This window comes from Croceibacterium salegens (assembly GCF_009827435.1).
In the GTDB taxonomy this organism is placed as follows: domain Bacteria; phylum Pseudomonadota; class Alphaproteobacteria; order Sphingomonadales; family Sphingomonadaceae; genus Croceibacterium_B; species Croceibacterium_B salegens.
Genome location: NZ_WTYM01000042.1, coordinates 1 through 54,572 on the forward strand (window position 1 = coordinate 1; position 54,572 = coordinate 54,572).

Below are 54,572 nucleotides of genomic sequence, written 5' to 3' on the forward strand. Positions count from 1 at the left end.
GTGTTCTTCGACCCCGAGAAGAGCGTGACGGTCACTGGCGTGGTCACCGCCTTCCGCTTCACCAACCCGCACGGCACGATTGCGCTCGACGTGACCAATCCCGACGGAACTGTCGAGCACTGGCGCGGGGAGACCAATGCCCCGGTGATCCTCGTCCGCCGCGGCTGGACGCGCGACATCATCAAGCCGGGCGAGACCGTCACCCTCACCGGCTGGCCCTCGCGCGACGGCAAGCCCTACATGCGCGTTTCGGCGGTCACCGACGCCAACGGCAAGTCGATCGGAATCGCCCCGTTCGGACGGCAGGACCAGAGCTGATGCGGCTTGCCCTCGCGGCGCTTGCCGCCATCGCCATTACCGCCCCGGCGCTCGCCGAAGACGCCGGCCACCCCGACCTCTCGGGCTACTGGAATGCCCCGTTCCGCGGCTACCCGATGCCCGACGACCTGAAGGCCAAGCTGCCGCCCGATACGGTGGTGCTGGAAGATACCGGCGCGGCGGAATTCCCGCGCGGGGTCTACGGCGGGCTCAAGCTGACACAGAAGGCGCTCGATCGTGCCAGGGACTGGCAGCCGACCGACGACATGACCATCGCCCGCGTCTGCCAGCCGCAGTCGATCATGTACACGGTGCAGGGCCCCTTCCCCTTCCAGGTCATCGAGGCTCCCGGCCTGATCGTGTTCCGGTACGAGTACTACGACCAGTACCGGCTGATCTACACCGACGGCCGCGGCCACCTGCCGGCCGCCGCGCCGCACACCAAGATGGGCGATTCGATCGGCCACTGGGAGGGCGACGAACTGGTCATCGACACCACCCACCTCGCCCCCTCGACCATCACCAACAACGGTCTCGACCATTCGAGCGAGGCGCACATGGTCGAACGCTACCGCCTCGCCGACGACGGCAAGTCGCTCGAGGCGACGCAGTGGTTCGAGGACCCCGAAATGCTCGAAAACCACGGCGCCCGCTACATTAAGTGGACTCGCGGCAGCGACTACATCTACCCCTACGACTGCGACCCGACCTTCGCGCTCGAATACCAGGGCAAGGATGCGCCGGAGGCGGCTGGGAAGCCTGCGGGGAAGTAGTTTCCGCACGATTGTCGTCATTGTCTGCATGGGCACTGTCGGACGATGTTGTCGGAGCAACTGAACCGGCCGGTCAGGGGTCGAGTTTCCCTATCTGGTCGATCCGAATTTTGCTGAATTTTTTGACCAGACTCTGCCGATCCTGGAACTTGTTCAGCGGCAACAGCGAGGCTGACAGTGGCACCACTCAAACCTTAGAATCTAAGGTGCAGTTGCTCATACAGCAGCCAGAATACCCAAGCTGCGCGTGTGCAGCCGCCATAGCCGATATCTATCGTTTGTCGGCCGCCCTCTCAACCGGCAGAATTGCTTGAGCTCAGTAGGTTATTGGCCATAACCAGCAATTGCCTATCTAGTTCACTCCGCTCCTCACGCGTCATCCCGCTCATCATCGCTTCGAAGAACCGCCTGCGCTCAGCCTTGACTCTATTAGCAAGACGCAATCCTTCCCGAGTGGGCGTGATGATGAGCTTCTTGCCGTGATTTGGGTCCTGCTTGCGAAAAATGAGACCAGCACGTTCCAGCTTGACCAGGGCCCGGCTGATTTCCGCGCGATCGATCTCTCCGGCCTGGCCGATCTCGCTGGCGGTGCAGGGTCCGATGCTGGTCGCGATGGCCAGAAGCCGCCATTCGGCCAGCGATAGGCCGAATCGTTTATCCAATGCCTTCTGCGTTTCGCGGTCAATCATCCGCGCAAGCAGGAGCAGCCTGTAGGGCTGATGGTCTTTTCCGAACAGATGCCAGACTTTGGGGATCACAACGGCAAAGCGGTGCCGACTCCAACGTGCAAATGCAAGCTCCAGTTATTGACTCGTCAATACTGCGGCCTCATTGTCAGATGCTGATTGAAGGACATCCGTTTGCACCGGCGGTCGAACAAGTTCGCACAATCGGTGGATAATGGTTGCCAAATGGGAGGGGAACTATGAGCAAATGGGTATCGTGGAAGTCATTTTCTGGTCTGCCTTTGCTGACCGTAGCAGTGGCCGTGCCGGTCCATGCACAGGAAGAAAATGAGCAGCCCCGCGATGGCGAAATCATCGTCACGGCGCAGTTTCGTGAGCAGCGCCTACAGGATACGCCAATCGCGATCACCGCGGTTGACGCTGCAACTCTGGAAGTGAAGAGCCAGACCGACCTCGCCACCGTTGCAGACAGCGCTCCAAACGTTCAAATCCGCCCACAGACGGCGGCGTTCGGTCCATCAGTCACCGCATCGATCCGGGGCATCGGCCAGAACGATTTCAACCCAGCCTACGAACCGGGCGTGGGTATCTATATCGACGACGTTTATTATCCGTCGCTGACTGGCGCGATCTTCGACACGCTTGACCTCGACCGGATCGAGATCTTGCGCGGTCCACAGGGGACGCTATCCGGACGCAACTCGATCGGCGGCGCCGTCAAGATGTTCTCGCGCCTTCCCGACGGCGGCACGTCGGGAATGGTCGAAGCTTCCTATGGTTCGCGCGATCGCATCTCGCTGCGAGCGTCCGCCGAATTTCCCATAACCCAAAACCTCTTTGCGCGTATTTCGGGCGTTTCCAAGCGCCAGGACGGCTACGTGGATCAGCTCGATTTCGGCTGCGTCTATCCTGCTGGTGGCGGTGACACATTCATCAATGCCAACGGCGTCGCGGAGCAGATCAACCCGGCTGGCGGTGAAGCGCGGGTCGTCACGACTGACAATTGCCGTGTCGCGAAACTGGGCGGCACCAACTATGAGGCCGGGCGCGCAATCCTGCGCTGGGAACCGACAAGTGCGTTCGACTTCACCCTGATTGGCGACTACACCGACCAGAACAATACGGTTGCCGGTCAGGTGCTGGAGGCCACACTAAAGAAGACCAACCCCAATATCCTGACGCCTGCAGGTCTGCCGTTCGATGACCGCTTCATCTGCGGCCGGTTCTGTAACTTCCAGGTCGACGGTAACGCCTTTGGTGGCCCGTTCATTCCTGTGATTCCGGGCGATCCGTTCGGCGCTGGCGGCACCATCTTGCAAGCGACCTCCGGCTCCAATCGCACGACTTATCGCGGCTGGGGTGTTTCCGGGCAAGGCAACCTCGAACTGAGCGACATGCTGACGCTCACCTCGATCACCGGTTACCGCGAATTTGACACGCAGTTTTTCGCCGACGGCGATCTTTCTCCGGCTCGCACGGGGTTTGGCATCAACAATCTTTCCAACTGGAGCTTCAGCCAAGAACTGCGCTTGAACGCACAACTGGCCGACAGCGTCTTCGTGACAGTCGGCGGATATTACTTCGAACAATCGTCGGTCTATGATTCAACGCAGGACCTGCGCTACGTGGCACCCTATCCGCTGCAGTTCCGCCAGCCAGACACGGTTGATGCGGACGCCAAAGCTGCCTTCGCGAACATAGGCTGGGAAATCCTACCTGATCTCAATCTCAATGCCGGCATCCGCTATACCAAGGAGTCCAAGGATCAGAACTACTATCGCTACAACTTGGATGGCACGATCAACGGCTTCCTCGACCCCATCGGCGTTTGTTACGGCGAAGGCTACGACGGACCGGACACCGCTGACTGCAACCATAACGGCAACACCGCCGAAGTGGTCCGCGCCCTGACGGGCGGAGTCGCCTCATACAAGGGCGACAAGGTCGATTACCGGGTCGCACTTGATTATCGCTTCAGCGATGCCGTTCTCGTTTATGCCTCGGTTGCGACCGGCTTTAAGGGCGGTGGGTCAAATCCGCGACCCTTCAACGCCTTCCAGCTGCTGCCCTTCGGGCCGGAATCGTTGACCGCGTATGAGATCGGCATGAAGACCGATCTGTTCGACCGGCGGGTACGGTTCAATGTGTCGGCCTTCCTCAACAAGTATTCCGACATTCAGTCGACCGCCAGTCCGTGCCCGAATGTTCCGCCAGCCTATGCTACGCCCTCGGCCTGCCGGATCAACCTGGGCAGTGCCGACATCAAGGGCGTGGAACTCGAGCTTTTTGCAGAGCCGATCGATGGTCTCACAATCGACGGCTCGCTCAGTTATCTCGATTTCCAGTATACCGAGGTTAACCCGGCCGGGGGTGCGACGCTGGACGACCCGGGAACCGGCATGCCGCCCTGGAAGGCATCGTTCGGCGCTCAATACAGGATCGAACTGGGCAATGCGGGATCTTTGACCCCGCGCTTCGACGTTTTTTATCAGGATGAAACTTTTGCCGGTTTCCAGGGCACAGGCGCAAACCGCATGGTCCAGATCCTGCCAAGTTTCACGACGGTGAATGCCCGACTCACCTGGCGCAATGTTGAGGACGACCTCTCGGTTGCGCTGGAAGTGACAAACCTCACCGACGAGTATTACTTCTACTCGGTGTTTGACCAGCGAGCGAATAACGGCGGACGGATCGTCACACCGGCACGTCCGCGGGAATGGGCGATCACGGTCAAGAAGAACTTCTAGGTCAAACGAGGACAAGCGATTCGAAGTGCGCTAGACGGTCACGGATCGGGAGCCACGAGCTGAAATTGGCTCGCTAGTTACCCTTTTCGTGACCGTTGCCGACTGAGCAGGCCAAGGCCGCTAGTCGTCCTCGTCGGGCGAACGCCGACACGCCAGCCCTCGGCCGCTCGACGCCGTGCATTACATTGAATTACGAGCAGATTCCCTTCCCGAGCGCTATTCTTCGGCCGCCTCTTCGGTCCAAGGTGAGATTGTGTAGTATGGTGCTTGGTAAAACCCCGCAACGACCGCGGCGATACAGCCATCGGTGACCTTGAAAGCTTCGAGCAAGCCCCAGCTCTGAGGTTCCTGGAAGATCGACTTGGTCTCCGTCCCGTCGGTCAGCTTGTACGTGTCGAGCACGCCCTTGTGGTCGATGAACCCGCGCCCGAGCGCGATTTGGCGCGCCTCGTCCACCAGCACGATATCGCGGCGAACGCGGTTGTTGAACAGGTAGCGGCCCGATTCGAAGCCCTGCTTGATGTCGTCAAACATCATCATGTTCTCGCGACGGGTGGCATGTTCATGGAAGCAGGTGCCGCGGATTTCTCCATCGTTATGCTGGAGTGTGTCGAAGTAGCCGTTGGCGTGCGCGGCGAGCTGGGCGCGCGTAAGGCGCTTGGCCGGCGGTTCGACCCGGTCGACCGTCGGATCGTAGGCGAAGTCTTCGATCTTGCCGATCGGCGTCGGCGGACTCGACAGGTTGCGCGCGGTCGAGATGATGTGCTCGGCCTCGGTAATCTTGCCGTCCACTACCTTGAAACGCACGGTCAGGAAGCCAGGTACCGCGCGCTGGCGGATCGGCGTGAAGATCGCTGCCTGCCCGGTGACCGGATCGGAAATCGTCAGCACCGGTCCAGGCATCTCGGTGACCGTGTCCCAGGTGCCGTCGGGGAACGGCATTTCGACGTTGTTCTCGGTGTAGCGGACTTGGGCGGCAAACGGCGCCTTCGAGAGGTCATGTGCGAGGTAAGCCGCGCGGTATTGGTCGGCGATCTCTTCGAGGCAGGCCTTGTTGCAGCTCCCTGCCGCGCTCGCAGTGGTGCACCCGGCCAGCGCCAGCGCGCCAAGCGTTCGCTTCACAGTGATCTGCATCCTGCTCTCTCCCCCGGACCTGTCGTCAGGTCACTTCGTAAAAGTCGATCGTCGTGCTGCGCCCGTCAGCGGCGAGCTTGCCGCTACCGATGAAGAACAGGCCGAGCACCCAGCCGTGCTTGCCGCGCACGTCGGCGTCTACCCAACTGGTCACCCGGTAATATCCGTCGGGTCGCAGGTAGCCGGTGTTGTAGAGGTAAATCCACTCGCCGTTCTCGTCGCGCATCAGCAAGTGCGCGTTGATGTCGATCACCCCGTCGGATCGCCCGAGCGAGTATTCGCCGGTGCCGTCGGGATAGAAAGTGCCGTTGATCTTGCCCTTCACGGTACCACCGGTGACCTTGCGGTAGATCCGCTCTCCCTTCGGCCCGCCGATGACCACTGCCGGGTCGTGCTTGATCGTGACCGAGAAAGCCGGCTCGAAGCCGAGCTCGCCGATGAATTCGGCGTTGTGATCGGCGGGGACGGAGAATTCGCGCGGCCCCATCACAACACCTCGTAATAGGTAAAGACCGTGCGGTCGGGATCGGTCCGCCTGAGGCCGTGGCCGATGAACAGCGTCGAGTTCATCCAGTTGTAGGCGCTGTCCGATGCCGCCTCGAAGAATGGCGAGGTTCGCATCCTCAGCGGAACCTCCGAGTCCGGCGGAGCGACAAAATCCTGCTCGAAACTGCCGTCTGGCTTCACCGGGCCTACCTTGCGGTTGACCAGCTCGACCGGGTCCTGGCCTTTCCGCTTCATGTAACCGCGGTTGCGGATGTAAATTGGTGTGCCGTCATCGGCCTGGAACATATAGTTGGCATCGAGCGGACCGCCTCCTCCGCCGAAGTCGGCACCACCATAGGGAACGACGATGCCCGACAGCCGCGGTCCCCAGATTTCCCCGCCTATGGCCGGCACGAAGGCGCGGCGAAAGGGCGAATCGATCATCTCGCGTTCCTTGAAAAACACGCTGACCGAAAAGGCATAGCGCGCCTTCAGGCCGCCCGAGGGCGATTGCACGACCACGTCCTGCGCTCGCGCCGAGCCGCTGGCAGCTACCAGTACGCCGCCCGCGGCCGCGCCCTTGATGAGTCCCCTGCGATCGATCATGCCCCTGCCTCCCTTTCCCCAAGAGCAAGGTCCTCGGCGTTCCACCAGTAGCCGTGCACCTGGGTCGAGGCGCGGAATGGCAGGTAGACCCTGGCGACTTCCTCCAGCTTGCGCGCATCGACGACGATCAGTTCGGTCCGCATCTCCGCAAGGTTGGAAGCGGTTCCGATCAGGTAGCCGTCGCCCTCCTCGCTGCTCCCGCGCCGAGGGACAAAGGTCAGTTCCTGCAACGAGTGCGTTTCCCCTGCGAAGAAGCTCTTCATCACTCCGTCCTCGAGGTCGAACCTGGCGTAGGAATTGACCGGCGCGCGGCCGACTTCCCCGCCCCGCTCACGGTCGAACGGCTTGGTCGGATCGGCGAACGTGCTGAAGGCATAACGTTGCGGCAAAGTCGTGTAGCGGTGGTCGACTTTGCCGAGATCGACGATCGGGGTGTCGAACAGAGTCTCTTCACGCCAGGAGTCGTCCTTCGAAGACAGGTCGAAAGTATAGCGGCGCACGAAGCCCTTCGCCCGGCTCGGGTCCCAGGGGCTGCCGTCGATATTCGGGAAGAATGGAAAGAAGTTGCCGTCGTAGAACGGCGCCAACAACGTCACCTTGTTGCCGTCGCTCTGGGCATTGAACACGTGCATGAAACACCGTTCGGGACCCTTGAACCACCTGAGATCACTGCCGTCTCCATCTCGCCGCATGATGCCGATCATGCTCGGGCGGGTGCGGTCCCACTGCCAGTGGATCTTGCCCGCCTTCAGCTGCTCCATGTCGGTGTAGTAGCAGGCAAACGGAATGATCACGTGTTCCTGCGTCAGCGCGTAGTCGTGGATGAGCGAGACGTAGGGCTGCTTGATGCGAATCTCGTGCTTGACCTCGCCGTATCTGTCGACGCGGTAGAAGAACACGTCGTCGCTCGCGAGGCCGGTCGCCTCATAGCCGAACGCGTACATGTCGCCGGTCAGCGGGTCCCACTTGGGGTGCGCGGTGAAGGTCTCGCTCTTCCAGCCACCGCCGAAGTCGTGGAAGGCGATAGTGTCGAGCGTGACCGGGTCGATCTCGATCGGCAGCGCGTCTTCCTTGAGCGTGAACAGCTTGCCCGCGTGGACCATCGGCGCGGTGTTGGAGACGGTGCCGTTGACGCCCTTGGCCGCCGGATCGTCGGTAAACGGATTGCGGTAGAGTCCGAACAGGTTGCGGCCCGCAGCGAGGTTCGCCTCGTAGCGCGGGGTGCGCACGTACTTGCCCTGGTAGGATACCCGCCCGCCCTTGAAGCGGAACTTGGAAATGTAGCCATCCGAATGCAGCGGCGCGTCGTTCGGCAGCAATGGCGAGTAGAGGAACTCGCCGCCGACGCGCATGAAGACCCCGTCCATGTCAGCTGGGATCGTGCCGGAAACCTCGCAATCGGCAATCTCGCACTCGAACCTCTGCGGTGCGAAGAAGCCCTGGTCCAGCGTACCCTCGAAAATCTGTACCATTTGCTCGCTCTCCCATTGCAATCGAAGGTGTTCAGGACTCCGGCAGCCTTCAACCCCATCCGTCCGGCACCATTTGCGATTCTCTGCGGGCACCACGATAGCCCGCGGGTCTACGATAGGCGGGCAGGTGTCCGGTTGGGTCAGTCAGCAATGCGTCGTTGAAATAGGCAAAATGAGGACCGCGAGCGGATAGCGCGGGTACCCGGTCGACTGCCAACGCCCCGATCGGCAGTCCCAACAAGCTTGCGGTTCCAGCCATGCCCGCCATCAGGAAGCGCCGACTGCAGAGAAAATTTTCGGTCATGCCCCAGCTCCCAAACCAAAGCGTCCTGGGTAGACCCTAACGCTGTTCCAACTGGGTCGCTAGGGGCTTGCACAAGGCATGCGAGGTGCTGTCAGGCTAATCGCAATTTGTCTCCGATTGGCAGAGACCGTCCCTATCTCGACAAGCCTCTAGCGGAGAGCGACTGCGAGTTGGCCAAGGCGACCGAGCGGCGGTCTTGTAGGTCTCTCGATTGATCAGCTGGCGTTCGGCATCGAAGTGGTTGTGGACGTTGACGTAATGCGATGCGAACTTCTGAAGCGACTTCAGTCACTTGAACCTGAGCAACCCTTTTCTCACCGTCGGATTCACCGGTGTGAGTTCTCGATCCGGTTGTTGACCGAACGTCCGACCTCCTGCTTCTCCTCGCAGCACAGCTCGCTCATTACTACCTTGTACGAGCCCAGGCCGTCGGTAGTGATCGCCTCGCGCGAGGTGTTGAAGTAGCGAAACGGGCCATCGGGTTTCATGGGGCGAGTTAGCGCCCCGCCCTGCCCTCAACTCCTTACCAGCTGATGCATTTGCTCTTACGGGACCGTTGCGGACGTTGGCGAGGACCGAGGCAAACCTCAGCGGCCGCCCAAGTTGCGCAATCGATTGCACAATAGCTCGGAGATGATAATCTCGACGAAGGGAGACGAATATGGGCCGGTTTGCCGTCTTTGCCGCATTGCTGCTGTGTAACACTCTTCCCGCTTACGGGGCCGGCCCGACAAAATGGATCGAAAGTTGGGGCACCGCCTTGCCCCTGCTCTCACCGCCGCTGCCACCCGCCGACGCCTCACCTCCTCCTGCGCCTAGCAACAGTCAGGCGAACGGAACACCGGCCGCCCGGCCTCCGAACCCACGGCGTGCACGACCACAATCCTTCCAGGACAACACCATCCGAATGATTGTGCGCACAGGCGCCGGCGGACCGGAGTTCAGGATAGAGTTTGCCAACGTCCAGGGGGGTGAGCCCATAAGGTTCGCAGCTATTCACGCAGCGCTCGCCGGACCTGCCGGCTCTATCATTCCCAGTACCGATCGCACCGTAACCTTCGGCGGACGCGAGTCCCTGACCTTGTTTCCAGGGAGCCGGGCGGTCAGCGACCCCGTGCCGCTTGCCGCTCCGCCCCTGACCGAAGTGGCTGTGTCCGTGTACCTTCCCGACGAAGTACAGGCGAATACCGTCGATGAGATCGGCCTCATGCCGACTTACATCGCGGCCGGAAATCAAACCTCGGCAGAGAGTCTTGACGAGGCCGCCGTCGCAGGCTCCTATTTCTGGTTGCGTGGGCTGAGCGTACCGACACCTGATGTCGATTCTGGCACGATCGTAGCCTTTGGGGACTCGATCACTGAAGGCTACGCTACGACCTTCGGCGCACACATGAGTTGGCCCGAATTGCTCGCAGTACGGTTGCAGAAGGACCCTGAGCTTTCGAACTGGAGCGTGGTCAACGCCGGTATTTCGGGCAATCGGGTCCTGCGAACCGGAGCCGGCGAATCCGCTCTCGCACGCTTCACCGACGACGTGCTCGGCCGACCCGGTGTGAAATGGGTCATCGTGTTGGAATCAATAAACGACATCAATTTCTCGATCATGCCTGGCTTTCCCAGGGATCAGGCGGCAACCGCCGATGAACTGATCGCCGGGCTCGACCAGCTCATCACCCGCGCGCACCTGCATGGCATAAAGATTGCCGGCGGCACTGTGATGGCGACCAAGGGACTGCCGTTCTATTCGCAGGAAGGCGAGGCTATGCGGCAGGCAGTCAATGACTGGATCCGCACCAGCGGTCGCTTCGACGCGGTGATCGACTTCGACGCGGCGACCCGCGATCCGGCTGATCCCTTGCGCATTCGTCCCGACCTTGATCCCGGCGACCACGTCCATCCCAACGACGACGGCAACCGGATCATGGCCGACACGATCGACCTCGACATTTTCCGCACCACCAAGTGAGCGCGATCATTCCTCGCAAGTGAAGCTGGCAGCACTGTTCGTGTCGCCGCCGCTGTAGCGCGCGACCTTCGGCCAGGGGCAGAGGGGGCGGGAAATACCGGGCATGCTGCTGCTGGTGGCAACGATTTGGTCCGGTGGCCTGCCCTTCTCGACCCAGTCGACGATCGCGTCGAGCATCTCGAACCTGTCGGTCGCCTCGCCGCCGCCACAGTGCAGCATTCCCGGCACGCCGAAGAAGCGCACCGCTTCGCGGCCCGGCTCGCCCGTGGCGGCTATCATCGCCTGGTACCACCGAACGATTTCCGGCGTCGACATGCCCTGGTCGGCCATACCGTTATAGACGATCATCTTGCCCTTCCGCGCGAAAGTCGAGAGCAGCGGGTTGTCGGCGTCGCCTATCCCACCCTGGTAACGGATACGCTCAAGCAGGTCTTCGACCGTGTAGGGTTGCAGTGGATCCCAATCGGGGTCCGCCGGGGTGAGCTGCAGATAGCGGAACTGGCCGAGACCGAGAGTCGAGTCCGCCGAATTGGGCTCGCCCGTCGCCGAGGTTCCCAGTTTCATGCCGCGCCAGGCCGACGAGGCGATGCCCGTGTCATACGTGTACGGGCCGTAAATATGGCGCCCGGTGGTGGTCATCGGTCCCTGGAACAAGTCGTTCAGCACCGAAACCTTCGCTTCGCTGAGGCAACCTTCCGACTGTCCTGACCTGCAGGTGAGTTCGCGCGGATGAAAGCCGCATGACTTCCAGTCGTTGATGAACCCATCGGCCAGTCCGTCGAGACCGTCGCACCTGGCGAGAACGGCCTTGCGGACTAGCTGGAGGTCGTCGTCGGTGAACGCCCTGGAATAGATCGGGCGACCCGCATCGTCCTTCGGGGAGATGCGGGCAACGACCTGCATGTTCCACACTTCGCCCAATGCGAGGCGCGAGAAGCCCATCGCCGGGTCGCCGGCAACCACTCCATCGAATTCGAGCGGTAACCGCTGCGAGGCCATGAGCGCCTGACGCCCGCCGTTCGAGCAGCCGACGAAATACGAACGGTGCGCCGGCTTGCCATAGAACTCAGCGAGGATTCGCTTGGACTCGTTGGTCACCTTGTCGAGCGCGTTGTAGGCGTAATCAATCCGCGCCTGTTGGTCGACGCCGAAGCTGGCATCGACGATCGGTCCACTATGCCCGCTGTCCGTCGAGGCGACGGCAAAGCCGCGCGCCAGCGCCGGAAGGCCCGGCGAATTTGCCAAGTTGCCGACCGCAGGCATGACCTGCCCATCGAGGCCCCCGCCGCCCTGGAACATGAAGCGGCCGTTCCATCCGGTCGGCAGGCGCAGTTCGAAGCCGATCCCGAATTCACGCTCGCCAACCCCAGTGCGCCGGTCGATGACGCCCCGGACCAGGCAATGCTCGGGCAGGTCGCGCGGTTTGGCGCCCGGCAGGGCCGGAGTCGGGCCGGGCGGCACGAGCTCAGCCCGTTCGATCAGGACTCCGTCGCGAGAGATTCCAAGCAGCGCGGCGCAGCGCTCGGCCGCCTTGCTGCTGTCCCTTGCGGAAGTCGGCGCCAGACCGATCGCTAGGGCCGTGATCGCCGCCGAAAACGCAAGAGAGCGCTTTGCTGTTCTCGCTGTTCCCGCACCCGGCAAATTCTCGGCTAGTCGTTCAAAGCGCCGCATCTGTTCTCCCCCACCTCGTTCCCGTACCTAGCTGCTCGCCATGCGCGCCAGCTCGATCGCCCCCATCGGCCCAGCCTGTTCGGCAAGCGCGGCGAGGACAATAATCCCGTCAACCGTGCGCGTATCGACATACGGCAAATATCCGCCGACGCTACGCACGGCCTCGGCGCGGAGCATCGGCAACAGGAACGAACGCTGCAGCGACACGCTGCCTCCAAGCACGATCCTGTCGGCGGACGTCGTCAGGAGAATCGTTGCGGCCAGTTGGCCGAGATCCGCCGCCACGTCGCTCCAGCGCGGATCATCGTCGGGGATCGCTTCGCCCGCCATGCCGAAGCGCGCGGCGAGCGCCGGGCCGCTGACCAGCCCTTCGATGCAATCGCCGTGGAACCGGCAATTGCCGGCAAAGTCGTCGCCACGCACGCGGCGCAGGGTGAGATGACCGAGCTCAGGGTGCATTGCCCCGTGAACGGGCTGGCCGCCGACCAGCAGGCCACCGCCTATTCCCGTGCCGATGGTAATGTAACAAACACTGTCGCAGCCTCGCGCCGCGCCCAGCCGGTACTCGGCGAGCGCTGCAGCGTTGACATCGGTGTCGATGCGGAAGGGGCAGTAAATGCCCTCCATGAGCAGCGGGCCGACTCCCGCGCCGCTCCAGCCGGGCTTGGGTGTGTCGAGGATATGCCCGAATCGCGCATTGCCTGATGCCAACGCAATCGGGCCGAAACTGGCGATCCCGATACCGGCGAGAGGCCGATCGTTGTCCCACCGGCGCAGAAACTTGTTCAGCGCTTCGAGTGTCTCTGCGGGCGCTCTCGTCGGTATCGTGTGACGGTCGATGATCCGATCGCCGTCGGAAAGAACCGCGATAGCTTTGGTGCCGCCCAGCTCGATTCCGGCAAGGCGCGCTGCTTCGGGCATGTCAGGTCACCAGCTCCGCTTTGGCGCCATCGAGCACGAGGCGCAGGACCGGCGCGAAGGTTCCTCCGAACCTGCGGACATCAGGTGGCCCATCAGGCGAACGCCAGTCGTCGACGAAACTGATGACTTCGAGGCTGGGAAGCACAAGCCAGCTGTAGGCTTGGCGCGGTGCCACGCTGGGATTGGCGAACACAAGTCCCGTACCGTTGAGCGGCTCCCACGGCCCGGACAAGCGAGCCCCAACCACGCCGTAAAGTCCGGTCGGCCCTGTCGGTCCGCTGGCATCGAAGACGTGCCGCTGGGTCGACCAGAACAGGTAATAGTGGCCGTCACGGCAGACCGCGTGCGGACGCTCGAGCTCGTTGTTGAGACCGTCCGCGCTGATAACGGGTGGAACGATGCGCCATTCGGCCAGACCTTCGCCTTCGGCTACTGCGGCCCCGACGATCCCGTTGAAATCGGACTTCGATCGCGCAGCCGATGCTGCGAAGAAGAGGTAACTGGCGCCGTCGGCAGGATCGAGGAAATAAGCCGGGTCGCGAAACGCTTTGATGGTCCCGATTGCCCCGGTGCCGGCATCGCTGGCCATGTAGTGGGCCGGGTCGGGCCGGACGATCTCCTGCAGATCGTGCCAGCCGTCGATGCGCGGCTGCCCCCGGACAAGGTCGAGCGTCGCCCGGGCCCGAAAGATGCGCTGCAAAAAGCTCGCTTGCGCCTCGCCCCGCGTACCTGTCGCAGTGAAATACAACGTCACTTCGCCGGATTCCGCGACGAGGACCGCCGAACCGGACCATTCGCGGCTGCCGGGTGAAAATCCTTCGGGCATAGCCGGGCCGAGATGGAGCCAGCCCCGATCCTGCAACTGCAACAAATGTATTCGCGCCTTGTCATGGCGCTTGTCGGGGTCAGGGTCGCGCGGGGCACCCAGAGCCATCCACAGCGAACTCCCGTCGGGGAGCACGGCGGGCATGCCGTCGGGCCGCTGGATCGGCCATGCGTCCCAGATGTCGAGATCGTCGGCAATGCGCGTGATGTCGCCGGCCTCGATCCGCGGAGCGGATGCGAGTGGCATTTGCGCTATTCCCTGCACGTGTTCGCCAGTCCAGAAGAATTGGGAGCCGGCGCGTTCCGCGTCACCCGGCCGCGTTTGCGCGACCGACGTCAACGAACTGGGTCCACCATTGCGGACCGGTCGCTGCTGCCTCGCCGTTCTACACGCTGCCAGTCCGGCATCTCACTCCACCCCTATCGAATGCTCGTTGCGTCCGACTTCCTAGTCAATCGAACTAGCAACTGCAATCGATTGCAATTGCGTGTTATCGCGCTTTCTTCCACTAGATGGCGGGTGGTCGAATGAAAACACTAGGGAGATGCGGACGAGATGCACAGACGGCAATTCATGCGGGCGACCGCGACGGTATTGGCTGGTATCGCAACAGCTCCAGACCTGAGCGTTGCTGCAGAGCCGTCAGCGTTTGATCCGGTCGCCTACCTCGATCCCGAACTTAGGGCGGCAGCACGGCAAATGCTTTCGGGAGGAGGCCTCCCGCTCGATGCCAATTCGCTTCCCGCCATGCGGGCGCAGCAGGCCGCTGGAGCAGAGCCCCCGCTGACGGACGTCCCGGTCTCGCAACGAACCGTCGTCGGAACGAACGGGATGCCTGATGTAACCGTCTACGTCGTCAACGCTGCAAAAGGCGGCGCGCGGCCCGGGATCCTCCATACCCACGGCGGCGGGCACATTCTCGGTTCGGCGAAAAGCGAGCTGCGTTACCTGCAAAACCTCGCCCGCGATCTCGACTGCGTGCTGGTGACGGTCGAATACCGTCTCGCTCCGGAAACCCGTTACACCGGCTCGATCGAGGACAACTATGCCGCTCTCAAGTGGATGCACAGTTCAGCGAACGAACTCGGCCTCGATGCAACTCGAATCGCACTGTTGGGCGAAAGTGCCGGAGGCACACATGCGGCATTGTTGGCGATAACCGCGCGCGACCGAGGCGAGGTGCCGGTGCTCTTCCAATGTCTGGTCTATCCCATGCTCGACGACAGGACCGGCAGCACTCGGCAGCTGCCGCCATGGATCGGGGCGGTGCTTTGGACGCGCGATGCGAATCGCTTCGGCTGGCGAGCTTTCACCGGCGGCGAGCCGGGTACGCTTGAAATTCCGGCAGCGGCGGTGCCAGCACGAGTAGACAATCTTGCGGGACTGCCGCCAGCCTGGATCGGCGTGGGCGGAGCCGATCTCTTCGTCGAGGAAGACATTGAATACGCCGAGCGCCTGAACGACGCAGCCGTTCCCACCGAGTTGCTGGTTTTGCCACGCGCGTTCCATGCCTTCGACCGGATCGTACCCGATGCCGGGGTCTCACGCAGGTTCACCGCCGCGAAGATGGATGCCCTGCGACGCGCATTCGGAAAGTCCGCCGACGCCTGACCCTCATGCCGCCGCGGCGGTGGCCGCCTCCGCCTTGTTGAGCCGGTAGTCATCCTCGTTGCGCTCGATGAGGCGCGCAGCGAAGGGCTGTCGCAAGACATTCCAGGTGCATTGCGCGACCAGCATTGTCGCGAACACCGCGCCGAGCACGATTGCGTACTTGCTGTCGCCAAGGGCATCGCCCAGCGCGCCCATTGCGAGCGGCGCGAAGACGGCGCTGATGCAGGTAAAAAACAGTAACAGGCCCGCGATCGAACCGTGACGGCCCTTGTCGAAACAGCTGATCCCGGTCGAATTGATCGTCGGATAGAGCACCGACATGAAAAGGCCGGTCGCTGGCAACGCGAAAATCGCAACCTCGCGCCCGCCGACGACCGCGACCCAGAAAAGCGCTGCCATCGCCGCACTGCAGGCCAACAGGACTTTCGTCCAATCGAACCGCGCCGGGAGCCAGACGCCGAGAAACCGGCCGGCCGCGCGCAACACGAAGAAGATCGAAACCGCGTAGGCGGCGAGTGCAGTCCAAGAGCCTTCGTAGGCGGCAAGGTAGGTTGGCGCCCAGACGTAAATCGCGGCTTCTGCGGCTACGTAGAGCATCAAGGCCGAGCCAAAGAACAGCGCCGTCGGATCGCCCGCCAGCCGCACTGCCTCGGTCGGCCGGGTCGGCTCGGAACGGTGGATGATCGGACGGGGGAACTTCGCCATCGCAGCGGCGAGTATCAGTGCGCCGCACAGCAGCGCCGCGATCAGGTAGACGCCCTTCCAGCTTGCTCCGACCTGCACCAGATATGCGACGATTGCCGGACCGATGATCGCGCCAACGCCGAAGAAGCCCTCTATCAGGTTCATTGTCCGGGCATGTTCGCGTGTGGAGCGCGAGAGATCGCCGATCAGCGCCAAGGCGCCCGACTTGAAAATGCCGATGCCCAGGCCCGAGACGAACAGCAGCAATACGAAGAATAGGAAGTCGTGGCCGGCGGCGAAGGCGGCGGAACTCAGGCCGAACATGATGAGCCCGATCAGGATCGTCACCTTACGGCCCAGCCGGTCGGCTAGGAAACCGAGCGCAATGGCGGAAATCGCAATGCCGGACATCGTCGCGTACTGAAACGAGCCGCCGGCAGTGAGCCCAAGATCGAATTCGCGAATGACCTCGGGAATCACGGTGCCGACGGAATCAGTCGTCATCGCGAACATCGCGAACATGGCAAAGACGAGCGCCTTCAGCACGAGCGAGCCGCCATCCGGAGTGTTTTCGGAATTAGTCTGCAAGGTGCTTCTCGAAGAAATCGACCATGATCGCATAGGCCTCGCGGGATTCGGGTAGTTCGGAATTGTAGAAGAACGCGTGGTTCATGCTGTCCCAGGCGTGGAACTGCGAATCCACACCGCCGGCGGCCAGCTTGTTGTGCGAATCGAGCGCCATCGACATCTCGAACGAGCGTGTTCCACTGATGAACAGCGTGGGCGGGAAGCGCTTCATCACCTCGATCGAGGCGACCGGATAAGCTAGCGGATCGTCCCGCCGGGCCGCATCGAGATAGCCTGGAGCGGAGGAACGGGGCGGTCCCCCACCACCTGGCTTGCGCACCAGCGGCGGTAGCATACCGTTGAGCGGCCCGGCGATGGCCGACATGTCGCCGCCGAAATATCCCCCAAGCGACGCGCAGAACACGCCGACCGCGGCTGGGTTGGGCAGGTCATGGGCTTCGAACCATGCGATCGACTGCGCGGCGAGGAAACCACCGGCAGAACAGCCAAAGAGCCCGATCCTGCTGGCATCGTAGTGCTTGAGAACCTCGCGATAGACCTTCTCGACATCCTCGCTCGCCGCCGGGAACTGGTATTCCGGCGCCATGCGGTAATCGATCGAGATCACCTTGATTTTCATCAGCGCCGCCAGCGGGACGGATTCGACCAGCGATGCCGAGCGCCCACCTGTGACAAAGCCGCCGCCGTGGAGGTTGATCAGGACCCGGTCGGCATTCTCGGGCGCGATTCCGCCGGCCGGCGTGACCACGTCGGTCACGATTCCGCCGATCGTCTCTTCGGCCACATCGACGGCGTAACGCTCGCGCATCGGCGCGAGGAAGTCGAACATGATACCGTCCTGCCGCTTGCGCTCCTCGCGGATGTCCGGGAGCGCAGCGCCGAACGGCTTGTCGACGATTACGTGCCGCATGTACTCGCGCGCTTCCTCGCTCATGAGCGGAGAAAGCGGGATGGTCACGCCGTCGAGCTGCACCGCGCCGTCTTTGGAAATTCGGTCGTCGACCGGGTCCTGCGCGGCAGCGGGCGCGACAAGCAGGCAGGCCCCGGCTGCCAGACCGCACATGATCGCAACAGGACGCCTTACCGAAGTCATTTTCCCGCGATCTCCTGCTCGAGGTCGAGCAGGCCGTTGACGATCGAATCCTCCGCGCATCCCGGCTTGAGGCGCGACGACAGGACTTCGAATGTATACTGGCCGTAGGCAGCATCGTTGGGGATATAGCCGGAAGGCGCCATGCCGCCTGTCAACGTCACCATCATCGTGTTTGCATAGGGCGACTCGCGCTTGAAGCGCTGTGCGATAAGGGTGAAGATCTCCGCGTCCACTCCGCCGATCACCACGTCCCCGATCTTTAGCATGCTGAGCTTGAGAGGGACCGGATCGGCGTCTTCATAGCTTCCGGCATAGCCCGCACGCCCCTGATCGAGACGCTTGCGGCCGGGACAGGACACGGACTTGATGGCGCCGCCGATGGCAACTTGCTGCTGCGGGCGTTGCAGGTTGTCTCGCATCACGTGCAGCACTTCTTCCGCCAGCATCAGGCCAAGCGCACTGTTCACTTGCTTCTGCTGGTCGAGAAGCAGCTGGACACGCGGATTGCCACGGTCCAGCCCTTCGCCACCCGGCGGCATGGAATTGGAAATGTCTTCGCCCCGCGCAGCGTAGTCGCGAATGCGGATTTCGCGCAGGTCGTAGGTCTGGTTGAAAAAAATCGGATTCTGGTCGCCAGAGGCACCGCTCGACCAGACCGCCACAGCGTCGCCGCCGAGCGATGCCTCGAGGTAGTTCGATGCAGCTCCAGGAATGTCGGCGCTGACCATGTCAAGATTGCCGGTGATCACCGGATGTACGGCATAGTTGTAGTAGACCCCGATTGGATCTCCACTCAATGCCTCGAATCGCATCACGCCGACCGTCTTGTCAGAAGCGCCGTCGTAGTTCGGCCCTTCCCACCAGCGATGGGTCTTGGGATCGACAATGTTTCGGTTTACGTTGATCCAGGACTTTCCGGTCCCGAAGGCCATGCGCGCGGGTTGCAGCCTTTTGACCGCCGCGCGCACAGCCTCGAAGATCTGCGCTTCGTATCCGTCGTTGCGCACAAACGGCGCGCTGTGGGTATGCGTTGCCGTGAGCATGAAATGATCGGGCGCTATGCCGAGTTCATTCGCGGCCCGTTCGCTAAGCCTCTTCCACAACGCGGTCGGGATGGCCCCGGCGTCGACCGTCACGAGGGCGGCACGGCCGTGCCCGTTGTCGACAACTATGGCGCGGGCGTAGAGCGGGTCGAGCACGCCGTGCGACTGAGGAGGAAGACTGTCCGGTGCGGGGGTTATGTCGACTTTGGCCGCGCCTGCCTGCAATCCCCCCGTCTCTTCGGTCGCGTTCGCAGGAATGGAGAGAAACGCGACCATCAGGACGACGATCAGCGCGAGCGAGCGCCTTCCGAAGCTGGATGGATGGATAACAGCCATTTTCTCTCCCAACCCTTGCGATTCTGCAATCGATTGCGATCGAGCTTAGGGCCATGTTACCGGTCAAGCAACATGACATGCAATCCGGCTCGGTGGCGATTACCCTTGACCGCGCCGGAGGTGTGGTTTCCGTAAGGCCAAAGCTTCATTGGGACAGGGCGAGACGTTGGCGAAAAAGAAGGGATCGGGCGACGAGAATTCCTCGGGCAGGCCGCAGAATATCCAGGAGCTGGCGCAAATCGCCGGGGTGTCGGCGGCCACAGTATCGCGCTCGCTCGCCGGTACTGGCAAGATTGCGCCGGCGACGCGCGAACGCATTCGCAAACTGGCCGACGAGCTTGGCTTCCGCCCCAGTACCATGGCCCGGAACCTGCGCACGGGCAGGACCGGCACCATCGGGGTGATCGTCCCGCTCGGTCACGAGAAAACCCAGCACATCTCCGACCCGTTCTTCATGACCCTGCTGGCGCATATTGCCGATCGCCTGGCCGACCGCGGATACGACCTGCTGCTCAGCCGTGTCGTACCGCATGACCCGGAATGGCTGTCGCGCCAGGTCGATTCCGGTCGTGTCGACGGGATGATCATAATCGGGCAGTCGAACCAGTCGGACGTGATCAACAGCGTCGCGCGATATTACAGGCCGATGGTCGTGTGGGGCGCGGAGCTACCGGGACAGCTCTATTGCTCGGTCGGCAGCGACAACCGGCTCGGTGGGCGGATCGCCACGGAGCACCTTCTCTCGCTGGGATGTCGCAGGCTGGCCTTCTTCGGCGATGCCTCGGTGCCCGAAGTCGAGCAGCGCCTCTCGGGATTTCGCGACGCGCTGCGCGAAGCAAGCGATGGTGCGGTCGGCGCCACGCTGCCCGTGCATTTCGTCCCCGAGCGAGCAGTGGAAGAGATCTCGGGATTTCTCGACTTGGCCGAGAATCTCGATGGCATCTTCGCGACCTCGGACTCGATTGGCATGATGGCCATCCAGGCGCTCATCGAACGAGGGCGCAGCGTACCGGGCGAGGTGAAAGTCATCGGCTTCGACGACCTCGACATTGCCCGCCGAGTCCTTCCACCTTTGAGTTCGATCAAGCAGGACCTGGAAGCAGGTGCGGATGCTTTGGTCGACCTGCTTTTCCGCAAGATCGCAGGGGAAGCGGTGGATTCGGTCCAACTTGAACCGACGTTGGCCGCACGAGGTTCGACACTCTCCGATTGAGAGAATTTGTCGCGCCGATTTACCTCTCATCGACATTGCAGTGCAATCGATTGTCTAAATTGCATTGACAGAGGTGAGTTCCTGCGAAATTTAAGGGACACTCAACAATGGACCCGCAAGGGCAATCGTTTGAAACGGGAGAGTGGACATGAGGTATTTGCGGGGCACCGCGGCAGTGGCCGCACTTGCTGCAAGCCTAGCTGCGAGCGCTGTAAATGCGCAGGAACAGCAGCAGGCGAACGATGGCGACGGCTCGGAAGCGAGTGACGACGCTAAGAAGGCGGCGACAACCACAGCCGGAGGCAACGAAATCCTTGTCACCGCTTCCAAGACCGGGGCGCAGGACATCCAGGATGTGCCGCTGGCAATCCAGGTATTCAGCGGCGACGAGCTGAAGGAACGCAACATAACCACGATCGGGGACCTCGTCTCGAGCGTCCCGGGTGCTTTCGAGGGCTTCCGCCAATCGAACGGTTCGCGATTCTACAACTTGCGCGGCAACGTAACCCAGAACGGCGACTCTCCGATCGGGTATTACCTTGACGACACACCGTTCATCGTCACCAATTTCGGTATCGCCCCGCCAGTGCGGTTCATCGACATGGAGCGCGTCGAGGTCCTCCGCGGACCGCAGGGCACTCTCTACGGGCAGGGCTCATCGGGCGGCGTGTTCATCTTCCACACCCGCGACCCGGATCTAAACAACTTCGAATACTCGTTCGAGGTCGAAGGGTCCAAGACTGTCGGCGCCGACAAGTTGAACTACGGAATGGCCGGCGCGCTCTCGGTCCCGATCGTGCAGGATCGCTTTGCAGTTCGGGTCAGTGGGGGTTTTTCACAGGACGCGGGATGGGCTGACGCCTATTTCGGCCCCTACGATGGCACCCCCGACGAGAAGGGCGTCAACAAGGCCAAGAATGACGATATCAGGGTCGTCGCCCTGTTACGGCCATTCGACAACGTCAATATTCGCGCGCAGTACTGGCACTTCCGGCCGCGCCAAGGCTTCACCGGCTTCACTGCATCGGTCGATCCGCCCTACTACCAAAACACGGCCGGGCAGGAAGGTTACTCCAACGGCAGCTTCACGCTCTGGAGCCTGACGGGGACCGTTGACTTCGACGCCTTCACCGTCACCAGCGCGACGAGCAACCTCGAAGGCGTCTTCGGGATCAATATTCCGATCTCGCCGGCAGGCTTCTTCTCGAGCCAGTTCCTGCCCAAGATGTTCGCGCAGGAACTGCGCATCAACTCTTCGACCGACGGTCCGCTGCACTGGGTCGTAGGCGGAGCCTACCAGAACGGGAAGGGACCGCAGGTGAACGCGCTGCAGATTCCGCCGTTCGGCGTCGACATCAACGCGGACAACAACACGCTGACCAAGAACTGGGCCCTGTTCGGCGAAATCAGCTACGACCTGCTCGACGGGAAGCTAGTGCCGCTGGTCGGCCTCAGAACCTATCACGACAAGCGTTCGTTCGAAGATACGGGCGGCACCGTGCCGACCAAGGCGAACAAAGAGACCTGGCGCGCCAACCTTTCGTACATTCCCAACGACGACCTGACGATGTTCATCTCGGCGGCCACCGGCTTCCGCCCCGGCATCGTCCAGTCGCGCGTCCAGGTCCAGTCGCTCGAGCTGGCCGGCGTCCCGGCAATGGTGGCGCTCGAACCGGAATCCTCGCGCAACTACGAGTTCGGACTCAAGTGGCGCAACCCGGCCCGTACCCTGAACGTCGGCCTGAATCTGTACAGTCTCAAGTACACCAACCTGCAGACTTCGGTCACGGGCGGCATCCAGGGCGTGAACGGATTCGCAAACTTCGGAGACGCGACCACACAGGGCATCGACCTCGAAGTGCGCTGGGACACACCGATCGAGGGACTCAATCTCGGGTTCGTGGGCAACGTGAACGATAGTCAGTACGATTCCGTAAATCCCGTGATTGCTGCTGCCCAGCCGCTGCTCAAGCCCGGGGACCGGCTGCTCAACACGCTCGCAAACAACTACCGTGCCGATATCAATTACAACCGCGAAATCGCCAACGATTTCGATGGTTTCGGCAACCTGTCCTTCAGCCACAGCGGCGATCGTCTGCAGGCCAACGGACTGACTGCCCAGCCGTACAACCTGCTCGCCCTGACGATGGGCATTCGCCATGCCAACTGGGAACTGGCATTCGTCGGCAACAACCTGACGGACGAACGCGGGCCGACCTTCCTCGGCACGAACGGGCCGCTATCCGGCTCAGGACCGACGCCACGTACACTCGGTTTCCGCTTCCGCATCAACTCGCGGTAAAGGACGTCGAGCCAATCTGGGAAGCGGCCGCCTGGATCATGCAGGTGGCCGCTTCGTCAATTCTGCGACCGTTTCAGCGCCGCTGAAAGAGCGTCCTGCGCTAGCGACTCCATCACCGCATAGCCGGCGCGAGTGGGATGGACTCCGTCATTGGCATAGGCTGGATCGAACGAGCCATCGGGGGCGGCAAGAGGCGCGTAATAGTCGACCCATTGTGCCCCATAGTCGTGAGCAAGCTTTTCCATCCGGGCATTGAGCTGGGGAACGACGGGCCGCGTGTCGAATTCCGGCCTCGGCAAGAGGCGGGACATCGGAGGAATTCCAGCCAGCACAACTGCGATGCCATTGGACTTCGCCATGTCGAGCATGGCGCGAATGTTTGCGACAAATTCGTCCTCGGTAATCGGCCCGGTCGCTCCGCCTATGTCGTTCGTGCCGGCCATGATGTGCACAGCCTTGGGCCTCAGCGCGACGACGTCCTGCTCGAAACGCGCCACCATCTGGCTGCTGCTCTGACCGCTTATGCCCCTGTCGACATAATCGTTGCGCTCGAAGAAGTCGGGGTCTGCCTCGATCCATCCCTCGGTGATTGAATCGCCCATAAAGACTGCAGCCGGGTGCGCCCCTCGTTCGATTAACTCAGCATTGGCGTCGCGGTAACGGCACAGGAAAGGCCAATCCTCTGCGAACTGTTTCGCTTGCTGTGCACGGAACTGGGCCCCGATTTCGCTGTCGGAGTTGAAGAAGTCGCGCGCGCGCGCGGAAAGCGCATCTAGATCCTGCGGATTGGTATCGAACTGCCGTGCAAGCTGGTCCGCCGGTCGGGGGGCGTGCACGGGACATCGGATCTTCGTCCCGTTGACAGCGGCGTATTCCCTACCCTGCACGGTGGACGACGTAGCCTGTCCGTTGGCTGTCGCCGCAATCCCGACAAGACCCAAAAAGACGACGGTTAGGCTGGTTCGCACAGCAGTCATGCGCTCTCCCGAAATGTTATGTTTCGATGCGCGAGTTTGACCGAGTGCCGCCGAAGGTGCAATCGATTACATGTACAGAAGACCCGGCGCAGACACCGCCTTTCGACTCCGGTCTCCGAATTCGGTCAGGATGCGCAAAGCCGAGATTAGGGTGGCAAAAGTGCCGACGGAATGCATTGATGGGAACAGCGGACTTTGCGCCGGCTGGCCGATCATCCGACAAAGGCCGCGAAATATGAATGCCAAGGTCGAACAGATCTATCGAGACTCCGCGCGAGAGGAGACAGAGAGGCTCGGCCTGCCAGAAATCCTCGCACGTCGGATCGAGGACGACATCGTCAGAAGGCGTCTTTGCCGAGGGGGAGTCGTAGGATCCCTGCGCGATCTCTCGGAACGATACCATGCTGGACGCGCATCAGTACGCGAAGCGGTGGGATTGTTGGAGCGCCGAGGGCTGGGGCGTTTGCGACCGGGCCCCTGTGGCGGCTTCATCGTTGCCACCCCCAGCGCCGGCGTCGTAGCGTCCGAGCTCGCTTGTTACCTGCGACTTGCCGGCACGGCGCCCCACCAATTGATGGATGCGCGTGTCCTTGTGGACTCCACTGCGGCAGAGATTTTCGCCGAAATCAAATCGGGCGGCAGCGAATATTCCCGGGAGGGGGGGCCGGTCATCAGCCTGTTTGCGCGTTGCCTGGACGAACTGACGATTGAATTGCTTGAGAAACTTTCACCAGGCCACACCGTCGAAGGCGACGGTCTTAGACGCGTGCTTGAAGTGAGCCCGTCCGAACGCCTTGCGAGAGATGTAACTGCGTTCCACTTACGTCTAGGCGAACTGCTCAATCAATTGCCCGCAAGGGTTCCGCCGCTCAAGCAAGAGACCTCGCCGAGGAACCAATACCGTACCCTAGCGACCCTCGTCGCAAGCAAGCTTGCCGTTGAAATCCAGAGCAACTTGACGGCAGGCCAGAAGCTCGGCTCCGAATGGGACCTGTGCGACAGGTTCAGCGTGAGCCGGACGACGCTGCGCCAAGCTATCCGGCAATTGCAGGACAGCGGTCTCGTCGAATCCCGGCGGGGCCGCGGAAACGGGCTGCTCGTCCGCGACATCCGCGTGACAGGTAGCGTCCGCCTGGTCCTTGCTTATCTTATCGGACAACAGATGGACCCGCGCGCCGCAGGTACTCTTCTGTTTCGGATCAATCGCCATATCCCAGCCCTCGCAGTCCATCGCGCAACTCCGAAGCAGCGTCGCGAACTTGGCGAACTTCTGGCGACAGCGAGCTTGAGCGATCCGATGGAACGCATCGACTTGCTGCGTCTCGTGCAGCGCGTCTCTCAGCTTGCCGATAGCCCGTTGATCGACCTGTTTTCGCGCTGTCTCGCGGCCTACGAGGCACGCTTCCACCCAGCGCTCGCCGAGCGCCTACCGGTTAGGTTCCAGGCCGATTACTTCGACATGGTCCGCCTCCTTCTCGACCACGCGCAAACGGACGGTGCCTTCGACCTTGAATGGGCGAAGGTACGATCCGAACAGGTGATGCTGGCGATGGCGGTCCAGCGTCCGATCTGATTGAGATTGCTCCTCTCATGAGCGGCCCGATGACGGGACGGGCCTATACATGTCCCGGGTCAGTGTGCGCGAAGCAAGCCAGTAATGCACGGCTCCCCAGGCGAAGACAGGCAGCACGCTGAGAAGCGCCAAGCGCAGTCCCTCGGTGGAAGCCCGGACGCATGCAATGTCGAGATTGGTGCCCAGCCCATCGACGCCGCGCCCCCCAGGGCATTGCGTGAAGAAGACACCTCCTGCGAAGGAATTCTCGCTGAAGACGTCGCTGAGATATCCTGCCAACGTCGGCCCCAGGCCGGCCGCAAGGATACCAACGATCAGGGCGACTACGGCGGCTGTGGTCGCCCTCATCCGCGGCCCGACCATGTTTTGCATGGTGGCGGAAGTCTGCGCCATGTGCATGGCAAGCACCAGGTTGCCGAAGAAGACGAAGGACATCGAGAGGTAGATGTCCCGGGCGAGGAACGCGCCTGCATAGATCGGTGCGCACAGCGACAGGCAGATTGCCGGCGCGCGCAAGGCCCAGCGCGGGTCCCTACGGGCGAGACGGTCGAACCAGAATCCGCCCAGCAGCATGCCTGTGCCGTTGGAAAGAAAGCTGACTAGGCCGAACATAACGCCGACAGTGGCCAGTGGCACATCGAAGCCGCGAAGGTAGAAGGGCAATACAAAATTGGCGATTGCGTTCATGGCGAAGCCGGCCAGCACGAAGCCGGTGATGAGCTGCCGGAAGGTCGGCTTTGCCCACAGATATCCGAGGACGGTCCTGAACGAGGGCGCCTCTTGAGTGCCTTCGGCAATCGCCCCTTCGGCAAGTCCCCGAGGCGGTTCGCGCAATGTGAAGAACACCAGCGCGGCGATCAGCAAGCCCGGCACCGACATGGCATAGAAAGCCGCGCGCCAGCCCCATTCGCTGGCGACCAGGCTGCCGACCGATTGGCCAAGGAGAAAACCGAACGGCGCTCCAAGCAGAATAATGCCGAGCACCGACCCGCGCCGGTTCTGGTCGAAGTGATCTGCAACAAGAGAACTCGAGACTGGTGCCGTTCCCGCCTCGCCCACGCCAACACCGATACGGCACAATAGCAGTGTGACGAAATTGGTGGCGAGGCCGCAGGCAGCTGTCATGATCGAAAATGCGGCGATGCAAGTCGCCAGCATCCTTATCCGGACGGTCCGCTCGGCGAGTACTCCAAGCGGTATGCCCAACACGGAGTAGAATATCGCGAAGCCCAAACCTTGCAGCAGACCGAGATCCGTGTCGGTCAAATGCAGGTCTTCCTTGATCGGCTGAGCAAGCACATTGAGTACCGCCCGGTCGGCAAAATTGATGATTGAGACCAGCAGCAGGGTGACCACCACCCAACGACCATAACCAGGACGGAGCAGCGGATGATCCGCATCGAGCGTTGGCCCGACGCCTTGAGGTACAGTCGCCATTATTGCTTGCCCCTCTCCCGATCGCTCCGGCTGGCCGCTACTTCGCCAGCACTTCCCCCTGCGCATGCGGCACCACGGTGACGTTGTGCGCCTGCAGGCGAGGCAGGACCTCCTCGCCGATGCGCTTGATCTGGTTCATGTACTTGCCGTGCGGCATGTCGCCCCGGTTGATCACCAGCAGCACGTTATTGGCACCTGCGTCGTCGCATTCGGCGGTAATCCGCTCAACGATTTCGTCGGCCGTGCCCAAAGGCATGTTCTGTGCCGCGCCGCGTACGGTGTCGATGTCCCATTCGTTGAAGACGGTGCCATCTTCGGCCAATGTTCCCTTGGCTCCTTCGCGCAGGTGCTCAAAGGCGGTCGACGAGTAGTACTTCGTCTTCTTCACTTCGTTCTGCCAGACCTGGTCATACCGAAGCAGCGTATTGAACAGGTACATCAAGTGGTCGCCGTATTCGTCGATCGCCTGGTCCTTGGAATCTGCCACGTAGCAATCGACCATGATGGAAATCTTGTTCGGGTCGACCTTGCGACCGTGTTTGGCCTGGCACTTGGCAAAGTAGCGGATCGTGTCCTCACGCATCGGGCCCGGGAAGACACCTGGCGTGATCGCGGCATCGTTTTCCGCCGCCCATTCGATCGACTCCTTCGATCCGGTCAGCGGTATCCAAACCGGCGGATGCGGTTGTTGCACCGGGCGCGGCCAGATGGCGACGTCGTTGAACTTGTAGAACTCGCCGTCGAAGCTGAAGCTGTCCTGCGTCCACGCGCGGCGCATGACCTCGAAGCCCTCATTGAAGCGACCGCGCGATTCATCCATCGGCACGTTGAAAATCTTGTATTCGCGTGGAGCCCCGCGGCCCACGCCGCAGATCAGTCGGCCGCCGGTCATGCAATCGAGCATGGCGATTTCCTCGGCCAGCCGCAGGGGCTCGTGGATCGGCAGCAGGTTGGCATAAACGAGGATCTTGATCTTCTCGGTCAGCTGCGAGAGCGCCGCAGCCATCAGGTTGGGCGAATTGCCCAAGCCGAAAGGCGTTCCGTGGTGTTCGTTGATGGCGATTCCATCGAAGCCCTGCTTTTCGAGCTCGACCCATGCCGAAACATGGTTGCGAAAGGTATCGATCGCGACTTGCGGTTCGAAGTGCTCCTTACCGAGGCGCGTCAGCTTCCCGTCCTTGCGGAACTTGTCAACGTTCTCGGCGTAGGCCGTCCAGTCGAATACGAAAACCTGCATTGCCTAACCTCCGCGAATTGACTCGAACGTGGGCGGGCTTAGCCGCCCATCCTTTGTGGCGCGCCGATGCGAAAATGCGCCTCTTCGAGACGGATCAGGCGCGCAAGACCCGATTGCTGCATCGGATCGGCGGCGAATGCCTTGCGCACCTCTTCGATATCGTTCGCCCGCATGACGAACAGGATGAGTTCGGATTCGGCCAGCAGCCCGGCCATTGCGATCATCCCGGAACGCTCGAGTTCGCCCATGTAAGCCGCATGTTCGGCGAATCCTTCCTGCTCGAACGCGTCCTTCGTGCGGTCCCATTTCTCGGTCCGTTCGACCATCGCCACGAAGTTCTTCGTCATTGCCAGATCACTCCTGCGCAAATCATTCGTCGAATACCGCTATGGTTCGCACCTCGAAGCTCTCGCGCTTCGGGGAATCGGGCACGCTGGTCGGGTCTTCGATCGCGGTATGGCCGCTCATCTTCCAGTCGGGATCAGCGGTGTCGAACAGCTTGAATACGAGCGCCTCGTTCGGCTGCATGTCGGCGAAGTAGTACCATTCGTGCGCCGGATTGTGTGCCATGTTGAGGCCTGCCGGCATGTCCGGCGTGAACTCCCCTTCCGGCTTTCCCAGCGAGACGTGAAGGAAATCGCCGCGATCGACGCTGCGCTTATCGCATATGGCAAGGGGGGAATTCTCGACCGGGCTGGTGCCGCGCCATACGTTTATGTTGACCAGGCGCTTGTCCTTGAGTTCGGCCACGCGGTCCGGAGCGAAGCGGGAAACCCACTGACGCAGGGCCGGCCCATTGAAATCGACATGTGCGCTAAACGCAGGTCCGCCGCCCTTCACGTCGGCGCCTCCGCGCCATATCCCCATGAACACAAACACTTCGCTGGCCCCGGTCATCTTCTTGATGAGGTTGCGCACCTGAGGGTAATAATTCTTCTCGAAATCGGCGTTGTCTGCCCAATCGATATCGACCGGGAAATCGACCAACGCGAAGCCGTGCGTATCGAAATCGGTGTCGACATTGCGGGCATTGGTAATGGTCGCCGGATGGTCTTCCATCTCGAACGAATAGCTGCCGTTCCTCTCGATCCAGCCGCCATCCGCCGCAGCTTCGGAATAGCGCACGAATGTCTCGATCTGCGCCGGAGCACCGGCCTTCGGTCTGGTTTCGCTCAGCACCTTCGCCCCGCTTTCCATTCGCGAGGAGGCTGCACTCTCGGCCAAGAGGAAAATAGTGCCGTCATTGGCTCGCCGCGGGGAGCGCGCTTTCGATCATGTCGGCAGTCTCCTCGACCGCTACGTGCTGAAGGTCGTGGGTGAAGGGCATTTCATCGACGCGCCAGGCAGGGTCTTGCCGCAGGCGTTCGGCAACGGGGATGAAGGTGTCGTTCTTGTATCCGGTCGCAACGACGTAGGTCTTCTGGGGGATCTTCTCTCGCGCGCCGCTCAGTTTCGTCCTGTCGGAGAAGCAGAACACCGATTGCGGCGTGCGCCGGTCTTCGTAGGACGTGCGGGCCTCGTCGGTCATGTGCGCGTTGAACCCCTGCAGCACCAGTCGCGGCGGGAGGACGAGATAATCGTCCGGGTCCTCCGGCAGGTGGGCGGGAAAGGCGGTCAGTTCGTTGAGGCATTCGCCGTCGTCGGGGCAAAATGCATCGAGATAGAGCAGCGAGGTGACGACGCCCTCAGGGATCAGCTCGAGCGCTTGCGTCACCGGCATGCCGCCATAGGAATGCGCGACGAGCAGGACATTCTCGAGAGCCTCGTACTTGATCAGGTTGGCGATATCCTGGGCATGCATGGCCAGGTTTACGTCGCGGCTGGTCAGGTGCGAGCGTTCGCCCAAGCCGGTAAGAGTGGGTGTGAAGACCCGGTGCCCCCTGTCGCGCAAGAGGTCGGCAACCTCGCGCCAGCGCCAGGCCCCGACCCAGGCTCCATGAACGATGACTATGGGCGCGGATTTATCGGGCATCGGCTTCTCCAAGGAATCGAAGAAATGGCGCACGCATGCTTCACACCGGGGCTCCGGACGCGCGCATTTCGAGAATGCGCTCGCGATAGACCCGCAGTCCGTACCAATAGGTCGCGGCGGCCAAGGGAAAGGCGATCGCGGCGGACGTCGCCAGCGCGTAGCGAAGCATAGCCTCGTTGCCGAAGACCTCCTGTGTCAGGAACGCGACCAATGTCGGCCCGATGCTTCCGCCAGCAGCCATCATGACAAACAGGTAGATCGCTGTAACTTGGCCACGCATCTGGTTGGGCGTGACGATCTGCAAAGCCGTGTTTAGCGACGGAGCGGCCACGAGCATCAGCGCGGGTCCCAGTCCGCCAGCCAATAGCGCCAACCAGGGCGAGGGCATCAGCGGCATGACGATCATGAAAGGTACCGCGCAACTTATGCCGGTCGCCATTACCCGCATATTGGTGTCAGCGTAGCCCTTGGCGGCGAACCACTCATTGAACCAGACTGCGCCATAAAGTGCCGGGATCGAAAATCCGATGCTGACGAGACCGCTGTAGAGGCCGATCGTCGCCGGCGCCCAGCCATAGGTCCGCATGTAGAAGGCGGCACTCCACGCCCCCAAGCCCATCATGTGAATGGAAGTGAGCGCCAGGCCGAGGAACATCGGAAGGTAAAGCCTGCGATGCGTCCAGAGGAAGGCCACGACATCGCGCAGCCGGGTACCTTCCCTGCCGTCCACAACAAGCGAAGTGGAGCGCAGGCTGCGCCGTTCCGGTTCGGCCAACAGCCACATCAGCAACATTACCGGAATTCCCGTCAGACCCGTGAAGACGAATACCAGCTGCCAGTCACGAACCGCGCCGATCAACGGCATCTGCACCTCGGGCAATCCGCCGGTAATCCAGATCAGCAGCGCACCGAGTAACATCGACAATGCCGCCCCGCCCTGCAGTCCGACATTGTAGATGGCTATGCCGCGCGGCAACTTGCCGGGACGAAAATAGTCGGACAGCAGGGAATAGGAAAGCGGACCATTGATAGCCTCGCCAGTACCGATCCCGAAGCGCGCGGCGAAAAACTGCCAGAATGTCTGCGCCAGTCCGCAGGCGGCGGTCGCCGCGCTCCAGATCGCTATGGAAGCCAGCATCAACCATTTGCGGTTGTAGCGATCGACCAGTCGTGCCGCGGGTATGCCTACCACCGCGTAGAACAGAACGGCGGAGAAGCCGAGCAGGTAACTCATCTGCAAATCAGTCAGCTGAAGGTCGCGCTTGACCGATTCCACCATGAGCGTCGTGACGCCATTGTTGAGTTGCGCACACATCTGCACTACGGCGAGGGTCCAAGCCGCAAAATAGGCCTGCCCCATCGTCGGCCAGGCTTGTTCATGCGGACCTTCTTCGTGAGTGTCGGGCGCGGCAGCCGGGGATATCGCCTCGCTCATTTGGCGCTTCCGACCGCGAATGGGGCCTGGCCCGGCCGCACCGATCCGCTCCAATGCTCGGCGATCCTGCCGCTCTCGATGCGAAACATGTCGAAACGCGTCGTCGTGTAAGTTCTCATGGCGTCGAACGGATGCTGTTCGACACGTCCAGTCACGAGAACAACAAGATTCCCTTCGGCGACGACGGCGACCAGCGGAGCTCCGATCACGTCTTGCAGCGAGCCTTGGCCGAACTGCTCCCGGCCGGTGAAGCCGTTGGGGTCGTGTTCGCCATACCCCTTTGTCAGGTAATCCCTCGCTTGCCCCTCGCCTCCCGCGACGAACAGGTCGCGAAGTGCGACATAGGCGAGCCGTTTGCGAACGGCGAGTTCGGGATCCTCGCTTGCAAGAAGGTCCGCCTGACCGGTCCCGACGATGCCGGTGACCGGCTGCGGACCGCCTTGCTCCGGCGGCAAGACATCGGCGCCGGGACTATCCGCGAGCGAATGCCAATGTTCCGCAAGGCGGCCGTCCTCGATCCGGAACATGTTGAAATGCGTTGATGTATATTGCTCGCCCGTTGGGTCGGTGAGCGTATCTCTCAGCGCCATCACTACGCGGTCCCCCTCGGCGACCATCGCCACCAGCGGCGGGCTGACCAGGTCCGGAATCGTGCTGCGCGGAACGGCCGAAAAGATGCGCTTGAAGGCAGCCCGCCCCGTAGGCAGCACGGGGCTGTGCTGGATATAGCCTTCCTGAAGCATTTCGTCCGCCAACTCGACACGACCGGCATTGACGATGCTGCGCCACATATCGAAAACGAGTTGCTTGTTTGCGGCCAGCCCCGCATCGGCACTCTTGAGCAACGAAAGAGGTTCCGGATGGGCCGAGACCGGTTCGGGCGGTGCATTCAGGTCGAGCAGTTCGGCGCTCCCCTCACCGTCGCCGGTCGTGCAGCATGCGAGCAATCCCCACGCAACAAGTGTAGCCCATCGCATCTTGACCTGCCCATCCTCCCCGCTTTTGCCGCGGATTCTGCCTCACGGTCTTTTTTGTCGGTATACGGTGCCATCGCTCGCAGCCGATTGGTAAAATAGTGCGTTGAATTTCGACGCCGTCTGTCCTTTCATTTGCGGCTTTCATCAATTGTCGGCACTATTTTTGGCAGTCTCAAAGCGGCTCTTTGGCCAGTAGATTGGGAATTCCGGTTCCAAAACCCGGACCAATGCTCGGGAGGGGAGCAGGAATGCAAATCAACCAGTTACATCCGCTCTTCATGGGCGAGATAATCGGCCTCGATACCCGGACGCCACTCGCGCTCGAAGCGATCGACTGCGTGGAACAGGTAATGGCCGAATACGCGGTGTGCGTGATTCGCGATGCGGTCCTGGATGACGATAACCTCATCGCCTTCGCCCGTTCCTTCGGTCCGATGGAACTGGCCCCGCCGGGTAGCAAACGGATCGCCGAGGGACTCTACGATATTAGCAACCTCACTGCCGACGGAGAGATCCGACCCTATAATCCGGATGGTCCGCAACCGGTCGATTTCGAGCGCTTCCACACGGACAGCCCGTTCAACTCACTTCCAACGAAGTGGTCGTTTCTCCTGGCACACGTCACCCCGCCCAGTGGCGCTGACACGGAGTTCATCGACACTCGCGCCGTCTACGACGATCTGCCGCAAGAGATGAAAAGCCGGATTGAGGGCTTGGAGGTGGACCACGACATGTTCCGCGCTCTCAAACGCACTGGGGTAGAATTCGAGAACGAGGAGATGCGCAAGAATTTCCCGCGCATGACGCACCCGCTGGTTCGAACTTCGTCCAATGGTCGCAAAGCCCTGTACCTAGGTTGGCATGCGATCGACATCGTCGGATGGGAAGAAGAAGACGCCCTGGAACTGCTCGACCATCTCTTCGAATTCGCAACGCAGAACAAATACATTTATGCGCACAAATGGAGGCCGGGTGACATGGTTATCTGGGATAACCGCTGCACCATGCACAGCGCCACGGCATTCGAGCGCTATAAATATAAGCGCGATCTGCGCCGCGCGACGATCAATGAAAGTGGCCCCGAAGTTTCGGCCATCGAGGCAAACAGGAAGGCCAGCGAACCAGTCTGAACTGAACAATTGGGTGGGGAGTTTTCAATGAGGACGGCAACAAGGATAGTGGTCACTGCCGCCATGGCCCTGAACATGGTCCTGGCAGGGCCGAGCCTGGCTCAAAACGGACCGCCGCAGGGTGCCGATGGTCCGCCGCCTGAGGGCGCCAACGGTCCGCGACGAATGGCCATGCGGCGTGCGCCCGACCCTCGCGCGGAAGAGCGCACTTACAAGCTGCCCGCGACAGGGGAGGAAATGCGCTACACGATCTTCGCCTCGTCGAAGATCGATCCCAAGGTTCCCGCACCGCTGATCGTTGCGCTTCATGGCATGGGTGGCGATGCCAACTTCATCGTCGGAGAACGGTTGATCGATTTGGCAGAGGAAAACGGTTACGTCGTCGTCGGACCGATGGGATACAACGAAGTGGGTTGGTATGGCTCGCCGGTCATCGCCTTCGGCGGCAATGGACCCGAGCCTGCGAATCTTGCCGAATTGAGCGAGGTTGACGTTCTCAACGTCGCCGCCATTGCAACTAGCGAATACAACATCGATCCCAATCGGCAGTACCTGATGGGACATTCCATGGGCGGCGCAGGGACGATTTTTCTCGGCCAGAAGCATGCCGAACGATGGGCGGGCATCGCAGCCATTGCGCCGGCGGCATTCATGATGCAGTCAACGCAGGAGGCGGTTCTTGCCCCACTAAAGGAAGCCAAAGTCCCGGTGATGATTACCGAAGGCGGAGACGACAACGTGGTGCCTCCGGAGTCTGTGCGAACCTGGGCCGCTGCGATGGACCGGATGGGCCTGAAGAACGAATACCACGAAATGCCCGGCCTGAATCACGGCACAATCATTGGTGCCTCCATGCCTGAGATATTTCGCTTCTTTGCAGAGAACGTCCGAACGCCGCCGCCGCCACCGGCATTCACGCCGCGCAGAGTACCTGGCGCTCCATTACGGCTTCCCATGAACTAGGCCAAATGATTACGGAGTGGGCACCGAGCGCGCGATCCGGCGAGAGACGTCCGCCACTAGAGGTGATCAGTGGAAGTGAGATTGCGTTCGGTGAGATCAATCATCGCGCTCCGAGTGTCAGTGAGCGACGAGACCAAGAAGCTCGTATGGGCTGGACACGCCCAGACGACGGTATGCCCTTTGGCGAAATGTGACGACCGAAGACTTGGCGATGCCGAGTTCTATCGACGTTGCTTCAACACTTAGGCCAAGCGCAGCCCGCGCGCAGACCTGACGTTGGCGTTGCGTCAAGCTGGCGCAGCGCATCCCGAAACGCTCCTCGAGCTCGGTCGGCGAAAGAACCCGGTTAGAAGCGGCCTGACTCACCGAGATCGGCAGCATTGGCAAGGCCAGCCGGGCAAGCGCGACGATATTGTCAATTTCTCGATCGGAGAACGTTCCTCCGCTTGAATGTCGCGCGACATTCATTCCGCGCCAGCAGTCCCTGCCGCGCTGGACGATGGACACCCGTTCGACGATACCGCCTTCATCGAAAAAACGGCGGCGGAACGCGACCGAGCGAATGTCGCCCGGCCCGATCCGCTGGAGCGCCATCGAACCCGGACGGATTGCGCTGTCGTACAAGTCCCTGATCGGATCGATTTGCTTGTATTGCTGCGCATAGTCCGCGAACAGCACCGCGATCTGCGGCTCGCAATGGTAGTAACGCAGCGCGTCCTCGTCAGCGCTTGTCGCTTCGAACAGGTAAATTCGCCGTACACCGGCCGTGAGAGCTTCGACGCAGTCACGCACGACTCCACCCAGACGGCCGCTGCCTAGCGATCCCAGAAGCCGATCGTACAGGGGATCGATCGCCGGATTCAGGCGAGTGTGGGTGATTTTCCGGATCTCGGCCACAGTGCATTCTCCCCAGGTCCAGACGAGTTTGCCCTGTCCTCCCGCGATAGGACAGACCTCGAAGCAACTTGGCCCCATCTGTGTCGAAACACTAGGAGAGAGTAAATGCTTGACGGCCGCAAAGTGATGATCACGGTCGCCCTGAACGGCGGCATGCAGCAAGACCGCGAGGGCGCCGTAGTTCCCAAGCAGCCCGAAGAGATCGGAGAGGCTGCCGCCCGCTGCTGGGAAGCGGGAGCGTCGTTGGTTCATGTGCACGCGCGAGGGCCGGACGGCAAGAACAGCGGAGACCCGGCGATATACGCTGAGATCATCCGCCAGATACGCGCCCGCTCGCCGATCCTGATCCAGACCACAAACGGCATCGGGGTTCGCCGCGACCCGTCGACCGGGCAATTCATCTGGCCGACCGACAGCGAACGCCTTGGCTTGCTCGAAATCGAGCCTCAGCAGGACCTCTTCGGAATTGCCGGGGGTTCTGCCGACTTCCACAACCCGGAAGGCGGCTATCCCGAAGAAACGCCCTACGTGAATTCTCCGCAGCTCCTGAAGAGAACTATCGAGGCGGTCTACGCGAAGGGCTCTGCACTCGAATATGAGATCGTCGAGGCCAGTTCCCTGCACCGCCTGATGCGGTATGCAGACGAAGGCCTGTTCGACCGCAACCGGTCCAACATCTGGCTCTTGCACGGGGGCGGGTTCGGGGCGACGCCTCCCGTGGCACGCAATGTGATCTTCAATATCGATGAGGGCCTGCGAATGTTTCCTCAGGCAATCTGGGGCGTCACCGCGACAGGGCGAGACATGTTTCGCATTGCAACGATCGGTCTGGCCATGGGCTGCGATCTTGTCCGCGTTGGCTTCGAAGATGGCATCCACTTGCCGGATGGGACTGTCGCCCGGGATAACGCCGAGATGGTGAAGGCAGCATCGCGCATCGCCGCGATATTCGGCCTCCAGCCGGCAAGCGTCGAAGAAGCCCGCGCAAGGTTCGGCATATGACCGCCTCGCGCGTTGCGGCCCGCAAGACGATCGCGATCTGCACCGTGATCTATGCGCTCGACGGACTGATCCACACGATCCTCGGACCGCTCGCTCCCGAGATTGCCCGGACTCTGTCACTCGGCAACGCGCAGCTGGGCCCGATATTCTCCTCCAATCTGATCGGGCAGTGCATAGGCCTCGTGTTGTTTCCCGCAATCGCAACGCGGTTCGGACATCGATTGACGGTTACTCTCGCTGTAGTCGGGTTTGCGCTGGGCCAGGCCGCTAGCGCGCTTGCCGACAGCGGGGCGCAGCTCTTCGCCATACGCCTGGCAACCGGAATCTTCCTCGGCGGCTGCCTGCCGAGTTGCCTTGCGATCGTGACCGAACAGGCACCGGAAGGGCGACGGGGTTTGTCGATCCTGAGTCTATTCACCGGCTACGGCCTCGGTGCCGCGCTCGCAGGCGCCGTCGCGGCCGGTTTCGCGGAATTCGGCGGATGGCGTACGGCGATGGTCGCCATCGGTGCTCTGTCCTTGGCAACCGCCGTCGGTGCATGGCTGTGGCTGCTCGAGCCGGACCCGTTGCAGCCCGCGTCGTCTGCGCAGGGCCAAGCTGCCGGTACCTTGGCCGCAGTTGAACTGGTGCGCTCCGAATATATGGTCGGTACGTTGATGCTGTGGCTGCTGTTCATCCTCTTGCTGACCATCAGCTACTGTCTGAACTCGTGGCTTCCGATCATGCTGGTCGACGCGGGATTCAGCGAATCCTTCGCTGCACTGTCCGTGACCACGTTCGGGTTCGGCGGCGCCATCGCGGCTCTAGGCGTGGGAATCCTGATCGATCGCTTCGGTGCGATGACGATCCTGCTTGCGTTCCTCACTATGGCGGCGGCTCTACTGTTTGCGACGGGGCAAGCAATGGAGGATGCCTCCCCCACGCTGCTCACGCTGCTCCTCGCAGCGACCGGCTTTTTCAGTCTCGGGGCCTACGGTGGCGTCAACGTCGTGCTGGCTGGCTTTTATCCTGGGCCGCTGCGGGCCACAGGTATCGGCTGGGCCAAGAGCGTAGGACGGCTCGGAACAGTGATCGCCCCGATCACCATCGGCTTCGCTCTTTCGGCGGGAATGACCGGAAGCAGCGTAATGTCGCTCTTTGCCGTTCCCGCGGTCCTGGCCGGGCTAGCGCTCGTCGTAATTTCATTCACTGCCACTTGGCGGGCCCATTCGACGGGATAGGTCGCGAACCTTCAGAGCCGAAACATATTTGAGATGCGTTCTGTCATTCTTGCTGGGTTCGATTCTGGTTCGGACGGCGTCAGGCAACGGCGAAAGCATAGAACACTCCGCCGGTTGTGTTTTGCGGGCGAGGCCAGGGGGAGGCTCCTGCTGGGATGGTGTCTGCGTGCTCGAATATGGATTGGGTATTCGGCTTCCACTCTCTCCGCCAGTTTTCCGAAGCAAAGCCCGGAAGCGCTCAGTCATCCAGGCTGGCTATGGCATCGGCAACAGCCTTTCGCGTCGAAGCGCCTATCGATGGACTGGCCTGGAACAGGTGGACGCTGCCGCCAAGGTCGAGCTTGCCTGAACGGGTGAGCTGGTCGGCAAGATCATCACCCACCCCGCTGAGATACAGGGCTCCGCCTACTTCGGCCAGTTGATCGGCATAGTCGTCAAGCACATCGATCAGGGTTGCGCCCGCTGGACTGTGTCCGCGCAACCGCAATACGACAACCGGTTCGATGGCCGACCGGGGATCAGGCAGCTTTTCCGCAAGGGTCCTGGCGCCGGCGAAGAACAGGCTACCATGAACATCTAGGATCGTAACGTCATCACCTTCCAGTCTTGCGGGTGGAGCGGTCTCTTCGACAGTACCATCGGCTCGCCGGATGAGCCGGTGAACCGCAACATCCCTTGCCGATGAACCGACAAAGTAGACCATCGTCACCAGGACCCCAACTCCCACCGCAATGGGAATGGAGGTCAGGAGGCAGGCAACAAAGGTAACGAGAATGGCCCAGCGTGCCCCGCCCGCGGTCTTCCAGACCGATAAGGCCTCGCGGCCGTTGAACGCGCCGACCCCTGCCATGATCATCATCGCGGCCAGCACCGACATCGGAACGCGAGCGACCAGTTGAGGTAACAGCGCTATGAAGGCGACCATCCAGATTGCCGAAAATATCCCGGCGTAACGGGAGCGGGCCCCGAGCGAAATGTTCAGTGCCGTTTGCCCCACGGAGCCCCCGGCGGGAATTGCGGTGAAAAGGCTGCCCGCAAGGTTGGCAATACCCTGCGCGGTCATGTCCCGCGAGACGCTGGCGGGACGGCCGTCGAGGTTCTGGGCGGTCTGGGCGACCCCGGCCGCCTGTATTGCAATCACCACAGCAATCGCAAAGGCTGATGCCGCGAGATCCAGGGTGAAGAGGCCAAAGTCGGGAAGGCGCGGGATCGGGAGGCCGCTTGGGATTTCGCTCTGCGATCCGACGTCCGCTACGTCGCTCCATCCAATCAGGACCACGAGTAGGGATGGCACGAGGAGAGCAACTATCGCGCCCCAATTTCTCCAGCGCGTTCGTCCCAGGGCCACCATTATGGCCAGGGCGAGGCATCCGATCGCAGCGGTGTGGAGGTGGATTTCACCCAACTTGGCAGGAAGACCAAACATCTTGACCAGCGCGCTGCCGGCCGGCGCACTGAATCCGAGCAATTGCGGAAACTGATCGAGAATGAGCGTGACCGAGACTCCGAGCAGGAAGCCCGTCATCACGGCATGCGAAACGAAACGCATCAGCCTGCCCGCGCGAAGCACTCCCATGAGCAGCAGCAAGCCACCGATCATGCCGACCAGCAACATCAGTGCGGGTTCCCGGTCGGATGGCTCGTATGCCGACAGCGCCTCGGCCGCCGCTATTGCCGATGCGCTTGTCGCCGCGATCTGCATCCGCTGGGTACCCAGCAGCCAGTTGCCGGCAGAAGGAGCTACGACGCTGGTGTAAAGACCGAGAACGGGATTGACGCCCACCATGGCGGCAGATGCGAGGCCGTCGGGTATGGCGACCACCGCGTTGATCAGGCCGACGACAGGCTCGCGCCGTAATCGACTCCATTTCCCGGCAAGTCCGGCTTCCGCGTCAGTACCAGCCATTCGGCCACCTCTAACGCCTTGTACGCACCCGATCGGGTCGGTTTTGGTCAGAGCGATTTGAGCTGGTTCCTGCAGGCCCGCGAGAAGTCGGACGCCGGCTCAAGTTCGCGCGATGGGAACACGGCTGCGCCGACCGGAGACACCTCGTGATCGGACTAGAAGCTCCGTCAGTTTTTTCCTGTCTTTCGCATTCCTGGTAGTCGCAGCGATTGAATATCCCTGCGGACAGACCATATCGATTGTGCGGGTCGCAGCGAGCGGGCAAGAAGGCCACGCAAGCCTTTGCACTCACACCTGAAATCGGATTATGGAGCTGCCATGAATTCGAATGTCAGTCCTGTGGAACTCGACACGCTTGAAGCGGTGTCGGAGAGCGAAATCGAGGTCCTGCGCGAAAGTGCGCACCGGGCCTCGACCTTGCTCAAGCAACTCGCAAACGAGCAGCGCCTGCTCATCATGTGCAAGCTGATGGAAGGCGAATGCTCGGTCTCGTACCTCGCCGAACATATCGGCCTCGCGCAGTCGGCAACTTCACAGCACCTCGCCAAGCTGCGCGAAACCGGCCTGCTTGCAACGCGCCGCGACGCGCAAAGCATCTATTACCGCATCGGCGACGAAAACGCCGTGCGCGTGCTCAAGACCCTGTGCGAGATATTCGCCCCGCCGGGTCACTGACGGGCGCTGCGTTGCGTGCGATGCAACACCGGATGACGACAAAGCACTTGGGACTGGCAGAAGCGAGGGCGTAGGAAGCCGGCATGGCCTCGCTACTCGACCCCCTCCTCCTCGCCCGGGTCCAGTTCGCCTTCACGGTCAGCTTCCATTTCATCTTCCCGTCGTTCTCGATCGGGCTCGCGAGTTTCCTGATGGTGCTCGAAGGTCTGTGGCTGAAGACCGGGAAGTCGATCTACCTCGACCTGTTCAGGTTCTGGCTGAAGATCTTCGCCGTGGCCTTCGCCATGGGCGTCGTCTCGGGGATCGTCATGAGCTACCAGTTCGGCACAAACTGGGCGGTGTTCTCCGACAAGGCCGGGCCGGTGATCGGGCCGCTGATGGCCTACGAGGTCCTGACCGCCTTCTTCCTCGAAGCGGGCTTCCTCGGCGTGATGCTGTTCGGGATGAACAAGGTCGGCAAGGGCCTGCATTTCGCCGCCACCTGCATGGTCGCGCTCGGCACGTTTATCTCGGCGTTCTGGATCCTTTCGGTCAACAGCTGGATGCAGACTCCGACCGGTTACGAGATTGCCGCCAACGGCCAGTTCCTTCCCGGCCCGAGCTGGTGGGCGATCGTCTTCAACTCGAGCTTCCCCTATCGTCTCATCCACACCGTGCTCGCCGCCTACCTGACCACCGCCTTCGCCGTCGGCGGCGCCGGCGCCTGGCACCTGCTGAAGGACCCGGCGAACGCCCACGCGCGCAAGATGTTCTCGATGGCGATGTGGATGGCCGCGCTGGTCACGCCGATGCAGATACTTGCAGGCGACCAGCACGGGCTAAACACGCTCGAACACCAGCCGGCCAAGGTCATGGCAATGGAGGGGCATTTCCAGAGCCACCCCGACGGCGCACCGCTGGTCCTGTTCGGCATTCCCGACAGCGAGGCGCAGACGATGCATTACTCGGTCGAGATTCCGAAAGCCTCCTCGCTGATACTCAAGCACGACCTCGACGCACCGCTTGCGGGGCTCGACTCCGTTGCGCCCGAGGACAGGCCTCCGGTCGGGCCGGTGTTCTGGGCCTTCCGGCTCATGGTAGGGATCGGCACGGCCATGCTCGGCGTCGGGCTGTGGAGCCTCGTCGCGCGCTGGCGCGGCAAGCTCTACGACTGGCGCTTGCTGCACCGCGCCGCGCTGCTGATGTCGCCCGCCGGGTTTGTGGCGGTTATCGCCGGCTGGGTCACCACCGAGGTGGGGCGCCAGCCGTGGACGATCTATGGACTGCTGCGCACCGCCGATTCCGCCAGCCCGCTCGGTGCGCCGGCGGTCGGAGCCTCGCTGCTCGCCTTCGTCGTCGTCTACTTCGCCGTGTTCGGGATCGGCGTTTGGTACCTGCTGCGGCTGATGGCGCATACCCCGCACAGCGGTGAGACCGGCGTTGCCGGGCAGGAAACCGGGCCGGTGCGCACCTCAGGGATCGTGCCGGGCACGGCACCCCGGCTGGAGCGCGAGCCATGAGCGGCAGCATCGACCTGACGACGATCTGGGCCTTCATCATCGCCTTCGCGGTGTTCGCCTATGTCGTAATGGACGGATTCGATCTCGGCATCGGCATCCTTTTCCCCGCGGTGACCGTGGGCCACGGGCGCAACCGGGCGATGAACGCCATTGCGCCGGTGTGGGACGGCAACGAGACCTGGCTGGTGCTCGGCGGCGGCGGGCTGATGGCCGCCTTCCCGCTGGCCTACGCGGTGATCCTGCCGGCGACCTACCCGCTGATCATCGCCATGCTGCTCGGCCTGGTCTTCCGCGGCGTGGCATTCGAGTTCCGCTGGCGCGACGAGGCGCACCGGCCGTTCTGGGACCTCGCCTTCTTCGGCGGCTCTCTGGTCGCGGCAATGAGCCAGGGGATGATCCTCGGCGCGCTGCTTCAGGGCATCGAGGTCGCCGATCGCGCCTATTCCGGAAGCTGGTGGGACTGGCTGACGCCCTACACCCTGCTGACCGGGCTCGGCACCGTCGCCGCATACGCGCTGCTCGGCGCCTGCTGGTTGATCTGGAAGCTGTCGGGCGATGTTCAGGAGAACGCCTATCGCCTTGCGACCCGGGCGGCCGTCGCAACGCTGGTGCTGATGGCCGCGGTCAGCGCCTACAACCTCGTGCTACTCGACCAGTATCGCCATCGCTGGCTGGAGCTGCCCAACATCCTGTTCGCTAGCCAGGTCCCGCTACTCACCGCGATCGTTGCCGCGACGCTGTTCTGGGCGCTCAAGCGGCGCCGGGAACTGGCCCCGTTCCTCCTTGCCCTCGCCCTGTTCCTTCTCGGCATGGCCGGTCTCGGCGTGACCATCTGGCCCAATGTGGTGCCGCCTGCGATTTCGATCTGGGAGGCCGCCGCCCCGCATCGGAGCCAGGTCTTCATGCTGGTCGGCGTGGCGATCACCCTGCCGCTGATCATCGGCTATACTGGCTGGGCTTACTGGGTCTTCCGCGGCAAGGTCGGCACCGAGGGATACCACTGATGACCGCGCCCGGCGAAAGCCTCGCCCCGCTGTGGCGGCGGCTGGCGTGGATGGCGGCGATATGGGCCGCCAGCGTGACGGTGCTGGGCTTCGTCGCCTGGCTGCTGCGGCTGGTCCTGGCGCCCTGAAAACCGGTCCCGGCCGGGCGCGGAATCGACGCGCAAAGAAAATCCGGCCTGAGTCACAAACAAGTCATATCGGCACCCCACAAGGCCCCCGAGACAGGGGCAATTGGCATGAACCTCTTCCTGATTTTCGGTACATCCGAGGAGGTCGGATCCTTCGAGGAATTCGAGCTCAACGATGCAAAATTCGCCTTCAGGTACTTGCCGCCCGAGGGGCCTTCGGCACTGATCGAAGGGCCTTGCTGGATCTTCGTCGACTGGATGCTGCCCGAGCTCTCGGGACTCGAGATGTGCCACCGGTTGCGCGCGGACACGCGGACCAAGGATGCCCACATCACCATGGTGCTCGAACTCGACGACATCGAGGATCGTCGCCGCGCGTTGCGGGCCGGGGCGGACGACTACATGCTCCAGCCGGCGAGCCGTCAGGCGATGCTCGACCGCATCCTGGCGCACAACCCGGTCAACGGCTTTCGGGGCGCTCCCGAAATGATCGAGGCCGGCAGGCTGAAGATCATGCCCGCCGCCGAGCGTGCCTGCTGGAACGACGAGGTGCTGACGCTCAGCCCGAACGAATTCCGCCTGCTGCGCTTCATTGCCGAGAATCCCAACCGTGTGCTGTCGCGCAAGGAACTGATCTCGGCGCTCGGCAAGTCGGGCGATCCCGATTACCTGCGCACCGTCGACGTGTGGATCAAGCGCCTGCGCTCAGCGCTGCGCAAGGCCGGGGCCGGGCAGATCCTGCGCACCGTCACCAACAAGGGCTACGTCCTCGACATTCTCTGACGCGCTGCCGCCTGGTGCGGCACCAAGGCCTGAACGCGAAGCGGGCGGGCCGGGTTGTCCCGACGCGCCCGCTCCTTTTTCCAGTCGCTCAGAAGTTGGCGGAGATCGAAAGGCCGTAGGTCGTACCTTCCTTGTAGGTGTTGACGTCGAGGCGGTTGCTTCCCGACTGCTGATATTCCTCGTGGTCGGTGCCGAGGATGTTGCGCACCTCGGCCTCGGCTTCGAGATCGACGCCCAACAGGTTGAAGCCCTCGCGCCAGACGAAGTCGAGCTGCACGCCCGGCCGCTCGATAATATCGGGCTGCGGGATCGTGCCGTTGAGACCGCGGCTGACGACGCGCTCGCTGGCGTAGCTGACCAGGAAGGTCTGCTGCGACAGCCGGCCGTCGTTCTCGAGGCCGACCTGCAGGTTGACCAGGTGGTCCGACTGACCGGTCAGCGGCAGGCCGTCCTGGAAGTAGTCGCTGGCGATGGTCGAGGCGGCGCCGAAGTAGGTTACCGTGTCGTTGGGCCCGACCTTCAGCTTGGACTGCGTGTAGGTGTAGTTCGCTCCAACGAGCAGGCGGCGCATGCCGTCGCCCACGAAATCGCCGAGGTCGAAGTACTTCTGCAGGTCGAGTTCGGCGCCGTAGAGCGTCGCCTCGGGTGCGTTTGCATAGGACGTGGTCAGGTCGACGCCAACGATGAAGGCCTCGATCGGATTGTCGATCTTCTTGTAGAAGCCGGCCACCGAAACCCGCTCGTCGCGCGCGAAGTAGTACTCGAAGCGCGCTTCGGCGTTGTAAAGCTGGCTGTCGCCGAGCAACGGGTTGCCGCGATAGGGGCGGCTGGTCTCGGGATCGAAGTAGGGCTGGTTGATCAGCTCGCGGAACTGCGGCCTGGCGATCGTCTTCGAGGCGTTGAGGCGCACCTGCATACCCGGTTCGATCTCGTAGGTCAGCGTCGCCGCGGGCAGCCAGTAGTCCTTCTTGAGACCGGTCACCACGGTGCCCGAACCTGGAGTGGTGAACACCTGGATCGGAGAGACCATCTGGTCGCCGTTCTCGTAGCGCACGCCGAGATCGAGGCTGAGCGCATCGGCGATCTGCCACGTTCCCTTGCCGTATCCGGCCCAGGTGGTCAGGTCGGCGGCGAAGGCGGGATTGCCCTCGTCGGTCTCGATCATCTGCAGGCCGTTGCTGTACATCAGGAAGGTCGGCGCGGACAGGGCGTTCACCAGCCGGTCGGGGCGCAGCATGCCGATCGCCGAGATGACTTCCGACGAGCCCATGAACTGGTTCGGCGCGAGGAACAGGAAGTCGCGGCGCGATACCGAGCGGTGCGTGTCCGAATAGGCCGCGCCGGCGGTAACCTTGAGCTCGGGGAAGAGCTCGTAGGTCAGGTCGACGCCGCCCGACCACAAATCTTCATTGAGGTCCGAGAAGGTAACGCTGCCGTTGCCGCCGTTGCCGTTGTTCAGGCGGTTGACGAAGTACGCGCCGAACGGGTCCGCCGGCGAATTGGTGCGGACATACTCGAACGTCAGCTCGAAGGGTGCCTTGCGCTTCGAATTGGCGTAACCGCCCCGCACGTCGAGCGACAACCGATCCGTCAGTTCGAACTCACCGACAATCTGCGAATCGAACAGCTGGCGTTCGTACCAGCCGGTGCCCTGCCGGAAGAAGTCGGCGAGGTTGTTCTGTGACGGACGCTGGCCGATGCCGATGCGGGACTGCTTGATCGTGTCGTGGATGTAGAGGTTGGTCCAGCGGACCGAATTCTCACTGAATTCGTAACCGAGCCCGAACAGTCCGTTCACGACCACGCGCTGGTCGGTCTTGGTGGTGGTGAAATCGCTCTCGATGGTGGAGAGGTCCGCGCTCAGCGAGGTCTGCTGGTGCGGCTGGGTGGTCTTCCACTTGCTCGAATAGCCGGCCGTGGCGATGACGCCGAAATCACCATCGCCGAGCGGCCACGACTTGCCCGCAGAAATGCTGCCGCTGAAGTTGGCCGGGATGTCGTTCCAGGTCTGCACCACGGAGTTGCGGCCGGTGACGATCTCGCGCGCGATCTGTGCCGACTGGACGGTGCCCGAGCTGAGCCGATCGCCGCTGTCGAAGAACGCCTGCAGAGCGGGCGGGGTGTCGCGATTGCCGTTGTCGTAGCCGGTCCAGTCGGAACTGCTGCCGTAATACGTCAGGCCCGTGTGGAAGGTGGTTATCGAATCGCCCGACGCGCCGACCGACACTGTCAGGAAGGCATCGCGCGGCACGGCCTTGGTGGTCAGGTTGATCACACCGCCGCCGAACTCGCCGGGGTAGTTCGCCGAGTAGCTCTTCTGCACCAGCGAAGAGGACAGCAGCCCGGTCGGGAACAGGTCTAGCGGGACCACGCGCTTGAGCGGCTCGGGGCTCGGCAGCGGCGAGCCGTTGAGCAGCGCCAGCGAGTATCGATCGCCGAGTCCGCGCACGTAGACGAAGCCGTTACCGACGACACTGAGGCCGGTGACGCGCGAGAGTGCGCCCGCGATGTCGCCCTCGCCGGTACGGGCGATTTCCGCTGCCGACAGGACGCTGACGACCTGCGTCGAGGATTCCTCGACGTTTCGGTTGGCCCGGCCGGTGACGATGATCTCGCCCCCGCCCGGGACCGAGATGTCGACATCTTCCGCGTCCTGGTGCTGGCCATCGTTGTCGGACGTGGTCGCGGTGTCGTTGGCCGCGCCCTCGTCCTGCGCATGTGCCAGCGCCGGAAAGGTTAGTGCAGTGGTGAATAGTAGAGCGCCTGCGAGCCGCGACGATGTGGACATCGGATTTCCCTCAATAACTGATGCGTTGGCGGGGGCAGCCATGACCGGCCGCCCCCGCTGCGAGGCTGGGCAGCCGGTCAGTTTGTCGGCAGCGAAGTGCAGCTGCCGCCGCCGCCGAGGTCCGCGTAGGAGCTGTTGCAGGTCCAGCCCGCGGCCCAAGCAGTGTTACCCGACCAGGCGGCCCCGATGTGGTACGGTGTCGGCGTCTCCGTGAAGAATGAGTCGACGCCACTTCCGGCGAAAGTCGCAACACCGTCTTCGTTGGCGCCGTTGACGAACAGGCCGGTGAGCGTCGAAGTGAGGCTGTCGTCGTTACCGTTTGCGCCCGAACCGAACATCGTTTGGACCTGCGCAGCGGTGTAACTGCCGGTTCCGATGTACTTGGTTGCGTTGCAGCTCATCACTACCGAGCGCGTCGTAAGCGTGGCCGGGGTCGTGCCCGAACCGTTCATGCGGATGCATTCGTTCATCGGCGTATAGATCACGCCATTGAGCAGTGTGACGTCGGCATTGCCACGGAAAAGCGTCGAAGCCTGGTCGGCACCTTCGTTGTTGGCGCTGACCTGCGTCTGGATGCCGGTGAAGTTGTCGACCCGCAGGCGCGTGCGGGGGGTATCCGCCTCGTTTCCGTTCGAATCGATTTCCATCAGCGCGTCGCCTTCGCCCGGGCGCTGGATAAGCAGCACGTACTGCAGGCTGGCGCGCGCACCGGTATCGACGTCGAGGCTGTCGTCGTCGGCGCCGGTCGAGATGTAATACTTGAAATGGAAGTTTCCGCCGAAGAACTCGGCGCCGTCGTCCGAGCTGTTGTGCGACTGGAAGTGCTGCAGCGAGGTGCCCGAGCCGACACCTTCGAGGGTAAGCGACTGCAGTTCCTTGTTCGCGCTCAGGACGAAGCCCGAGTAGCGCACCTGGATGTAGTCGATCGAACCGGCGTTGTAGGTGTCGTCGTTGCCGCCAAACAGAGCCTTGTCGACCGCACCTTCGGTGTCGCGCTCACAGGTGTTGCTGGCCACCGAGCCGGTGTCGCAGTCGGTGATTTTGGCGCGGCCGAGCAGTACGATGCCGCCCCACTGCCCGATCGTGCTGTCGGTAGCGAACCCGGCGACGTTGTCGCTGCTGGTGAAGACGATCGGCTGGGTCGCAGTGCCGACCGCGTTGATCTTGTTTCCACGGTTGACCGCGAGCCAGGACTGGCCGGTGCGGGCGAAGACCACGACGCCCGGTTCGATCGTCAGCGTGACATTGGTGTCAGAAGTGATGGTGCCGCAGCCGACCGTGGTCGAGGCGTAGCCGCCGCCGCCGCCCGGGGCGCTGAAACCGCCGTCGCATCCGACGTCGACGCGGCCGTTCATCGCGTAGAGCACGCCCGGCAGCTTGCGCAGGGTGCTGGAAGCCTTGATCACGCGCGGCAGTTCGCAAATCCGATAGGAGCCGGTCGGACCCGAGATCGTGCCTCCGTCTTTCAGGCCTTGCGGGTCCGTGATCGTCGGGCAGGCGCCGGCCGCGGTGACCAGCGTCGAACTCGGCGTCGGAGTCGGCGTCGGAGTAGGTGCCGAGTTGTTGACGTTGACGGTTACGTCGCCATTGGTCCCGGGGGACGCGATGTCATCTGGCCCGCAGGCGGAAAGCGCGAGCAGACTGCAGCCGAGTACGAGCGAGCGGTTGAAGTATTTCACAGCAGATTGTCCCCTCATGACGTGAGAATCGAAGGCGGTACGAATGACCGTCTCGACCTGCCGCTAAGCCCGTGAGGTGACAGGAATCTTGCAAGATTTCCGTTTTGCTACAAAGCTGTAATTATGTTTGCCATGTGACAGATATGACAATTGACTGGTGAGTACCGGGCAATTTCCGGCCGAATATTACAGTTCAATGACATTATTTCATTTTTGTTGCAGTCGAGGTGTCGCCGGGTCAGACATGCTCCCAAGAACCGCGTTTTTGGGGAGTCCAATTGATGCCGATTGCCATGCTTCTTGCCTCCGCACTGGTTGTGCAGGCGCCCGCTCCGGACGAAGATGTCGTCGAAGTGGCCTATCCCGAGATGCGCGCCGGCCACTCGGCCGAGGCGATCGAAAAGATCGAGGAGGCCGATGCGCGCGATGCCGACCATCCCGCCCGGCTCATCAACCTTGCCGTGGCCTATGCCCGTGAGGGCAAGACCGACGAGGCGCGCGCCCTGTTCCTGAAAGCCGCCGCCAGCGACGATCGCTATCGCCTCGAAACGGCGAGCGGTGATTGGGTAGATTCGCGCACGCTCGCGCGCGAAGGCCTTACAATGCTCGACAGCGGCGAGTTCAGCGCACCGCGCTTCGCCGCCCGCTAAGCCAGAACCACGTCCGGAAGACCGAGGGCGTCCCTGCACAGGCGGGGCGCCCAATTTTTTAATCCTTCGAATCTGGGGATGTGCTGGTTTGGTCTTTTGTCTCCGTCTTGTCATTAGAGCTTCTTAAGACAGTCCGTTGGAGGGTCCAATGGTACGTCGCCGATTCGCATTCCTGCTCGTGATTGCAGGCGCTGTAGCGCCCGTGGCGGCGCATGCGGACGTCCTGGAGATCGGCAGCTCGGGCGCGGCCTGGGTTTCCGGCGGTCCGGTTGGCGCAAGCGCGCCGACTGCCGTCAGTCCTACTGAAATTCCCGACGTCGGCGATTTTACCTTTCCCGAAGAGGCGGTCGCCTCCCCGCTCGTGAACAGTGCCGCCCTACCCCCGAAATACGACGCCGCCGTCCGCCAGCTCGCCGCGCGATTCGACCTCAGCCCGGCGCTGATCGAAGCTCTGGTGTGGCAGGAGAGCCGCTGGCGCGAAGGGGCGCAGTCCCCGGTCGGTGCGCGCGGCCTCGCCCAACTCATGCCCGGCACCGCGCGCGAGATGGGGGTCGACGCCGACGACCCCCTCGGCAACCTCGAAGGTGGCGCCCGGTACTTGCGTCAGCAGCTCGATCGCTTTAACGGCGACCTCGAAAAGGCGCTTGCCGCCTACAACGCAGGCCCTGGCCGCGTCGAACAAGCCGGGGGCATTCCCCGCATTCGCGAAACCCAGACATACGTTGCCGCCATCATGGGACGGCTGTCGGATCATTCCCGGAGCGATAACTAACATGCGTACAATTTCCCGCTTTGCCGCCGCCCTGGCGCTTCTCGTTCCCGCCGCCGCCCAGGCACAGACGGCCAACCCGCAGGGGTCCGGCCCGATCGTCAACGCGCTGGCCTGGATGCAGGGAACGCTGCTCGGCAACGTCGCCACGGCGGTTGCCGTGATGGCGGTCGCCGCGGTCGGGTTCATGATGCTTACCGGCCGCCTCAACTGGCGCTTCGGGGCGACCGTGATCGTCGGCTGCTTCGTGCTGTTCGGCGCCGCCTCGATCGTCTCGGGCATCCAGGTTGCGGCGGGCTGAGGGCTGATGGAACTCGTCCGCCACCCCGTCCATCGCGCCCTCACGAGGCCGCAGATGTTCGCCGGGGTGACCTACAACTTCTTCATCATCAACGCTGCGGTCACGACCGAGTTGTTCCTGATTACGGGCAGCTTCCTGGCCCTGCTCGGCGCGCTGGTGATGCATCTGGTGGGCTATTTCGCCTGCCTGCGCGAGCCGCGAATTTTCGACCTTTGGATCACCAAAGTCAGCAAGTGTCCCCGCGTGAAGAACTGGAAGCGCTGGGGCTGTAACAGCTACGCCGCGTGACGCGGCAGAGGACTGACAAATGAGCGAGAAATGGCTCGGAGCCGCCGCCTGGAGCAAGAAGGAAGCCCTCGCCGGCGACCGCCTGCCCTACCTGCGCCTGGTCGATGAGAACACCGTGCTCCTGCGCGACGGCTCGCTGATGACCGCGCTGCAGGTGCCCGGCCTGCTGTTCGAAACCGAGGACACGATGGCGCTCAACGCCCATGCGGCGACGCGCGAGGTCATGCTGCGTTCGAACCTCGATGCGCGCTTCGTGCTCTATCACCATGTCATCCGCCGCCGGGTCAGCGTTTCGCTCGAGGCGACGTTCGACGATCCCCTGGCGGCACACATCGACCGCCGTTGGCGCGACAAGCTCGGTTCGGGCTCGCTGTTCGTCAACGACCAGTTCGTGACCCTCGTGCGCCGCCCGGCGCGCGGCAAGGCGGGCCTCGCCGAAAAGGCCGCCCGGATGTGGCGCCGCAAGGGCCGCGTCGAGGTCGAGGCCGATCCGCGCGAACTGCGGTCGCTGCGCGCCGTGGCCCAGGCGCTTGCCGCCTCGCTCGGCGAGTACGGCGCCCAGCCGCTCGGCGACTACGACGGCCCGAGCGGGTCGACCAACAACGAGTTGCTCGAACTGCTGAGCGCGCTCTACAACGGCGAGATGCGCCCGGTGCGCCGGCCCGCGGACGATGCCGACATCGGCCAGATGCTCCCCTACCGCCGCGTCAGCTTCGGGCTCGACGCGATGGAAGTGCGCGGCTCGGGCGGGTCGGACTTCTCCGCCATCCTCAGCCTCAAGGACTATCCCGACGCGACCAGTCCCGGCCTGCTCGACGCACTGCTGCGTCTGCCCTGCGAGATGGTCGTTTCGGAGAGCTTCGCCCCGCACGACCGCCAGGTCGCCCGCGAGCGCATCGACCTCGCCATCCGGCGCCTGCGTTCGGCCGACGAGGAAGCGGTCGCCGAGCGGCACGACATGGCCGCGGCCCGCGATTCGCTCGGCACCGGATCGGTCATCTTCGGCGACCACCACCTGACCGTGCAGGTCCGCGAACGCAGCCTCGACCGCCTCGACGATGCCGCCGCCGCCTGCGCCGCGGCGCTCGCCGACACCGGCGCCATCGCCGTGCGCGAAGATACCAATCTCGAACCAGCGTTCTGGGGCCAGTTCCCCGGCAACGAGCAATACCTCGTGCGCCGCGCGATGATCTCCAGCGCCAACATGGCGAGCTTCGGCAGCCTCCACGGCTTCGCGCTCGGCAAGGCCGAAGGCAACCACTGGGGCGATGCCGTCACGCTGCTCGAAACCACCAGCGCGACGCCGTTCTTCTTCAATTTCCACCACGGCGACCTCGGCAACTTCTCGATCATCGGCCCGTCGGGCTCGGGCAAGACCGTGGTGATGAACTTCCTCGCCGCGCAGGCGCAGAAGTTCTCACCCCGCACGATCCTGTTCGACAAGGACCGCGGCGCCGAGCTGTTCATCCGAGGCATCGGCGGGCGCTACGACCGCATCCAGGCGGGCGAGCCTTCGGGCTTCAACCCGCTGGCGCTGGCCGACAACGCCACCAACCGCGCCTTCCTGCGCGACTGGTTCGCGGTGCTGCTCAAGGCCGAGGGTCCGGAAGAGTTCGCGACTATCGCCGCCGCGGTCGATGCTGCCTACGCCAACGATGCCGGCCTGCGCCGCCTTCGCCACTTTCGCGAACTTCTCTCCGGCTCGCGCCGCCCCGAGGCCGGCGACCTCGCCGACCGCCTGACTCCGTGGATCGAGGGCGGCGAGCACGCCTGGCTGTTCGACAATTCTGTCGACCGCCTTGACCTTTCGGCCCGCGTGCTCGGCTTCGACATGACCGCGCTGCTCGAGAACCCGCGCCTGCGCACGCCGGTGATGATGTACCTGTTCCACCGCATCGAGGAGCGGCTCGATGGCGAACCGACCATGATCCTGGTCGACGAGGGCTGGAAGGCGCTCGACGATGAGGTCTTCGCCGCCCGCATCCGCGACTGGCTCAAGACACTGCGCAAGCGCAACGCGCTGGTCGGCTTCGCGACGCAGAGCGCCCGCGACGCGCTCGACAGCAAGATCGCCACAGCGCTGGTCGAGCAGACCGCGACGATGATCTTCATGCCCAACGCCAAGGCGCGGGCCGAGGACTATTGCGACGGTTTCGGCTTGACCGAGCACGAGCTGGCGCTGATCCGCAGCCTGCCGGCGCACAGCCGCGCGTTCCTCGTCCGCCAGCCCGATGCGTCGGTGGTCGTGCGGCTCGACCTTGCGGGCGCGCCCGAAGTGATGACGATCCTCTCCGGCCGCGAATCCACCGTGCGCAGGCTCGACCTGCTGCGCGAGGCCGTGGGCAACGAACCCGCCGCCTGGTACCCGGCCCTTACCGGCCGCGCCTGGCCGGGTGGACCGCGGGAAGACGAGGACGAATTCGAATCGATGGCGGCGGCCGAATGAGCGCCGCGGCCTGCCAGCGAGCGGTAGAGCAGGTCGGCAGTGGAATCGCTGCCAGCCTGCAGGGCGTCGACTGCGCCGCCAGCGGCATGGCGCAGGCCGCCTTCTCGCGCCTGTTTGGCAGCGGTGGTTCGCTGGTCCCGGCGCTGACCATCCTGCTGACACTCTATGTCGCGCTGTTCGCCTTCGCCCTCATCACCGGGCGCAGCCGTGTCGGCGTTTCCTCGCTCACGCCGCGGATCGTCACACTCGGCCTCGTGCTGACCTTCGCAACGAGCTGGATCGCCTACCAGAGCGTGGTCTGGAACCTCGCCACCGGCGCACCGAACCAGATTGCTGCCATCCTCACCGGCACACCCGGCAACGCGACGATGGTCTTCGCGCAGAAGATCGATGTCGTCTTCGAGGCGCTTATTCAGGCGTCGGGCGGACAGGCAAGTCCTGATTCCGCGTTCTCGCCGCCCGGCCTGCTGTGGCTCGGCGGAACGCTCTTCCTACTCGGCACGGTCGGACTGCTGGCGACGACACGCATCGCGCTCGCCATCCTGCTGGCGATCGGCCCGGTCTTCGTGGTCTTCGCGCTGTTTCCCGGCACTCGCGGGCTGTTCGTGGGCTGGCTCAAGGGCGTGGTCATGCTGGCCATCGCCCCGTTGTTCGCCGTTCTCGGCGGATCGATGATGCTCGAACTTTCGGTCCCGGTGCTTTCGGCGCTGGTCGAAGTGCCCGGCCAGATCGACGCCCAGGCGGCCATGGCGTTCTTCATGATCGCCGCGGTCTACATCGCGCTCATGTTCATGACGCTCAAGGTCGCCGCGACGATGGTCAACGGTTGGAGCGTGTTCGGCCTGGCCAATGGTTCGCGGGAAGAAAAGATCGAAACCGCCGCCGCCGCCGCGAGCCGCCCGATACCTGCCATTGCCCCACCGGCCGCCGGCGCCGCGGTCGACCAGGCCCGCTACGCAACGGCAGCCCCATCAAGAGAGATCCGACTGGCTTCGGCTGCGCCGCTTGCAGCCAACAATGCAGGGGGCGCAGTCAACCGCCGCGAGGTCCGCGTGAGCGGCACCTCTGGCCAGCCCTCGGGTGCAAAATCGATTTCGCGCGCCTCTGGCGTCGGGAGCCGCTTCCGCAGCCCGGCCGTGCGCAAGACGGAGAAAATGAAATGAGTCGCATCCTGCTTGGCGCAACGCTGCTCGCGATCTGCGTTGCTGCGTCAGCGCGCGCGCAAGACACACGCTTGGCCAACAAACTCTATGATCCTGCGCAGGTGGTGCTGATAGAAGGGAAAGTAAACATTCAGGCCACGATCAGATTTGACAAGAATGAAACGATTGAAAACGTTGCTATTGGCGATTCTCGCGCGTGGCAAGTGACTCCCAACAAACGAGCTAATCTGCTATTCGTGAAGCCTATGGCCGAGCGCGCCACCACCAACATGACAGTAATAACCGACAAAAGAACATACTATTTCGACTTAGTTGCAAACCCAAATGCTAAACCAATATATGCTCTCGATTTCGAGTTTCCGAACAATGCAGTCGACGAATCGAAGCAAGTGGCAGATACGGCGCGTCAACCCAATTCAGTCGAATTTGCGGCTGCTAACGATCCCTATGCGGTAGTAAATCCCAATACTCTAAATTTCGAATGGCGCGCACAGGGCGACAAAGACGTGCTGCCTGATCGTGTCTATGACGATGGCGAAGCGACCTTCCTCATCTGGCGAACAGGACAGCCGCTGCCGGCTATTTTGCTGAAAAATGACGAGGGGGCTGAGGGTCCCGTGAATTTTGCGGTTCGTGGTGACGTAATCGTCATCGCCGGAGTGCCGAGAGAAATCGTACTGCGATCTGGTAGGCATTCCGCAAAATTATCAAATGAAGAGTCGGGCAGGCAACTTGTGAGGAGCGGACCTGCTGCATTGGCCCGCATCAATGCTTCGGAGATCAAGCAATGAAGCTGGCAATGCGACTGGCGGACAAGTCCGCCCGGACCGCGGAAAACGATCGCGATCCGCGTGACGGCGAAAGCGCCGAGGTCATCGACCTGGCCAGCCGTA

Annotated in this window: 49 protein-coding genes; 24 read left to right on the plus strand and 25 right to left on the minus strand. The window is 62.6% G+C overall.

The features are described 5' to 3' along the window. Both GRI89_RS10340 and GRI89_RS10345 read left to right on the plus strand, forming a co-directional pair. Positions 1-318, plus strand: a 318-nt coding sequence (locus GRI89_RS10340) for a DUF6152 family protein (protein ID WP_159794863.1), incomplete at its 5' end; no start/stop codon positions are given. Continuing rightward, complete coding sequence (locus tag GRI89_RS10345; protein ID WP_159794865.1) at positions 318-1,091, plus strand: hypothetical protein; 774 nt, start codon at positions 318-320, stop codon at positions 1,089-1,091. The genes GRI89_RS10340 and GRI89_RS10345, both read left to right, overlap by 1 nt. Before the next feature lie 293 nt (positions 1,092-1,384). Here GRI89_RS10345 and GRI89_RS10350 read toward each other — a convergent pair whose 3' ends face one another. Continuing rightward, a complete protein-coding gene (locus GRI89_RS10350) occupies positions 1,385-1,849 on the minus strand; it encodes a MarR family winged helix-turn-helix transcriptional regulator (protein ID WP_159794867.1) in 465 nt (154 codons plus the stop codon). A gap of 167 nt (positions 1,850-2,016) precedes the next feature. Between GRI89_RS10350 and GRI89_RS10355 the strand changes: the two genes are divergently transcribed. Continuing rightward, positions 2,017-4,524 carry a TonB-dependent receptor gene (locus GRI89_RS10355; RefSeq protein ID WP_159794869.1) on the plus strand — a complete coding sequence of 836 codons (2,508 nt, stop codon included), beginning with the start codon at positions 2,017-2,019 and terminating at the stop codon, positions 4,522-4,524. A 216-nt stretch (positions 4,525-4,740) separates the two neighbouring features. Here the strand turns inward: GRI89_RS10355 and GRI89_RS10360 are convergent, their stop codons facing one another. From GRI89_RS10360 to GRI89_RS10385, 6 genes are all read right to left on the minus strand, one after another. Continuing rightward, the gene (locus GRI89_RS10360) at positions 4,741-5,658 is read right to left on the minus strand and encodes a hypothetical protein (protein ID WP_235913185.1); all 918 of its coding nucleotides are present in this window, start codon (positions 5,656-5,658) and stop codon (positions 4,741-4,743) included. 25 nt (positions 5,659-5,683) lie between these two features. After that, positions 5,684-6,145 (minus strand): DUF3237 family protein, encoded by a 462-nt coding sequence (locus tag GRI89_RS10365; protein ID WP_159794871.1) that lies wholly within the window; start codon positions 6,143-6,145, stop codon positions 5,684-5,686. Further along, the gene (locus GRI89_RS10370) at positions 6,145-6,750 is read right to left on the minus strand and encodes a DUF3237 domain-containing protein (RefSeq protein WP_159794963.1); all 606 of its coding nucleotides are present in this window, start codon (positions 6,748-6,750) and stop codon (positions 6,145-6,147) included. Before GRI89_RS10370 ends, GRI89_RS10365 begins: the two co-directional genes overlap by 1 nt. Beyond that, positions 6,747-8,222, minus strand: a complete 1,476-nt coding sequence (locus tag GRI89_RS10375; protein WP_159794873.1) for a carotenoid oxygenase family protein — start codon at positions 8,220-8,222, stop codon at positions 6,747-6,749. Before GRI89_RS10375 ends, GRI89_RS10370 begins: the two co-directional genes overlap by 4 nt. Positions 8,223-8,271: 49 nt before the next feature. Beyond that, a complete protein-coding gene (locus GRI89_RS10380; RefSeq protein ID WP_159794875.1) occupies positions 8,272-8,526 on the minus strand; it encodes a hypothetical protein in 255 nt (84 codons plus the stop codon). Positions 8,527-8,852: 326 nt separating this feature from the next. Next, positions 8,853-9,014: a hypothetical protein gene (locus tag GRI89_RS10385; RefSeq protein ID WP_159794877.1), complete on the minus strand. Its 162-nt coding sequence runs from the start codon at positions 9,012-9,014 to the stop codon at positions 8,853-8,855. Positions 9,015-9,433: 419 nt separating this feature from the next. On the opposite strand from GRI89_RS10385, the gene GRI89_RS10390 reads away from it, so the two are divergent. After that, complete coding sequence (locus tag GRI89_RS10390; protein WP_235913187.1) at positions 9,434-10,492, plus strand: SGNH/GDSL hydrolase family protein; 1,059 nt, start codon at positions 9,434-9,436, stop codon at positions 10,490-10,492. Positions 10,493-10,498: 6 nt separating this feature from the next. Here GRI89_RS10390 and GRI89_RS10395 read toward each other — a convergent pair whose 3' ends face one another. From GRI89_RS10395 to GRI89_RS10405, 3 genes are read right to left on the minus strand one after another with little or no spacing between them, the layout of a single operon-like run. Continuing rightward, positions 10,499-12,163, minus strand: coding sequence for a tannase/feruloyl esterase family alpha/beta hydrolase (locus GRI89_RS10395; protein WP_235913190.1), 1,665 nt, complete (start codon positions 12,161-12,163; stop codon positions 10,499-10,501). 27 nt (positions 12,164-12,190) lie between these two features. Continuing rightward, entirely contained in the window at positions 12,191-13,084 is an 894-nt protein-coding gene (locus GRI89_RS10400) for an ROK family protein (RefSeq protein WP_159794883.1), read from the minus strand. Between the two features lies 1 nt (position 13,085). Continuing rightward, positions 13,086-14,156 carry a glycoside hydrolase family 68 protein gene (locus GRI89_RS10405; RefSeq protein WP_159794885.1) on the minus strand — a complete coding sequence of 357 codons (1,071 nt, stop codon included), beginning with the start codon at positions 14,154-14,156 and terminating at the stop codon, positions 13,086-13,088. 585 nt (positions 14,157-14,741) lie between these two features. Between GRI89_RS10405 and GRI89_RS10410 the strand changes: the two genes are divergently transcribed. Next, a complete protein-coding gene (locus GRI89_RS10410) occupies positions 14,742-15,521 on the plus strand; it encodes an alpha/beta hydrolase (protein WP_235913191.1) in 780 nt (259 codons plus the stop codon). Positions 15,522-15,524: 3 nt separating this feature from the next. On the opposite strand, the gene GRI89_RS10415 is transcribed toward GRI89_RS10410, so the two are convergent. The 3 genes from GRI89_RS10415 to GRI89_RS10425 are packed head-to-tail and all read right to left on the minus strand — an operon-like array spanning position 15,525 to position 19,277. Further along, positions 15,525-16,793: an MFS transporter gene (locus tag GRI89_RS10415; RefSeq protein WP_235913193.1), complete on the minus strand. Its 1,269-nt coding sequence runs from the start codon at positions 16,791-16,793 to the stop codon at positions 15,525-15,527. Next, positions 16,783-17,886 (minus strand): alpha/beta hydrolase, encoded by a 1,104-nt coding sequence (locus GRI89_RS10420; RefSeq protein WP_235913195.1) that lies wholly within the window; start codon positions 17,884-17,886, stop codon positions 16,783-16,785. Before GRI89_RS10420 ends, GRI89_RS10415 begins: the two co-directional genes overlap by 11 nt. Then, positions 17,883-19,277, minus strand: a complete 1,395-nt coding sequence (locus tag GRI89_RS10425; protein WP_201290909.1) for a neutral/alkaline non-lysosomal ceramidase N-terminal domain-containing protein — start codon at positions 19,275-19,277, stop codon at positions 17,883-17,885. The genes GRI89_RS10420 and GRI89_RS10425 overlap by 4 nt, the downstream gene beginning before the upstream one ends. A gap of 154 nt (positions 19,278-19,431) precedes the next feature. Between GRI89_RS10425 and GRI89_RS10430 the strand changes: the two genes are divergently transcribed. Both GRI89_RS10430 and GRI89_RS10435 read left to right on the plus strand, forming a co-directional pair. Continuing rightward, entirely contained in the window at positions 19,432-20,478 is a 1,047-nt protein-coding gene (locus GRI89_RS10430; protein ID WP_159794891.1) for a LacI family DNA-binding transcriptional regulator, read from the plus strand. 148 nt (positions 20,479-20,626) lie between these two features. Further along, positions 20,627-22,780, plus strand: coding sequence for a TonB-dependent receptor (locus tag GRI89_RS10435; protein WP_159794893.1), 2,154 nt, complete (start codon positions 20,627-20,629; stop codon positions 22,778-22,780). Between the two features lie 56 nt (positions 22,781-22,836). On the opposite strand, the gene GRI89_RS10440 is transcribed toward GRI89_RS10435, so the two are convergent. Beyond that, on the minus strand, positions 22,837-23,757 hold the full coding sequence (locus GRI89_RS10440; RefSeq protein ID WP_159794895.1) for a DUF459 domain-containing protein: 921 nt from the start codon (positions 23,755-23,757) through the stop codon (positions 22,837-22,839). Positions 23,758-23,992: 235 nt separating this feature from the next. Here GRI89_RS10440 and GRI89_RS10445 point away from each other — a divergent pair, with 235 nt between their 5' ends. Next, positions 23,993-25,330 (plus strand): FadR/GntR family transcriptional regulator, encoded by a 1,338-nt coding sequence (locus GRI89_RS10445; RefSeq protein WP_159794897.1) that lies wholly within the window; start codon positions 23,993-23,995, stop codon positions 25,328-25,330. Between the two features lie 15 nt (positions 25,331-25,345). Here GRI89_RS10445 and GRI89_RS10450 read toward each other — a convergent pair whose 3' ends face one another. The 7 genes from GRI89_RS10450 to GRI89_RS10480 are packed head-to-tail and all read right to left on the minus strand — an operon-like array spanning position 25,346 to position 32,256. Then, positions 25,346-26,767: a spinster family MFS transporter gene (locus tag GRI89_RS10450; protein ID WP_159794899.1), complete on the minus strand. Its 1,422-nt coding sequence runs from the start codon at positions 26,765-26,767 to the stop codon at positions 25,346-25,348. Between the two features lie 37 nt (positions 26,768-26,804). After that, entirely contained in the window at positions 26,805-28,004 is a 1,200-nt protein-coding gene (locus GRI89_RS10455) for an LLM class flavin-dependent oxidoreductase (protein ID WP_159794901.1), read from the minus strand. A 38-nt stretch (positions 28,005-28,042) separates the two neighbouring features. Continuing rightward, the gene (locus GRI89_RS10460) at positions 28,043-28,351 is read right to left on the minus strand and encodes a YciI family protein (protein ID WP_159794903.1); all 309 of its coding nucleotides are present in this window, start codon (positions 28,349-28,351) and stop codon (positions 28,043-28,045) included. 22 nt (positions 28,352-28,373) lie between these two features. Beyond that, positions 28,374-29,201, minus strand: coding sequence for a CmcJ/NvfI family oxidoreductase (locus GRI89_RS10465; RefSeq protein ID WP_159794905.1), 828 nt, complete (start codon positions 29,199-29,201; stop codon positions 28,374-28,376). A gap of 43 nt (positions 29,202-29,244) precedes the next feature. Then, positions 29,245-29,976, minus strand: coding sequence for an alpha/beta hydrolase (locus GRI89_RS10470; RefSeq protein ID WP_159794907.1), 732 nt, complete (start codon positions 29,974-29,976; stop codon positions 29,245-29,247). Between the two features lie 40 nt (positions 29,977-30,016). Further along, on the minus strand, positions 30,017-31,411 hold the full coding sequence (locus GRI89_RS10475) for an MFS transporter (RefSeq protein WP_159794909.1): 1,395 nt from the start codon (positions 31,409-31,411) through the stop codon (positions 30,017-30,019). Beyond that, positions 31,408-32,256 (minus strand): nuclear transport factor 2 family protein, encoded by an 849-nt coding sequence (locus tag GRI89_RS10480; RefSeq protein WP_159794911.1) that lies wholly within the window; start codon positions 32,254-32,256, stop codon positions 31,408-31,410. Before GRI89_RS10480 ends, GRI89_RS10475 begins: the two co-directional genes overlap by 4 nt. A 380-nt stretch (positions 32,257-32,636) precedes the next feature. On the opposite strand from GRI89_RS10480, the gene GRI89_RS10485 reads away from it, so the two are divergent. Then, entirely contained in the window at positions 32,637-33,518 is an 882-nt protein-coding gene (locus GRI89_RS10485; protein ID WP_159794913.1) for a TauD/TfdA dioxygenase family protein, read from the plus strand. Positions 33,519-33,581: 63 nt separating this feature from the next. Next, positions 33,582-34,481 (plus strand): alpha/beta hydrolase-fold protein, encoded by a 900-nt coding sequence (locus tag GRI89_RS10490; RefSeq protein WP_159794915.1) that lies wholly within the window; start codon positions 33,582-33,584, stop codon positions 34,479-34,481. 117 nt (positions 34,482-34,598) lie between these two features. On the opposite strand, the gene GRI89_RS18285 is transcribed toward GRI89_RS10490, so the two are convergent. Next, positions 34,599-35,378, minus strand: coding sequence for a helix-turn-helix transcriptional regulator (locus tag GRI89_RS18285; protein WP_159794917.1), 780 nt, complete (start codon positions 35,376-35,378; stop codon positions 34,599-34,601). A gap of 105 nt (positions 35,379-35,483) precedes the next feature. Between GRI89_RS18285 and GRI89_RS10500 the strand changes: the two genes are divergently transcribed. Together GRI89_RS10500 and GRI89_RS10505 are read left to right on the plus strand one after the other, a co-directional pair. After that, a complete protein-coding gene (locus tag GRI89_RS10500) occupies positions 35,484-36,380 on the plus strand; it encodes a BKACE family enzyme (RefSeq protein ID WP_159794919.1) in 897 nt (298 codons plus the stop codon). Next, positions 36,377-37,600 (plus strand): MFS transporter, encoded by a 1,224-nt coding sequence (locus GRI89_RS10505; RefSeq protein WP_159794921.1) that lies wholly within the window; start codon positions 36,377-36,379, stop codon positions 37,598-37,600. The genes GRI89_RS10500 and GRI89_RS10505 overlap by 4 nt, the downstream gene beginning before the upstream one ends. A gap of 238 nt (positions 37,601-37,838) precedes the next feature. Here GRI89_RS10505 and GRI89_RS10510 read toward each other — a convergent pair whose 3' ends face one another. Beyond that, a complete protein-coding gene (locus GRI89_RS10510; RefSeq protein ID WP_159794923.1) occupies positions 37,839-39,506 on the minus strand; it encodes a SulP family inorganic anion transporter in 1,668 nt (555 codons plus the stop codon). Between the two features lie 318 nt (positions 39,507-39,824). On the opposite strand from GRI89_RS10510, the gene GRI89_RS10515 reads away from it, so the two are divergent. From GRI89_RS10515 to GRI89_RS10535, 5 genes are all read left to right on the plus strand, one after another. After that, complete coding sequence (locus GRI89_RS10515; protein ID WP_159794925.1) at positions 39,825-40,181, plus strand: ArsR/SmtB family transcription factor; 357 nt, start codon at positions 39,825-39,827, stop codon at positions 40,179-40,181. A gap of 83 nt (positions 40,182-40,264) precedes the next feature. Continuing rightward, positions 40,265-41,680: a cytochrome ubiquinol oxidase subunit I gene (locus tag GRI89_RS10520; RefSeq protein ID WP_159794927.1), complete on the plus strand. Its 1,416-nt coding sequence runs from the start codon at positions 40,265-40,267 to the stop codon at positions 41,678-41,680. Beyond that, entirely contained in the window at positions 41,677-42,684 is a 1,008-nt protein-coding gene (cydB, locus tag GRI89_RS10525) for a cytochrome d ubiquinol oxidase subunit II (RefSeq protein WP_159794929.1), read from the plus strand. Before GRI89_RS10520 ends, cydB begins: the two co-directional genes overlap by 4 nt. Then, a complete protein-coding gene (locus tag GRI89_RS10530; protein ID WP_159794931.1) occupies positions 42,684-42,812 on the plus strand; it encodes a DUF2474 domain-containing protein in 129 nt (42 codons plus the stop codon). The genes cydB and GRI89_RS10530 overlap by 1 nt, the downstream gene beginning before the upstream one ends. A 108-nt stretch (positions 42,813-42,920) precedes the next feature. Then, positions 42,921-43,595: a response regulator transcription factor gene (locus GRI89_RS10535; RefSeq protein ID WP_159794933.1), complete on the plus strand. Its 675-nt coding sequence runs from the start codon at positions 42,921-42,923 to the stop codon at positions 43,593-43,595. 88 nt (positions 43,596-43,683) lie between these two features. Here GRI89_RS10535 and GRI89_RS10540 read toward each other — a convergent pair whose 3' ends face one another. Together GRI89_RS10540 and GRI89_RS10545 are read right to left on the minus strand one after the other, a co-directional pair. Further along, positions 43,684-46,383, minus strand: a complete 2,700-nt coding sequence (locus GRI89_RS10540; protein ID WP_159794935.1) for a TonB-dependent receptor domain-containing protein — start codon at positions 46,381-46,383, stop codon at positions 43,684-43,686. Positions 46,384-46,460: 77 nt separating this feature from the next. Continuing rightward, a complete protein-coding gene (locus GRI89_RS10545) occupies positions 46,461-48,062 on the minus strand; it encodes a hypothetical protein (RefSeq protein WP_328598207.1) in 1,602 nt (533 codons plus the stop codon). 281 nt (positions 48,063-48,343) lie between these two features. Here GRI89_RS10545 and GRI89_RS10550 point away from each other — a divergent pair, with 281 nt between their 5' ends. The 7 genes from GRI89_RS10550 to GRI89_RS10580 all read left to right on the plus strand — a co-directional run bounded on the left by GRI89_RS10550 (position 48,344) and on the right by GRI89_RS10580 (position 54,470). Beyond that, complete coding sequence (locus tag GRI89_RS10550; protein ID WP_159794939.1) at positions 48,344-48,712, plus strand: tetratricopeptide repeat protein; 369 nt, start codon at positions 48,344-48,346, stop codon at positions 48,710-48,712. Between the two features lie 202 nt (positions 48,713-48,914). Continuing rightward, entirely contained in the window at positions 48,915-49,484 is a 570-nt protein-coding gene (locus tag GRI89_RS10555; RefSeq protein ID WP_407924977.1) for a lytic transglycosylase domain-containing protein, read from the plus strand. A gap of 1 nt (position 49,485) precedes the next feature. Then, positions 49,486-49,782: a TrbC/VirB2 family protein gene (locus GRI89_RS10560; protein ID WP_159794945.1), complete on the plus strand. Its 297-nt coding sequence runs from the start codon at positions 49,486-49,488 to the stop codon at positions 49,780-49,782. Between the two features lie 6 nt (positions 49,783-49,788). Beyond that, the gene (locus GRI89_RS10565) at positions 49,789-50,070 is read left to right on the plus strand and encodes a type IV secretion system protein VirB3 (RefSeq protein WP_159794948.1); all 282 of its coding nucleotides are present in this window, start codon (positions 49,789-49,791) and stop codon (positions 50,068-50,070) included. A 19-nt stretch (positions 50,071-50,089) separates the two neighbouring features. Continuing rightward, positions 50,090-52,516, plus strand: a complete 2,427-nt coding sequence (locus GRI89_RS10570) for a VirB4 family type IV secretion/conjugal transfer ATPase (protein WP_159794951.1) — start codon at positions 50,090-50,092, stop codon at positions 52,514-52,516. After that, positions 52,513-53,679 (plus strand): type IV secretion system protein, encoded by a 1,167-nt coding sequence (locus tag GRI89_RS10575; protein WP_159794954.1) that lies wholly within the window; start codon positions 52,513-52,515, stop codon positions 53,677-53,679. Before GRI89_RS10570 ends, GRI89_RS10575 begins: the two co-directional genes overlap by 4 nt. Further along, a complete protein-coding gene (locus tag GRI89_RS10580; protein ID WP_159794957.1) occupies positions 53,676-54,470 on the plus strand; it encodes a TrbG/VirB9 family P-type conjugative transfer protein in 795 nt (264 codons plus the stop codon). Before GRI89_RS10575 ends, GRI89_RS10580 begins: the two co-directional genes overlap by 4 nt. The last annotated feature ends 102 nt before the right edge of the window (positions 54,471-54,572 follow it).

Coding starts and splice junctions, on each gene's coding strand:
- GRI89_RS10345 (WP_159794865.1), top strand. CDS start 318: ATGCGGCTTGCCCTCGCGGCGCTTGCCGCCATCGCCATTACCGCCCCG.
- GRI89_RS10355 (WP_159794869.1), top strand. CDS start 2,017: ATGAGCAAATGGGTATCGTGGAAGTCATTTTCTGGTCTGCCTTTGCTG.
- GRI89_RS10360 (WP_235913185.1), bottom strand. CDS start 5,658: ATGCAGATCACTGTGAAGCGAACGCTTGGCGCGCTGGCGCTGGCCGGG.
- GRI89_RS10365 (WP_159794871.1), bottom strand. CDS start 6,145: ATGGGGCCGCGCGAATTCTCCGTCCCCGCCGATCACAACGCCGAATTC.
- GRI89_RS10370 (WP_159794963.1), bottom strand. CDS start 6,750: ATGATCGATCGCAGGGGACTCATCAAGGGCGCGGCCGCGGGCGGCGTA.
- GRI89_RS10375 (WP_159794873.1), bottom strand. CDS start 8,222: ATGGTACAGATTTTCGAGGGTACGCTGGACCAGGGCTTCTTCGCACCG.
- GRI89_RS10380 (WP_159794875.1), bottom strand. CDS start 8,526: ATGACCGAAAATTTTCTCTGCAGTCGGCGCTTCCTGATGGCGGGCATG.
- GRI89_RS10385 (WP_159794877.1), bottom strand. CDS start 9,014: ATGAAACCCGATGGCCCGTTTCGCTACTTCAACACCTCGCGCGAGGCG.
- GRI89_RS10390 (WP_235913187.1), top strand. CDS start 9,434: ATGATTGTGCGCACAGGCGCCGGCGGACCGGAGTTCAGGATAGAGTTT.
- GRI89_RS10395 (WP_235913190.1), bottom strand. CDS start 12,163: ATGCGGCGCTTTGAACGACTAGCCGAGAATTTGCCGGGTGCGGGAACA.
- GRI89_RS10400 (WP_159794883.1), bottom strand. CDS start 13,084: ATGCCCGAAGCAGCGCGCCTTGCCGGAATCGAGCTGGGCGGCACCAAA.
- GRI89_RS10405 (WP_159794885.1), bottom strand. CDS start 14,156: ATGCCACTCGCATCCGCTCCGCGGATCGAGGCCGGCGACATCACGCGC.
- GRI89_RS10410 (WP_235913191.1), top strand. CDS start 14,742: ATGCCTGATGTAACCGTCTACGTCGTCAACGCTGCAAAAGGCGGCGCG.
- GRI89_RS10420 (WP_235913195.1), bottom strand. CDS start 17,886: ATGACTTCGGTAAGGCGTCCTGTTGCGATCATGTGCGGTCTGGCAGCC.
- GRI89_RS10435 (WP_159794893.1), top strand. CDS start 20,627: ATGAGGTATTTGCGGGGCACCGCGGCAGTGGCCGCACTTGCTGCAAGC.
- GRI89_RS10440 (WP_159794895.1), bottom strand. CDS start 23,757: ATGACTGCTGTGCGAACCAGCCTAACCGTCGTCTTTTTGGGTCTTGTC.
- GRI89_RS10445 (WP_159794897.1), top strand. CDS start 23,993: ATGAATGCCAAGGTCGAACAGATCTATCGAGACTCCGCGCGAGAGGAG.
- GRI89_RS10450 (WP_159794899.1), bottom strand. CDS start 26,767: ATGGCGACTGTACCTCAAGGCGTCGGGCCAACGCTCGATGCGGATCAT.
- GRI89_RS10455 (WP_159794901.1), bottom strand. CDS start 28,004: ATGCAGGTTTTCGTATTCGACTGGACGGCCTACGCCGAGAACGTTGAC.
- GRI89_RS10460 (WP_159794903.1), bottom strand. CDS start 28,351: ATGACGAAGAACTTCGTGGCGATGGTCGAACGGACCGAGAAATGGGAC.
- GRI89_RS10465 (WP_159794905.1), bottom strand. CDS start 29,201: ATGGAAAGCGGGGCGAAGGTGCTGAGCGAAACCAGACCGAAGGCCGGT.
- GRI89_RS10470 (WP_159794907.1), bottom strand. CDS start 29,976: ATGCCCGATAAATCCGCGCCCATAGTCATCGTTCATGGAGCCTGGGTC.
- GRI89_RS10475 (WP_159794909.1), bottom strand. CDS start 31,411: ATGAGCGAGGCGATATCCCCGGCTGCCGCGCCCGACACTCACGAAGAA.
- GRI89_RS10485 (WP_159794913.1), top strand. CDS start 32,637: ATGCAAATCAACCAGTTACATCCGCTCTTCATGGGCGAGATAATCGGC.
- GRI89_RS10490 (WP_159794915.1), top strand. CDS start 33,582: ATGGCCCTGAACATGGTCCTGGCAGGGCCGAGCCTGGCTCAAAACGGA.
- GRI89_RS10500 (WP_159794919.1), top strand. CDS start 35,484: ATGCTTGACGGCCGCAAAGTGATGATCACGGTCGCCCTGAACGGCGGC.
- GRI89_RS10505 (WP_159794921.1), top strand. CDS start 36,377: ATGACCGCCTCGCGCGTTGCGGCCCGCAAGACGATCGCGATCTGCACC.
- GRI89_RS10510 (WP_159794923.1), bottom strand. CDS start 39,506: ATGGCTGGTACTGACGCGGAAGCCGGACTTGCCGGGAAATGGAGTCGA.
- GRI89_RS10515 (WP_159794925.1), top strand. CDS start 39,825: ATGAATTCGAATGTCAGTCCTGTGGAACTCGACACGCTTGAAGCGGTG.
- GRI89_RS10520 (WP_159794927.1), top strand. CDS start 40,265: ATGGCCTCGCTACTCGACCCCCTCCTCCTCGCCCGGGTCCAGTTCGCC.
- cydB (WP_159794929.1), top strand. CDS start 41,677: ATGAGCGGCAGCATCGACCTGACGACGATCTGGGCCTTCATCATCGCC.
- GRI89_RS10530 (WP_159794931.1), top strand. CDS start 42,684: ATGACCGCGCCCGGCGAAAGCCTCGCCCCGCTGTGGCGGCGGCTGGCG.
- GRI89_RS10535 (WP_159794933.1), top strand. CDS start 42,921: ATGAACCTCTTCCTGATTTTCGGTACATCCGAGGAGGTCGGATCCTTC.
- GRI89_RS10540 (WP_159794935.1), bottom strand. CDS start 46,383: ATGTCCACATCGTCGCGGCTCGCAGGCGCTCTACTATTCACCACTGCA.
- GRI89_RS10550 (WP_159794939.1), top strand. CDS start 48,344: ATGCCGATTGCCATGCTTCTTGCCTCCGCACTGGTTGTGCAGGCGCCC.
- GRI89_RS10560 (WP_159794945.1), top strand. CDS start 49,486: ATGCGTACAATTTCCCGCTTTGCCGCCGCCCTGGCGCTTCTCGTTCCC.
- GRI89_RS10565 (WP_159794948.1), top strand. CDS start 49,789: ATGGAACTCGTCCGCCACCCCGTCCATCGCGCCCTCACGAGGCCGCAG.
- GRI89_RS10570 (WP_159794951.1), top strand. CDS start 50,090: ATGAGCGAGAAATGGCTCGGAGCCGCCGCCTGGAGCAAGAAGGAAGCC.
- GRI89_RS10575 (WP_159794954.1), top strand. CDS start 52,513: ATGAGCGCCGCGGCCTGCCAGCGAGCGGTAGAGCAGGTCGGCAGTGGA.
- GRI89_RS10580 (WP_159794957.1), top strand. CDS start 53,676: ATGAGTCGCATCCTGCTTGGCGCAACGCTGCTCGCGATCTGCGTTGCT.